The organism is Pseudomonas sp. TH21, from assembly GCF_016651025.1.
Classification (GTDB): Bacteria; Pseudomonadota; Gammaproteobacteria; order Pseudomonadales; family Pseudomonadaceae; genus Aquipseudomonas; species Aquipseudomonas aylmerensis.
The window spans coordinates 1,545,927-1,601,097 of the sequence record NZ_JAEKEQ010000001.1; the positions used below are offsets into that span (position 1 = coordinate 1,545,927).

Consider the following 55,171-nt stretch of genomic DNA (forward strand, 5'->3'; position numbering starts at 1 on the left):
CAGCCCCAATCGGCTACCACCGAAGGCTCCATCCACACGTTCAGGCCATACCCGAGCGCGGCGGCGACCACGATGGAGATCTGTTGGCTGCCCGACTGCCAGCTGGTGTAGAAGCCTTTGCGGCCTGGGGTGGCCATTTCGGACAGGTAGACGGACACGCCGCCCAGTTCCGCGCCTGCCGAGAAGCCTTGCAGCAGACGGCCGAGCAGCACCAGCAACGGCGCCCACAGGCCAATCGTGTGGTAACCCGGTACTAGCACAATCAGCAACGTGCCGCTGGCCATGATCGACAGGGTCACGATCAGCCCTTTGCGGCGACCGACGTCATCGATGTAGGCACCCAGGATGATCGCGCCCAACGGACGCATCAGGAAGCCTGCGCCGAATACGGCGAAGGTCATCATTAATGACGCAAACTCATTAGCGGCGGGGAAGAACGCGGCAGCGATATAGGTGGCGTAGAAACCGAACAGAAAGAAGTCGAACTGTTCGAGGAAGTTGCCCGAAGTAACGCGGAATACCGCACCAACTTTCGAACGGGCAGAGTCGGGCCGGGTAGGGCTAGTCATGGTTTTGTGTCTCCAGCGTTCTTTTTAAAGTGCTTGTTTCGCTTAAGACCTAGAATAGTGGCTGACACATTTAGAAATGATAAGTGACAAATTTGGATAGATTGATGTGCATTGGCTATCAATCCGGGTGTCCGTCGAAATTCCAGCCCTGCTCTATGCTTGAAGGTGTGACCAATTCTTATCGATGGAGGTGGCAATGGCTGACGAACATAAGCGCCGCGATGAGCCGGAGCGTGAGCAACCCCGGCGGCGGGAAGAAGAAAAACCGCAGACCTGGAAGCATCCCGATGATGGGACAGAACTGTCCGAGCGCGACCAGGAGCGTCCGCTGAAGCCTTGATATCAGGTTAAACGCGGTGCAAATGTACGGGTGGTCGCCGCGCTGGCAGCGCGGCGCTCGCGTCAGGGGCAGAGGTCATGAAACCAGCAACGAAATAGGAAACCCCGACGCCAGCACCAGGAACGCCACCACTGCCGCCAGGCACAGGCCAACAAACACCCGCAACAAAGTGCGGGCGGTGGGGTGGGCAATCAACCGGATAGCCCAGAGACAGAACCCGGCCACGACAATGGCCAGGGCGAGAATGACCAGCACGGAAGATGCTCCAGCGACCCTGAAGAGCTGATTTATAGTCGCAAAGGCTTACGATGAACAGTGCGCACATAGACGCAGCCCCCCGGGCTTTCTAAACTGCGGCTTGTCTTGGGGAAGGGGCAGGCGCCGATGAATCGCAATGAATTACGCAAGGCCGACATCAACCTGATGGTGGTGTTCGAAGCTTTGATGCTCGAGCGCAACGTGACCCGGGTCGCCGAGAAGCTGTTTCTCGGCCAGCCGACCATCAGTTCGGCACTCAACCGCTTGCGCACCTTGTTCAACGACCCGCTGTTCATTCGCGTCGGCCACCGCATGGAGCCCACCGCGCGGGCCGAGGAAATCATCCAGCACCTGTCGCCGGCCCTGGATTCCCTGTCGTCGGCACTGAGCCTGACCCACGATTTCGACCCGTCCATCAGCACCATGACCTTTCGCATCGGCCTGTCCGACGATGTCGAGTTCGGCCTGTTGCCGCCGCTGTTGCGGGCCCTGCGCCAGGAAGCGCCGCAGGTGGTGTTCGTGGTACAGCACGTGGACTATTGGCGGATTCCCGACCTGCTGGCCTCGGGTGATATCACCGTCGGCATCACCCAGACCCGTGGCCTGCCGGCGAATGCCAAGCGCAAGCTGCTGCGCCACATTCATCCGCGCATCCTCAGGGCGGACGCCAGCGATACGCCGCTGACCCTCGATGAATATTGCTCACGCCCCCACGTGCTGGTGTCGCACACCGCCAACGTGTCCGGGTTTGCCGATGAGTGGCTGGCCGAAATCGGCCGCAAGCGCCATGTGGTGCTGTCGGTGCCGCAATACAGTGCGCTGCCGGCGTTGCTTGCCGGCACCGACTTGATCGCCAGCCTGCCGGACTACACCGCCGAAGCCATGGCGGTATCGGGCAAGCTGTTCTGCGAGCCGTTTCCGTTCCAGACGCCGACCCTGGATTTGTCCATGGTCTGGCTCAGCCACGTCGACACCGACCCGGCCGAGCGCTGGGTGCGTTCGCGGCTGGAGGCCTTCATGAGTGATCGAGGGTTGGCGGGTAAAACCTGACTGACACAGCTTTCATGCCTGGGGCGTTGCGCCCCGTGCTATATCTACGAATCTTCCTACAACAAACTTGGAGAAACCCATGCCGCACCTGCACCTGGAATACACCGCGAACCTCACAGGCCTGGCCGTCGAGAAAACCTTGCTGCGGCTGAACAATGTGCTGATGGTGTCCGGGCAGTTCGCTTCCGAGTTCGATATCAAGAGCCGCGCGGTGAAGGTCGAGAGTTTCCAGGTCGGCACCTCCCTCGGCCCGCGCGGTTTCATCGCGGTGAAGCTGTCGTTGCTCAGTGGGCGCTCACCGCAGGTCAAGCAGCAGTTGTCGCAGAGCCTGTTGGCGGCGTTGCAGGATCTGGGCGACTGGCCAGAAGGGCTGCAGGTGCAACTGAGTGTGCAGTTGGTCGACATGGATCGCGATTCCTACAGCAAGGCCGCGATCGGCTGACCTTCCCAGCAGCCGCTATAACAAGCCCTGATCGGCGCAGACCTTAACCACCTGTTCCCGAAACCAGGTATTGGCGCTGTCCTGTTGACTGCTTTCATTCCACTGCATGTCCAGGGTGAAGCCCGGCAAGCCGTTGGGCGCTTCGCAATGCCCATACAGCGTGGCCGGTGCCAGCAGCTTCTGCACGCGACGCGGCAGGGTGACGACGAAGTCGGTGCCGGCAATCATCTTCAGGGCGGCGCTGTAGCTGTTGGCCCGCGCGACCACTTGGCGCTTGTGGGCCTGGCGCGAAAGCCAGCCATCGATCATGTTGGTGTCGGAGGTCCACGGCGTCGGGAACACGTGGCGCCGTGCCGTGAAGGATTGCAGGCTGAGGGCCGGCTCGCGGGGCGTCGCGCGTTTGTCGAAGACGCACACCAGGTCGTCCTCCAGCAGCATCTGGGTCTTGAAATCCTTGTGGGCGCGGTGAAAGTGCGGGCCGAAGCAGACCACCAGGTCGAGGCGGCCTTCGCGCAGGTCGTCGGCGGGAATATCGGTTTCCAGCTTCTGCACATTGACGATCACCGGCAGGTCGGCGCGGTCGAAGTTCTTCAGCAGGCGCGGCAGGATCAGCTGTTCGAAGTATTCCGGCGCGCAGACGTTGAAAGTCACGGCCTTCTGGGTGGGGTCGAACGCCTGGCCACCGGCGTGGCACAGGTTGATGCTTTCGAGGATTTTCTGCACATGGCCGTACATGGTGCTGGCCTTGTACGTAGGACGCATACCCGCCCGCGTGTTGATAAAAAGCTCATCTTCGAAGCTGGTGCGCAATTTCTTCAGGCTGTAGCTGACAGTGGACTGGCTGACGAACAGCGTTTCTGACACCTCGGTAACGCTGCTCTGGTCGTAGACGGCGATGAACACCATCAAGTCCTGCATATCGAGCTTTCTGAGCAAGTTACTGTTTAGCATCCATTCCGTCCGTAAGCCCGGTGCACCGAAGTCAGTACAAAACCGTGCAAAAGCTTAACGGAACGGACGTGCCAATAGAAAGTGCTGTAGGGCGTTTCTATGTTTGGAGTGGGACAAATACTTTTGGCAATACGACCTCAGCGGATATGCCGCGCGTAATGCCGTGGGTTGAAGCGCGTGACGATCACCAGCATCACCACGATCACGGCGGTGAGCGACCACCAGGCCCATTCAAAGCTGCCGAGTTGGTCGCGGATCATCCCGGCAATCAGTGGCGACAGGCCAGCGATCAGGTAGCCGATGCCTTGCACAAAGGCGGTGAGGCCACCGGCGCGGCGCGGGTTGTCCAGGTGGTCGAGCGAGAGGATCAGGCTCATCGGAAACAGGCCGCCGATGCCCAGGCCCAGCAGGCATGGCCACAGCAGGCTCAAATGATGAGGGCTGAGGATCAGGCCGCAGAATCCCAGGATGATCAGCACCAGCAGCACCGCGACCACGCCGCGTTTATCCTGGCGACGGTTGGCGATGGCCGGGGTGACCAGCCCGGATACCACTTCCATGGCGGTCAGGAACCCCAGCAGCAACCCGGCGTTCTGTTCGCTCCAGCCCAGCTCCACGTAGTACGGCGCCAGCCACGCCAGCACGCAGGTGTAGGACGCGGTGCCGAGGCCGAAAAAGATCGCCAGCAGCCAGGCGCGTCGATTGCCGAAAAACGATTCCTGCGCGCCCGTGCCGGCCTGGGGCATCGGCGGCACTGCCGCGCGCTGGGCATACCAGAACACCAGGGCGAGCAGGGCCAGCGCGGCCCAGATCGCCAGGCCGATGCGCCAGCTGCCGGTCTGCACCTGCACGAACGGCGCGAACGCAGCCGCCAGCGCCGCGCCGCCCATGATGGCGGTCACATACAGTCCCATGAACAGCGACACGTTATCGCTGAAGCGCGACTTGATCAGCGCCGGCATCACTGCCTGGATCAGCGCAATGCCGACACCGGCGGCAACCGCGCTGACGATCAACTCCAAGGCCGAATCCAGCCACAATCGCGACAGCGTCGCCAGGCCAATCACCAGCAGCGACAGCACAATGCTGCGGTGCTCGCCCACCCGCTTGGCCAGGCCCATGCCAAAGAACATCGCCAGGCCCATGGCCATGACCGGCAACATGGTCAGCAAAGCCGCACTGCTGAAACTCAACGGCACGTCACCGCGAATCGATGACAGCAACGGGCCAACGGCGGCCATCGACGGGCGCAGGTTCAAAGCGACCAGTACCACGCTGATCATCAGCAAGACGGCGGTGGTGGGTTTTGCGTGTACGTTTTCCATGGGCAGGCCTTGAATGAACAAGGGCGAATCAGGCCATGTACGGGAGAGGGGGGCAAATGAGAAAGTCGCTAGGCTTATCTAAAAAATCCAGATGACTGCAGCACCACGGGCAAAGTGCGGAGCTGGCTGGCCGGCGATGGCGGTCTATCAGTCAAGCCTGCTGCAACTGAAAGAGTGCTATCGCCGGCAAGCCAGCGCCTGCAGGGGGCGCGGTATCAGACCGATCTAATCACGTGCTTGATCTCCTGAAACGCCGCCAGCCCCCACGGCCCCAGCTCGCGGCCGATGCTGCTCTGCTTGTAACCGCCCCACGCCGTCTGCGGGAAGATCACTTGCGGGGCGTTGATCCACACCATGCCTGCCTGCAAACCATTGGCCACGCGCTCAGCCGTTTCTGCATCGCGGCTGACCACGCTCGCGACCAGGCCGAAGTCACTCGCGTTGGCCAGCGCGATGGCTTCGTCCTCGCTGGCAAAGCGGCGTACGCACAGCACCGGGCCGAAGATTTCTTCGTTCCACAAGGCGCTGTCCAGCGGCACGTCGGTGAACACCGTGGGGCGGATGAAAAAGCCGTTGGGCAGGTCTGCCGGACGCGCGCCACCACACAACAAACGCGCGCCCTGCTCAATGCCTCGCTGGATATGCCCGAGCACCCGCTGGTACTGCGTGCGGTTGATCAGCGCGCCCATTTCCACATCTTCGGCAAACGGGTCCGCCACGCGGATCGCCTCCGCCCGTGCCTGCAAGCGCTGCAGGAATTCATCCGCCAGGCTGTCCGCCACCAGCACCCGGCTGGTGGCCGAGCACATTTGCCCAGCGTTGAAAAAACCACCGCCACACGCCAGTTCCACCGCCAGGTCGAGGTCGGCATCGGCGAGCACCAGCAGCGATGATTTACCGCCCAATTCCAGGCTCACGCCCTTGATGGTTTCGGCGGCGCGTTGCATCACCTGCACCCCGACGGCGTTGCTGCCGGTGAAGGAGATCTTCGCCACGCGACGGTCCGCCGCCAGCGGTGCGCCCACCGCCAGCCCGGTGCCGCAGACCAGGTTGAAGACGCCCGCCGGAAAACCGGCCTCGGCAATGATGCGCGCCAATTGCAGCTCCGCCAGCGGCGTGACCTCCGAGGGCTTGAGCACCACGCAGCAACCGGCGGCGAGGGCCGGGGCGAGTTTCCAGGCGGTGGTCACCATGGGGAAATTCCACGGCACGATCAGCCCCACCACGCCGCACGGTTCGCGGCGCAGGCGGGCGCTGAAATCTTCGCAGGGCAGCGCCACCGAGGCGTCCTGGCTGGCGTCCATGGCGTCGCAGACACCCGCGTAATACTCGAAGGTGGCGATCACGTCATCCACATCGATGCCCGCTTCAAACAGCGGCTTGCCGTTGTTGCTCGACTGCACGTGCATCAGCTGTTCGCGCTGCTCGCTCACCCCTTGGGCAACCTTGCGCAGCAGCGCGCCGCGATCACGGCCGGTGCTTTTCGACCACTCGACAAAGGCCGCGCTGGCAGCATCGACCGCCTCGGTCACGGCATTCGCATCGCCAACGCTGACCTGCGCGAGGGTGGCTTCGGTGGCCGGGTTGATCACCTCCAGCGCCGTCTCGCCAGCTCGCCACGCACCGTTGATATACACACCGTTCACGACTGCGCTCATAGCGCTACCTCCTTCATCCAAAGACCCTGGTCGATTTCAATCAGCGTCGGCCCCTGGCGGTCAGCGGCGACGCGCAAGGCGCGGCGTAAAAGGTCGGGGCTGTGCACGCTTTCGGCCGCGCTGCCGAGCGCCTTGGCCACGCCGATGAAGTCCGGGGTATAGATGTCCACACCGACGGGCTCGATGGCGCGGTTGAGCATGTATTTCTTGATCTCTTCGTAGCCCTGGTTATTCCACAGCAGGACGATGATGGGCGTACGCGCCTCGACTGCACTGGCCAGTTCCGGCAGGGTGAATTGCAACCCGCCGTCGCCGATCAGGCACACCACCGGCTGCCCGTCGCCACGCCCGAGCCAGGCGCCGATCGCAGCGGGGAGGGCGTAGCCGAGGGTGCCGTAGCCGGTGGAGGAATTGAACCAGCGGCGTGGGTGGTCGAGGTTCAGGGTCAGGTTGCCGCTGTACACCGGCTGGGTGGAGTCGCCCACCAGCACGGCGCCGGGCAGGGCCTCCAGCACCGTGTTGAGGAACAGGGTCTGCGCGCGGGTGGCGGCGTCCCAGGTGGGCGCAAGGTCTGCCCACAGGCGGGCGACGCGTTCAGTCCCCCACTGTGGATCGCGGTGGGGTAACGGCTGGTGGCTCAGTTCGGCCAGCAAGGCTTCGGAGGCGATCTGCGCGTCGGCCACCAGCGCCACCTGTGGCGGGTAGTTGCGCACGGTCTGGTCCGGATCGATATCGACGCGCAGCAGCGCACCGGGAATTTCAAAGCCGCCGGCGAAGGTCACGTCGTAGTCGGTTTCAGCCAGCTCGGTGCCAATCGCCAGCACCACGTCGGCCTCGGCGACCAGCGCGCGGGTGGCGACCAGGGTCTGGGTCGAGCCGATCAGCAGCGGGTGCGCGGCGGGAAGCATGCCTTTGGCGTTGATGGTCAGGGCCACTGGTGCGCCGAGCCATTCGGCCAGACGCGTCAACTCGGGAGCCGCATCAATCGCGCCCCCGCCGGCGAGGATCAACGGCCGCTTGGCCGCTGCGAGCAACTGGCTCATCTGCTTGACGGCCGCTGGCGCTGCACCGGCACGCGCCACGCTGACCGGCTCGCAGCCCAGCAACGCGTCGGCGTTTTCCACCAGCACATCCAGCGGGATCTCGATATGCACCGGACGTGGCCGACCGGCCTGGAACACCGCAAACGCGCGCGCCAGGACGCCGGGCAACTCCGCCGCCGACATCAGCGTGTGCGAGAAGGCGGCCACGCCGGCGATCATCGCGCCCTGGTTCGGCAACTCGTGCAACTTGCCGCGCCCGCCCCCCAACTGGCTGCGCGATTGCACGCTGGAAATCACCAGCATCGGGATCGAGTCGGCGTAGGCCTGGCCCATGGCCGTGGTGATATTGGTCATGCCCGGGCCGGTGATGATGAAACACACGCCCGGCTTGCCGCTGGTGCGCGCGTAACCGTCGGCCATGAAGCCGGCGCCCTGTTCGTGGCGCGGGGTGACGTGGCGGATGCTGGACCGTGCCAGGCCGCGATACAGCTCCACGGTATGCACGCCGGGGATGCCGAACACCTGGTCCACACCGTAGCTTTCCAGGAGGTTGACCAATACTTCGCCGCAGGTCGCCATAGATGTCGCTCTTGTTATTGATTCGAGGCGGTATTGGACCGGCTGGCCCGTAGCGGCAACAATCGATAAAAAGTCATACTAGCCATGTCCTCACGTCATGGCTGCGCCCCGATGAAACGCCTTCCGCCCCTGCCTGCGCTGCACACCTTCTGGGTCACGGCCCAGTGCTGCAACTTCACCCGCGCCGCCGAGCAGCTGCACATCACCCAGGGCGCGGTGAGCCGGCAGATTGCCGGGCTTGAAAGTCACCTGGGCTATGCCTTGTTCCAGCGCCAGGCCCGCGGCTTGAGCCTGACCGAGGAAGGGCGTGAATGGTCGCTGCGCGCGCAACAGGTGTTCGGCCTGATCGCAGAGGCGGTGGAGCAGATCGGCAGCCGGCGCGAGACCCTGCAACTCAAGGCCTCTACCTGCGTGATGCGCTGGCTGTTGCCGCGCCTGATGCAGTGGCAACGGGAGCGCCCGGATGTGCCGGTGGAACTCACCACCACCGTGGCCTACACCGTCGACTTTCGTCGCGAGGCCTTCGACGCGGCGGTGATCTACGCGCCCATTGCCGAACAGTCGGCCGAGGCCCGGCATTTGTTCGATGAACAACTCACCCCCGTGTGTGCGCCGGGGTTGCTCGGCACATTGCTCACGCCTTCGGACCTGCAGCAGCAGGTCTTGCTGCACCCCACGCGCGATGAGCGCGATTGGGCGTTGTGGCTGCAGGCTGCGAATACGCGCCTGAGCAATCTGGCCCAGGGGCATCATTTTGAAACCCTGGACCTGGCGATGACCGTGGCGTCACAAGGCTCCGGCGTGGCGATTGGCGACAGCGCGTTGATTGGCGAGGATTTGAAGGCCGGTCGCTTGGCGACACCGTTTGAGCTGAGGGTGCCGACGGGGATGGGCTATTACCTCGTGTACCCGCCGGGGACAGCCCCGTCTGCCGGGCTTGAAGCGCTGATGGAGTGGCTGGTGGGCCAGGCACAACAGGCGGAGTGCTGAGGAGCGAATGGGGTGGTGGGTTTGTGCGTAAGGGCGGTGGTTCAGGGGATGTTTTCGGTGACTGGCAGGCAGCCTTCGCGGGCTTGCTCGCGAAAGCGGTGTGTCAGTCGACGATGATTCAACTGAACCACCGCTTTCGCGAGCAAGCCCGCTCCCACATTTTTGTTCGGTGTGAGGCTTGGGATCTGGCGGCGTGGCCGGAATAGTCAGGCCGTGCACCGCAGGCATGGACGACGCATCCCCCACTGTGGGAGCGGGCTTGCCCGCGAAAGCGGTGTGTCAGTCGACTATGTTCCAACTGAACCACCGCTTTCGCGAGCAAGCCCGCTCCCACATTTTTGTTCGGTGTGAGGCTTGGGATCTGGCGGCGTGGCCGGAATAGTCCGGCCGAGCACAGCAGGCATGGACGACGCATCCCCCTGTGGGAGCGGGCTTGCTCGCGAAAGCGGTGTGTCAGTCGACGATGATTCAACTGAACCACCGCTTTCGCGAGCAAGCCCGCTCCCACATTTTTAGTCGGTGTGAGGCTTGGGGTGTGGCGGTGTGGCTGGAATAGTCCGGCCGTGCACCGCAGGCATGGACAACGCCTCCCCCACTGTGGGAGCGGGCTTGCTCGCGAAAGCGGTGTGTCAGTCGATGATGTTTCAACTGAACCACCGCTTTCGCGAGCAAGCCCGCTCCCACATTTTTAGTCGGTGTGAGGCTTGGGGTGTCGCGGCGTGGCCGGAATAGTCAGGCCGTGCACCGCAGCCATGGACGACGCATTCCCCCCTGTGGGAGCGGGCTTGCCCGCGAAGGCGGTGTGTCAGTCGACGCTGTTCCAACTGACCCACCGCCTTCACGAGCAAGCCCGCTCTCGGTGAGTCAGTAGCCGACAGTGAAGCGCTGGCGCGAATGCTTGGGGGTTTCTACTTCGTCGATCAAGGCGATGGCGTAGTCGGCAAAGCTGATCCAGCTGCGGCCGGCGCTGCTTACCAGCAGGTTGTCCTGGCCCAGGCGGAATTTGCCGGTGCGTTCGGTTTCCACGAATTCCGCCGAGGGCGACAGGAAGGTCCAGTCCAGGTCCTTTTCCTGACGCAGCACGTCGAGAAACTCAGCGCCGGCGCTGGCTTCGGCTTTGTATTCAGCCGGGAAACCTTCGCTGTCGATCACCCTGCCGCCGTCCGGCAGCAACAGCGAACCGGCGCCGCCGACCACCAGCAGGCGCTTGACCCCGGCTTTTTTCACCGGGCCGATCACGGCAGCAGCGGGGAGGGTGGCGAAGTGCGCCGCACTGATCACCACATCACTGCCACTGACGGCCTGCTCCAGGGCGGGCGCGTCGAGTGCATCGACCTGCTTGACGGTGACGCCGTCGCGCTTGGGCAGCGTGTCGGTGTTACGCGCAATGGCGACCACGCTATGCCCGCGACGCAGGGCTTCTTCCAGCAATTGGCTGCCAGCACGGCCGGTAGCCCCAATGATTGCGATCTTGCTCATGACGTTCTCCAGTACGGTTAGGGTTTAAAACACTTCACCACTTCATTTCGCCCTTGGCGACTTTGGCGCTCAGTTCCAGCGAGCTTTCGTCAGCGAGGGCGGGGTAACGTTTTTTCATCGCTGCAATCAGGGTGGCAGAGTCCTTGGCCTTGGCGGTTTCCACGTCGAAGGCCTTGATGTAGTCAGCGGTAAATTTGACCGAAGCCGGCGATGGCGTGCCCAGGTAGTGACCGGGAATGACGGTGCGCGGTTTCAACTGCTCGATGCGTTGCAGGGTCGCCAGCCAGTCCTGGTGCGACTGCGCCCCCTGGGTGTCGGCCATCCACAGGTGAATGTTCTCGGCAACGACCACGCCACCGATCACGGCCTTGATCGACGGGATCCACACGAAGCTGCGATCCGGCTGTGCGCTGTCCAGGCCGATTACCTCCAGGGTCTGCCCCTCCAGCGTCAGGCTGTGGCCTTCGAGGACCTGCGGCACGATGGTTTTCGCCGGCTGGTCGGCGCCCATTTTCGGTCCCCAGAACGCTAGCTTGGCGGCCACGGTGGCGTTGATATGGTCGACCACCGGCTGCGGCGCCAGCACCTTGGCGTCGGGGAACGCGGCGGTCAGGGTGTCGAGGCCGAAGTAGTAGTCCGGGTCGCCGTGGCTGATGTAGAGGGTGGTCAGGTGTTTGCCGCTGGCGCGAATTTTTTGCACCAACTGCTCGGCCTGGCCCTTGCCGAATTGCGCGTCCACCAGGATGGCGTCACGGGTGCCGCTGACCAGCACCGAGCTGACCGGGAAGATCGCGGCCTCACCGGGATTGTAGACGTCGAGTGTCAGGTCGGCTGCCGCAGCGTTGGCGGCGAAGGCCAGGGCGGCGGCGGTCAGGGTCAAGCGCTTGAGGGTCGAGAGCATCGGGCAATCCGGCAGTGAGTAAAGGATGCACAGAGCTTAGTTGCACCAAACGCAACTAAAAATGCGATGCTGGGACATAGTTTGTTTCTGAAATCGGGCAAATCATGGATCGTCTTCAAGCAATGCGCGTGTTTGTCACGGTGGTGGATTTGGGCAGCCAGTCCGCCGCCGCCGACCATCTGGACCTGTCGCGCCCGGTGGTGTCGCGCTACCTGGCGGAGCTGGAGGACTGGGTGGGCGCGCGCCTGTTGCACCGCACCACGCGGAAACTGAGCCTCACGGCGGCCGGCGGTGAAACCCTGCCGCGCTGTCGGCAATTGCTGGAGCTGTGCGGCGACATGCAGGCCGCCGTCAGCGAGCCCGATGACGCCCCACGCGGCCTGCTGCGACTGAGTGTCAGCACCTCGTTCGGCCAGGCGCAATTGGCCGATGCCATTGCCGAATACGTCAGGCGCTATCCCCTGGTCACCGTCGACCTGCAGATGCTCGACCGCACGGTGAACCTGGTGGACGAGCGTATCGACCTGGCCATCCGCACCAGCAACGACCTGGATCCCAATCTGATTGCGCGGCGCCTCACCGTCTGTCGCTCGGTGGTGTGCGCCACGCCGGCTTATCTGCGGGAGCATCCGGCACCGCAGAAAGTCGAAGACCTGGCCCGGCACAATTGCCTGACCCACTCGTATTTCGGCAAAAGCCTGTGGCACTTTGAAGAACGCGGCGAGCACGTGTCGGTGCCGGTGCACGGCAACATCACCGCCAACGAGGCCAGTACGCTGTTGCGCGTGACGCTGGCCAGCGCCGGGGTGGCGATGCTCCCCAGTTATCAGGCCGGCGAGCATATCCGTCGTGGCGAACTGGTGCGGTTGCTGCCAGAGGCCGAGCCCCGGCAGATGAATATCTATGCGGTGTACGCCTCGCGCAAACACATGCCGTCGGCGCTGCGCAGCCTGCTGGATTTCCTGGTGTTGAGGTTTCCGGAAGAGCCGGAGTGGGACATCGGCCTGCAGTCGACATAAATGTGTTGAATGGCGCCCGATAATGGCAACTCACCGCAGCTGACCTATGCTTTAAACAGCACCCTGTAGATCCGTTCAGAGGTCTGTGCCATGAGCATCAAAACCCGAAAATACCTGATGATTTTCTTCCTCTGCGCCCTGGCGACCGGGCTGTATGGCACTGCCGCCTACCGTGTGGAGCAAACCCGAATGCAGCCGACCTTTGCGATCAGTTGCCATCAGGATCAATGCGTGCCCCACACCGGCAGTTTCAGCGCGTTGCGCTGAAGCTTGCACCTACAGTGATGTCGGCGGTGTTTCGGTCTTGAGCTGTTCGCGAAACGCCTTGGGTGAAAACCCGACACGGCGGCGGAACAGCCGCGAGAAGTTGGTCGGGTCGGAAAATCCCAGGACTTCTGACATTTCATTGATGGTCATGCTGGTGTAGGTCAGCAGGCGCTTGGCCTCCAGCAATTGGCGGTCGTGCATGATCTGCAGCGCAGGTTGCCCACCCAATTCCCGACAAGTGCCGTTCAGGTGTGAGACCGAGATCCCCAGCTTGTGGGCCAGGTCTTCGATCTTCGGGTGTTCGCGATAATGCTGTTCAACCAACTGTGTAAAGCGCCGGAAATATTCACGTCCGCGTGGGGCCCGTGGGTGGCGGCGCTGGATGGCCTGGCGGCTGATCCACACCAGCAGCACGCTGACCAGCGCGTGCATGAGCATGTCGCGAGCCGGCTGCGCATCGGCGTATTCCTCCTGCAGGCGGGTGAACAGGCTGTTGAGGTAATCGCTGTCGTTGCCCGCCCGGTAGCTGCCAAGCGCGTGCAGACCGTCGACCGTCGTGCCCAGTTGCGCCTGCAAATGGCTGACCAGCGGCGCCGCCAGGGTCACGATATAGCCTTCGACATCCTCGGCAAATCGAAACCCGTGCACGCACAGCGGTGGCAGCACCTGCAGCGTCGCTTCGTTGAGGGTGGTGCGCTGCCCTTCGATTTCCAACTGTGCCTGGCCTTTGTGCACGTAGAGCAACTGGCACAGATCCGCGTGCCGGTGGGGTTGGATTTCCCACTGGTATTCCCGACTGCGCCGGGAAATGGTTTCACAGTGCAACAAATCGGGAGTCGGCCATTGCTGGCTTTCCCCGTAAAGCTTGAAGACCGGAATCGCGGTTTTGGTCATGGTTTCAATCCGATACTCAGAAGAGTGGTGCGGTAATCGCCCCGATTGGCGGAAAGCACAGGCTTTGTCTCAGTTTTCACCTTCTTATGCTGCGCACTCAAGTGAAAAATGTCAGCAACAAAACCAATGACAACTCTTTCACTTGATCCGTTCGGGTGGAACCTGTGGGCCATAACAATAATGAAAACGCTGAAAACCCAAGTCGCCATTATCGGCGCCGGTCCTTCCGGACTGCTGCTCGGCCAGCTGCTGCACAATGCGGGCATCCAGACCCTGATCATAGAACGCCAGAGCGCCGATTACGTGCAAGGGCGCATCCGCGCCGGGGTGCTGGAGCAGGGCATGGTCGACCTGCTGCGCGAGGCCGGCGTCAGCCAGCGCATGGACAGCGAGGGCCTGGTGCATGATGGCTTCGAACTGGCGCTGAATGGCCAACTCACCCACATCGACCTCAAGGTCCTGACCGGCGGCCAGTCGGTGATGATCTACGGCCAGACCGAAGTCACCCGCGACCTCATGGCCGCGCGCGCCGCAGCCGGTGCCACGACGTTTTACGAGGCGCGCGCCGTACAGCCCCACGCCATGAAAAGTGATCGACCGTGGCTGACCTTCGAGCACCAGGGCGAGGCGTTTCGCCTGGAGTGCGACTACATCGCCGGCTGCGACGGTTTCCACGGTATCGCCCGCCAGTCGATCCCGGCCGAGGCGTTGCAGGTCTTCGAGCGGGTCTATCCCTTCGGCTGGCTGGGCATCCTCGCCGACACCCCGCCGGTGCACGACGAACTGGTCTACGCCAAGCATGCGCGGGGCTTTGCCCTGTGCAGCATGCGGTCGCCGACGCGCAGTCGTTACTACCTGCAGGTGCCGGTCGAAACACCGCTGGAAGAGTGGTCGGACGCGCGTTTCTGGGACGAACTGAAAACCCGTCTGCCCAGCCAGCTGGCCGATCAGCTGGTGACCGGCCCATCCATCGAAAAAAGCATCGCGCCGCTGCGCAGCTTCGTGGTGGAGCCAATGCAGTACGGGCGCCTGTTCCTGCTTGGCGATGCGGCGCATATCGTGCCGCCTACCGGGGCCAAGGGCTTGAACCTGGCGGCCAGCGACGTGAGCACGTTGTTTCGGATCTTGCTCAAGGTGTATCGCGAGGGGCGGGTGGACTTGCTGGAGCGCTACTCGGCGATTTGCCTGCGGCGCGTGTGGAAGGCCGAGCGGTTCTCGTGGTGGATGACCTCGATGCTGCATCAGTTTCCCGAGGCGGACGGCTTCAGCCAGCGCATTGCCGAGAGTGAGCTGGCGTACTTCATCAGCTCCGAGGCGGGGCGTAAAACCATTGCAGAAAATTACGTCGGGCTTCCTTACGAAGCTATCGAGTAGCCTGCTATCGTATCGAGCATTCCCGCGGGCCCTCCCTTTCCCGCGGGCCCTGCTCGAAGGTTCTGCCGTGACCAACCTGAATCAGCCCGCCCAACCTGTCCCTGCCGTGCGCAGTGTGCTTGCCGCCTTGATGATGGCGATCTTCCTCGGTGCCCTGGACCAGACCATTGTCGCGGTGTCCATGCCGGCCATTTCCGCGCAGTTCCACGACGTCAACCTGCTGGCCTGGGTGATCTCCGGCTACATGGTGGCGATGACGGTGGCGGTGCCGATCTACGGCAAGCTTGGCGACCTGTACGGGCGGCGGCCGATGATGTTGATCGGCATGGGCCTGTTCACCCTGGCCTCGCTGTTCTGTGGCATGGCGCAAAGCATGGAGCAACTGGTGCTGGCGCGGATTCTCCAGGGCATCGGCGCCGGCGGCATGATCTCGGTGAGCCAGGCGATCATCGGCGACATCATCCCGCCCCGTGAGCGCGGGCGTTATCAGGGCTACTTCAGCAGCATGTATGCGGTGGCCAGCGTGGCCGGGCCGGTACTGGGCGGCTACATGACCGAGTACCTGTCGTGGCGCTGGGTGTTCCTGATCAACCTGCCATTGGGCGCCGGTGCCTGGTACGTGGCCCATCGCACCCTGGTGGGGTTGCCGGTGCCGCAGCGCAAGCCGGTCATCGACTACCTCGGCACCGTGCTGATGATCATCGGCTTGACCGCCTTGCTGCTGGGCATCACCGAAATCGGCCAGGGCCATCATTGGCGTGACGATGCAGTGCTGGGCCTGCTCGCGTGTGCGCTGGTGGCGCTGACCGCGTTTGTCTGGCATGAACGCCGTGCCCGCGAGCCGCTGCTGCCGATGCACCTGTTTGCCAACCGCAGCGCGGTGCTGTGTTGGTGCACGGTGTTTTTCACCAGCTTCCAGGCGATTTCCCTGACCGTGCTGATGCCTTTGCGCTTTCAGACGGTAACCGGCGCTGGCGCCGACAGCGCGGCCTTGCACCTGTTGCCTCTCGCCATTGGACTGCCCATCGGCGCGTATTCCGCCGGGCGCATGACCTCGGTGACCGGGCGCTACAAGCCGATGATCCTCAGCGGCGCGCTGTTGAGCCCGCTGGCGATCCTCGGCATGGCCTACAGCGCGCCCCAGGCGGTGCTGCTGACCGGCGTGTTCATGCTGCTGTGCGGGATTGCCGCCGGCATGCAGTTCCCTACGTCGCTGGTGGGGTCGCAGAATTCGGTGGAGCAGCGTGATATCGGCGTGGCCACCAGCACCACCAACCTGTTCCGTTCATTGGGCGGGGCGGTGGGCGTGGCGTGCATGTCGGCGCTGTTGCTGGCGCTGTTGCAGGATTCCAGCTTCGCCCACCTGGCCAGCGGTGCGCTGGTGGCCGAAGGCAGTTCCGGCAACGTGCTGCTCGATGGCCTCAACGCCGCCCCGGGCCCGGCGCAGGATGCCCTGCGCGGGGAGTTGGCGGTGACCTTCCGGCATTTGCTGATGGTCAGTGCGGCGGTGTCGCTGTTGGGGCTGGCGGCGGCGATCGCGATGCCGAACCGGGTACTGCGCGGCCGTGAAGACAAGGCGCGCTGACCCACTAGGCGCCTGGCTTGCCGACCCCCATCGCCGGCAAGCCGGGCTGCTACAAGGTCAACCTCAAGGGCTGTAGTACCCGACCGCCACCATGAAATGCCCGGCCTTGCGCACATACGCATGTTTATTCTCGACCTTGTCGGTCACCGGGTTCTTCCAGCGATATTTGTATTCACCCTGGTCCTGCTCGGCCATCAGCTTGAGGATCGGCTCGCCTACCGGCTTGCCGTCGGGGTCCTTGATCTTGCTGAAGTCGGTGTTGAGCAGGCGCAGGTTGGTGCCATGGGCCACGTAGCGCCGGGTATTGAGGTCGACTACGAACACATAGAGGTCATCCTGCAGGAAACCGCCCTGCAAGGCGTTGATCGCCTTGAGCGTGCCGGCCTCATCCTTGAGCAGTGCATTCACCGCCTTGTTGCGCAGCGCCCGTGCCTGTTCCGGGGTGGCGCGCGGCAGGTAGTAGCCGACCGCCAGGATGCGTTCGCCGACGCGCTGATAAAACACGTGCTTGTGCTCGACCTTGCCATCGTTCCAGTTCTGCCAGCGGTAGTCGGCCTGCTGGATACCTTGGTCCTGCGAGACCTTGAGCGCGTCCTTGAACGACTGGCGCAGATCCGGGCCGAGCACTTCAGAGACATTGCGTCCGATCAAGGCCGAGGAGGGGCCGCCGCTGGCCAGCAGTACGCCCTGGGTGTCGACCACGAACACATAGCGATCATGGTCGACAAACTCGCCCTGGCGGCTGAACGCGGCAAACGCCTTGTCGCCGTTGCTCTGGTAGTAGGCCAGGGCTTTTTGCAGCAGTGCCTTGGCGGCCTGGGCGTCCTCGTCCTGAGTCGTCGCGGCGTGCACCTGGCTGAAACACAACAGCAGCAGCGCGGTGATGCGGAGCAGTCCCTTCATGTTCCGTCCCTCATTATTGTTGGTGTGACAAGAGCGTAGACGCCTGTGGCTCAAGGCGCCGCCAGCCATTGATCGACAATACCGGCATACACCCCGGTGGCCACGCTCAGGTGCAACCATTGGTCGACATAGCTTTTCCAGGCCACATCGTCGCGGGGCAGCAGGAAGGCTTTTTCGCTGTACTGCATCTGCCGTTCCGGGTTGACCGCGCACAGCCCAGGCTTGAGCTTCTGCTGGTAACGCGCTTCGCTGGCGTCGGTGATCATCACGTCGGCCTTGCCTGCCAGCAGCTCGTCGAAAATGGTCACGTTGTCATGCAGGCGGATGTTGGCCTGGCCGAGGTGCGCGCGGGCAAACACTTCGTTGGTGCCGCCCGCCGGTTCGATCACCCGTACCTGTGGCTGGTTGATCTGCTCGACGGTCTGATAGCGCTGCACATCCGCGCAGCGCACCAGCGGGATCTTGCCATCGACGCCGAGAGCCTGGCTGAAGAAGGCCTTTTTCTGACGCTCAAGAGACACCGAAATACCGCCCACGGCGATGTCGCAGCGCTGGGCGAGGAAATCCGGCATCAGGCTTTTCCAGGTGGTCGGCACCCACTGGATCCTGGCGTTGAGGCTCTTGGCCAGGGATTCGGCCATGGCAATGTCGATGCCTTCGTAGCCGCCATCGGCGCGCAGCGAGGTATAGGGTTTGTAGTCGCCCGTGGTGCACACGGTGAGCGTGCCGCGCTGCAGCACCTCATCAAGGCGCGACGGCGCGGTGTCGGCCAGGGCCGAGGTGGCGAGGCTCGCCAGTACGCATAAGGTTATTGTTGTTTTCATGCGATCGAGTCCTTGGGGCATGATCGGGGGCGGTCATTATTTCCAGGCGAATGGCCAGGTAGCAAGGGCCGTCGAATGTTTAGCCAAGTTGCAACCAAACTCCGCCAACCCTGAATTTAATCGCCTATGCGGGCATGTGACGCTGTCCGGCATCTTCCTCAGTGTGATTCCCGCATGGACGGCTGCCCCGACGCTCACCCCGCGACACTGCCGTCCGCACTGGCCTTCTGGGCGCTGTTTCACTGCCGACATGCGCGCCCACCAGATAGCTTTCTCCTACGTTGATCCACCTCACGGATGACGCGCACCTGTGCGCATCTGCCCGGCGGCGCCTGCGCGCCTGCCTGACGCAAACGTATGAGATTTCCCATGAGTGTTTTTGCCAGCCTGCACGAAGCCCAAGCTTTCCTTGAGCAGCACCCGGACATCGAGATGTTCGAGCTGTTTATCCTCGACAACAACGGCGTGCCACGCGGCAAGTTGCTGCACCGCGACGAACTGCTGGCGGTGTATGCCAGCGGCCGGCCGTTGCCCAGCACGATCCTCGGCCTGACCATCAATGGCGATGACGTGGAAAATTCCGGGCTGGTGTGGGAGGTCGGCGACATCGACTGCCGCGCCTACCCGATCAGCGGCAGTTTGCAGCGCATGCCGTGGCGCCTGATCCCGACCGCCGCCGTGCAGGTCAGCATGCACCCCACCGAGGGCTTGCCCGCCACCGTGGCCGACCCGCGGCATCTGCTCGCCAAGGTGATTGCGGGGCTGAATGCCGACGGGTATTACCCGGTGATGGCAGCGGAGCTGGAGTTTTATCTGCTCGACCAGAAGCCCGACAGCCACGGCCGCCCTCAACCGGCACGGGACAGCGACGGGGGCCGCCCGCGTTCGACCCAGGTGTACGGCTTGCGTGAGCTTGAGCAGATCGAGCCGTTCCTGGCGGACCTGTACAGCGCTTGCAAACTGCAAGGCATCCCGGCGCGCACGGCGATTTCCGAATACGCCCCGGGCCAGGTGGAGATCACCCTCGAGCATCGCGCCGATGCCCTGCAGGCGATGGACGAGGCGGTGCGCTACAAGCGCCTGGTCAAGGGCGTGGCGCATAAACACGGGATGAGCGCCTGCTTCATGGCCAAGCCGTTCGACGACCTGGCGGGCACCGGCATGCATATGCACGTCAGCCTGGCGGACGCCGAGGGCAACAACCTGTTTGCCAGCGAGGCCGCCGACGGCACGCCGCTGCTGCGCCAGGCGGTGGGCGGCATGCTCAGCACCTTGCTCGACTCGTTGCTGATGTTCTGCCCCAATGCCAACTCCTATCGCCGCTTCCAGACCAACAGCTACGCGCCGCTCGCCGCCACCTGGGGCGTCGACAACCGCACCGTGAGCCTGCGCGTGCCCGGTGGCCCGGCCTATTCGCGGCACATCGAACACCGCATCTGCGGCGCCGACGCCAACCCCTACCTGGCGGCGGCCGCGATCCTCGCCGGCATCCACCGTGGCATTCGCGAACAACGCGACCCCGGCGCACCCGTGGAAGGCAATGGTTATGCCCAGGCCAAGGAGCTGCTGCCGACCGACTGGCTCACCACCCTGCGTGCACTGGAAGGTTCGAGCTGGGCGCGCGAGGCGTTTGGCAGTGAATTCCTCGGCGTGTACCTGGCGGTGAAACGTGCCGAATATCGCCAGTTCATGGGGGAGGTGGGCGAGCAGGACTGGCGGTGGTACCTGCATCAGGCCTGATGCTTGGCTGGTTGGGATGAGCGCAGCGTTGCTTTTGTGGTGAGCGGGCTTGTTGTGGCGAGCGGGCTTGCCCCGCGTTGGGCGGCGAAGCCGCCCCTTCCTAAGGCCCCCGCAGTGTGTCAGGCATAACCAGTTGACTGGTTTTGGGGCGGCTTCGCCGCCCAACGCGGGGCAAGCCCGCTCGCCACAATAAGCCTGCTCAACTTAGCCTGCTCTCCACAACAAACCTGCTCAACCAAGCCTGCTGCCCACAACAAGCCTGCTCAACCAAGCCTGCTGTCCACAACAAGTCTGCTCAACCAAGCCTGCTGCCCACAATAAGTCTGCTCAACCAAACCTGCTGTTCACAACAAGCCTGCTCACCACAACAAGCTCACTTGCCACAGAGATCACTACATCCTTCCCCAGCAACACCCCCGTCACGCGTTTCAACTTTTTTTTCACGTTCCGGTGGTTAAGCTGCGAATCAAGGTCGTTCACTACCGTTTAACTCACATGAGCCTGTGATGTCGCCACAACCGCCTTCTTCCATCGAGATTGAATACGCCGAGCGCTGTGACCGTGAGCACGCCAGGGTCTGCGGCGATACACGTCCGCCAGGGCTGCGGCGGCGCCTGGCGTCGTGGCGCGATGAGTGGCTGGTGCGCCAGGCGCTGAAAGTCGCCGGCGAACCGGGGCTGGTGCTGGACCTGGCCTGCGGCTCGGGGCGGTTCTGGCCGGTGTTGGCGGAACACGTCAACCGGGTGATCCTGGCGTCGGACAACTCCCAGGCCATGCTCGACCACGCCCGCACCCACCACCCGGCGTCGTTGCTCAAGCGGGTCAAGACGTTTCAGGGCTCGGCGTTTTCCGTCGGCTTGTCGGCCAACGCGGTGGATTGCATTTTTTGCCTGGAATTATTTCGTCATGTGCCCAGCAGTGAAGGGCGCCTGGCGTTGTTGCGCGAGTTTCACCGGGTCAGCCGTGACACGGTGATTGTGTCGGTGCCGTCGCGCACCCCGGTGGAAGAGGAGTTTCGCCAAGCCGGCTTCAAAATCCTGCATCACCAGGAATTCATGCCTGGCTCCCACCTGTGGCGGGTCTACGTTCTGCGTAAGAGAGGATAAGTCCCGCCTGTCGGACTATTCTTCATCTCTTGTCTGAGTTTTCATGGACGCCTGTGCACTGCGAATGCTCGCAAGTCCCTTTCGCGATATATACTGCGCGCCATTCTTCAAGGGAGAGCCGTGTGGCCATCGATATTCACTGGATCTGCGACAACGATAGCCTCGGCCAGCATTGCGCCGAATGGCAGCAGTTGCCATTCGTCGCCCTCGACACCGAATTCATGCGGGTCGACACCTTTTATCCCATTGCCGGGCTGATCCAGATCGGTGATGGCGTTCGCGCTTACCTGATCGACCCCCTGACCATCGACAACTGGCAACCTTTGGCCGCCTTGCTGGAAAACCCAGCGGTGATCAAGGTGGTGCACGCCTGCAGCGAAGACCTCGAAGTGCTGCTGCGCCTGACTGGCAGCCTGCCGGTGCCGTTGTTCGACACCCAATTGGCGGCGGCCTACCTGAACCTTGGTTTCTCCATGGGCTATTCGCGCCTGGTGCAGGCCGTGCTCGATATCGAGCTGCCCAAGGGCGAGACCCGCTCCGACTGGCTGCAGCGGCCATTGTCGGAGACGCAAATCAGCTACGCCGCCGAAGACGCGGTGCACCTGGCCGAAGTCTATACACGCCTGCGTCCGCAGCTTTCCGACGACAAGTACGCCTGGGTCCTGGAGGACGGCGCCGAGCTGGTCGCCAACCTGCGCCGCGAAGTCGACCCGTACGAGGTGTACCGCGACGCCAAGCTGGCGTGGAAACTCTCGCGTGCCCAGCTCGCCGTCTTGCGTGAGCTGTGCGCCTGGCGCGAACAGCAGGCGCGTGCGCGTGACTTGCCGCGCAACCGCATCATTCGCGAACACTCGCTGTGGCCCCTGGCCAAATCCCAGCCGGATAACCTCGCCGCGCTGGGCAAGATCGAAGACATGCACCCGCGTACCGTGCGACAGGACGGCCAGTTCCTGCTGGACCTGATCAAGCGTGCCGGCAGCGTGCCCATGGACCAATGGCCACCGGCCGTTGCTGAACCGCTGCCGGTGGACGCCGCCGCGCTGATCAAGCAACTGCGTGCCCTTGGCCAGACCTTCGCCGAGCGCCTCGACATGGCGCCCGAGCTGATGCTGCGCAAGAAAACCCTCGAAGCCCTGGTCAAAAGTGGCTATCCCGATGGGCCTTACCAATTGCCAGACTCGCTGCGTGGCTGGCGCCGCGAGTTGATGGGCCAGGCGCTGCTCGACAGCCTGGCCACTGCCGGAGAACAGCCTTGAAACGTATCTGCTCCATCTATCGCAGCTTGAAACGCAACGAAATGTATCTCTATGTACTGAAAAGCGATGCCCTGGAGCGCGTGCCGGAACCGTTGATGGAAGCCTTCGGCAAGGCCCATCACGCGTTTGACATGGTACTGACGCCGGAGCGCAAGCTGTCGCGCGAAGACATCACCGTGGTGCTGGAAAACCTCGAAAAGCAGGGCTACCACCTGCAAATGCCGCCGGCCGAGGACGAGTACATCGAGCACTTGCCCGAAGAGCTGCTGCGACGCAACGACCCGGTGTGATCGGTGGGTGCCCTGTTCAGGGCACATTCATCCATGGAATCGTATTATCGGGCGCTGGCCGCAAGGGATGCGGGCGGCCGTCTGCACTGTTTTTGAAAGGTTTGAAGCATGCGTGTTCTGATTGCTGAACAGGATCACCCTCTGTACGCCCGGTTGCTGGGCGAAGCGGCACCGGACCTTGAGGTGCTGACCAGCGGCGACTCGGCCGAACTGTCGCGCCTGGCCGCCGATTGCCCGGTATGGCTCGGCCAACCTGACCTGCTGGCGACGTTGTTGCGCCAGGGCCATCAACCGCAATGGCTGCAATCGACCTGGGCGGGCATCACGCCGCTGCTGGCCGACGGCTTGCCACGCGATTATCGCCTGACCCGTGCGGTCGGCATCTTTGGCCAGGTCATGGCTGAGTTTGTCCTCACCTACATGCTCGGCCACGAGCGCGAAGTGCTCGCGCGGCTGGTCAGCCAGGTCGAGCGCAAATGGGACAACCGCATGGGCCAGAGCCTGGCGGGGCGTACGGCGCTGATCGTCGGTACCGGCGATATCGGCCAGAGCGTGGCGGAGTTTCTCGTGCCGTTTGGCGTCAAGGTGTACGGCATCGCCAGCACCGCGCGGGAACAGGCGCCGTTTATCGAAGTGGCCGGGCTCGATCAGCTCGGTCGGCTGGTGGGCGAGGCGGATTATGTGATCAACCTGCTGCCCAACACGCCGAACACCCACGACCTGTATGACGCGGCGCTGTTCAAGCAATTCAAGCCGACCGGGCTGTTTATCAACGTCGGGCGCGGCGTGGCCGTGGTCGATGCCGACCTGGTCGAGGCCTTGAAGGAAGGCCACCTGGCCGGCGCGGTGATCGATGTGTGCCGCCAGGAACCGCTGCCGCAGCGCCATCCGTTCTGGACGGCGTGGGGCCTGTTGCTGACCGGGCACAGTTCCGCACCGACCTCGCCGTCGATGATGGTCGAGTTGTTTGTGCAGAACGTGCGCGCGTTTCAGGCCAAGCAAGCCCTGCGCGGAGAAGTGGATTTCGAGCGCGGTTACTGACGGCGACACACAACCTGACAGTCAAGATGGAACCTTCTTCGCGGGCACTCCCACCCAGTGACCGCAAAGGGCGCAAGGTCGCGCCCTTTAAGGATATTCATATGACTAAGGACAGGTTCGCCCATGACCACGCTCACCCCTTCCTCTTTCAATACGCCAGCCTTGGCGTTTTCCAGCCGGGGAGTACCGGCTCCGACCGACGCCGCCTTGGCGGCCAAACAAGCTGTATCCGGTGGACTTGAATGGCATGCCTGGGGAGTTCATGGTGCCGGTGGTCAAGCGCGTGTATGACCGGCAAGTCGCCGAACTGCGGGCGGCGTTCAATGAGCTGATCGCCCCCGCGTCTTGACCGGCTCACCCTGGCGTTCGGCAACGCCAGGGTGTCACGGCTCAAAGGCTGAAATCACCCTCTGACACCAGCTCGCTCAGCGGCTTGCGCGGGCTCGGTGCTTCGCGGCCTTGCAGGTACTCGGGCAAGGTCGACTTGTCACCCAGCTTGCCGACGGCCACGGCCGCGTGCAGCGCATACCCTTCAGGAATCTTCAGCTCCTTGCGGGTCAGCTCCTGGTCGAAGCCGGCCATGCCGTGGGTGTGCCAGCCGCTGAGGCTGGCTTGCAGCGCCAGGTGGCCCCAGGCCGAGCCGGTGTCGAAGGTGTGCCACAGCGCCGGGGTTTCTTCCGTGGCGCCGGGGGCGGTGAAGTCGGTTTTCGAGGCGATGATCACCAGGGCCGAGGCATGCTGCGCCCACCCACGGTTGAATTCATTCAGCAAGCCCAGGAAACGTTCCCAGTCCGGCGTGTCGCGGCGCGCGTAGAGAAAGCGCCATGGCTGCGAGTTGTAGGCCGACGGCGCCCAGCGTGCGGCTTCAAAGAAGCTCAGCAGGGTTTCCTGGGGAATGCTTTCACCGGTAAAGGCGCGTGGCGACCAGCGCTCGGTGAACTGGGTGTGGATCGGGTAATCGGCAACGCGTGGATTTGTGCTCATGAACAGTTCCTGATGACGACGATGGGCTACGGTGAGATAGGCAAGCGCAGTTCAAAAAAACGGGGCACCGATGAGCTCGGCGAGGGTTTTTTCAAGGCTCCATGGGGCGTCGTGGGCAATGCGGCGAAGCATTTATGGCGGCCGACGCAGGGCCTTCGCGGCTCACAAAGCTACTGCGACGAAGGTTCGCTGACAAGTCTTGTCGTACCGACAGTCGCCAGCGCTTGGCCCCAAGGGCCTTGGGCACTAGACTGGCGGCCTTTTCACCTACCGATACTGATGCAGAGCCATGGCCGCCAAAGTCGAACCTTTCTGGATACGCAAAACCCTTGAACACCTCGACCAGGAGGAGTGGGAGTCGTTGTGCGACGGCTGTGGCCTGTGCTGCCTGCAAAAGCTTGAGGATGAGGACGACAACAGCGTCTATTACACGCGTATCGCCTGCAAACTGCTCGACCTGAAGACCTGTCAGTGCACCGACTACCCCAACCGCCGCGCCTCGGTGCCCGACTGCATCCAGCTCACCCCGGGCCAGGCCGACCAGTTCAAATGGCTGCCGCCCACCTGCGGCTATCGCCTGGTCAGCGAGCGCAAGGACCTGCCGCTGTGGCACCACCTGGTCTGCGGCGACCGGGACGCCGTGCACCATGAACGCATTTCCCAGTCCGGGCGCATGCTCAGCGAAGGCAGCGTGCCCGAGGATGACTGGGAGGATTACCTGATTTTCCGCGCGGGCTGAACGAGGAGTGTGTATGAGGGCGGGGACCCAGCTGGCGGCAAGCCTGGTGTTACTGGCGTTGAGCATGCCTGCGTGGTGCGCGAAGAAGGTTGACCTGGATTATCACGTCAAGTTGTTGCCCCAGAGCGATCAGGCCGAGGTGCGCGTGAGCCTGTCCCAGGGCTCGGCGGTGCGCAGCCTGGATTTCGACCTTGGCCATGACGGTGACTACAGCGACTTCAAGGCTGATGGCCAATGGAGCGTCACCGAGCACCGCGGCCGGTGGCAACCCGGCGCCAACAAGGCCAGCCTGACCTACCGGGTTCGCCTCACCCACGCGCGCAAGCCGGGCATTTATGAGGCGCGGATGACGCCGAGTTGGGCGCTGTTTCGCGGCGAAGACCTGGTGCCGCCCGCGCGCCTCGACCAGCAGGACGGGGTGGAGTTGGTCTCGCGCCTGGTGTTCGAACTGCCGGCGGGCTGGAAAAGCGTCGAAACCGCCTGGCCGCGCATCGGCAAGAACAAATTTCGTATCGACAATGTTTCGCGCCTGTTCGACCGGCCGACCGGCTGGATGCTCGCCGGCACCCTCGGCAGCCGCCGTGTGCGCCTGGGCGAGAGTGAAGTCACCGTCGCGTCGCCCAAGGGCCAGGCCATGCGCCGCATGGATGTGCTGACGTTGCTGACGTTCGTCTGGCCCCAGGTGGAAGCGGCGTTCCCGCGCCATCCGGCCAAGCTGCTGGTGGTAGGCGCCAGCGACCCGATGCGCCGTGGCGCGTTCGCCGCGCGCGACTCGATCTACCTCAACAGCCGTACGCCGCTGGTCAGCGAAAACGGCAGCAGCCCGCTACTCCGTGAAGTAGTGCAGGCGATTGGCCGTTTCAACGATCACGACACCAGTGACTGGATCAGCGAGGGCCTGGGCGAGTACTACGCCATCGAGCTGCTGCGCCGTGCCGGCGGCATTACCGATGAGCGGTATCAGGCAATCCAGGCAAGGTTGGTCAAGGAGGGCAAGGACGTGACCAGCCTGCGCGGCGAGCACGTCAGCGGGGCGACGGTGTCACGGGCGGTGGTGGTGTTGCAGGAGCTGGATCGCGAGATCCGCGTGAAAACCCACAACAAGCGCTCCCTGGATGATCTCGCCCAGGCGGTGATGCGGGCCAACAGCATTACCACCGCGGAGTTTGTGCAACTGGCCGAGAGCATCATCGGCGAGACGTCGGTGGTGCTGGACAGCAAGTTGCTGCGCTGAATCCGCCGAACAGACTGCAACTTCGTGTAGGGGCCCGGCAAGCCGGGCTCCAACACCGAAGGCTAGCCGGTGGTTTTTACCGCTTTTTCAGCCGCCACTTCGGCCTTGGTCTTCAGGTTTTTCAGCTCTTCACCGGCGCGCTCGATCTTTGTGCGCACGCTGTTCATTTCCTGACGGCCCTGTTCCAGCTTGTCCTTGAGCGAGCTGTGCCCAGTGACGCCGCGCACCAGCGCGACGCCGCCAATCGCCACCTGGATCAAGCCGAAAATCCCGCCGCGGCGCAGGCCTTTGCCGACCATCATCACGCCACCGGCCACCGAGCCGATGCGCTCCCAGCCGTGCACGTTCTGGTTGGGCTGGGTCTGGAACGGGGTGTGTTCGATGATAGGGCGCAAGGTTTTGCTGTCGCTCATGATCTGTCTCCAACGAGGGCTAGTGATATGCAGCTGACTGCGGGCAGGCGCCGGATGTTCCCGATAAATCAGTACCTGGGGCCCGAACGGGTGTTGTTGCCCTTGGCCAGGCGGTCGTAGAGCACCACGTTGACGGTCGCGGCGAGGTTCATGCAGCCGGTGGTCGGGATGTACACGACGTCTTCGCACCAGTCGCGGATCTCTTTATCCAGCGAGCCATCTTCGGGGCCGAAGATATACAGCGCGCGGTCAGGGTGCGTGTATTCGGGCAGCGGGCGGGCGCCTTCCACCAACTCCACCGCGACCGGGATGCAGCCCAGGGGGAGGATCTTCTTCAGGTCGTCGATGCCGATCAGCGGAATGTCGTGGTGGACTTTCTTGGTGTCGGTGATGAAGTCCCGGGCGCGCTCGTAGCGCACGCCGGTGTAGAACACCGAGGCCACGCCGTAGCAGCCGGCGGCACGCATCACCGAACCAACGTTTTCGGGGGATTTGGGGTTATACAGACCGATGCAGCTGTAGCGTTTATTGCCCACGGGAGTGCCTTAAAAAGGCAGCAGTATAGCGGCAAGCTACAAGCTGCAAGTAAAAGCGGCATGGCTTTTTCTTGTAGCTTGCTGCTTGAAACTTGCAGCTGCGTCATTCAGTCGTCTTTCTTCATCAGCCCCGCCAACGCCGCAAACGGGTTGTGCGTGGCCTTGGCAATCGTCGGGCTGCTGGTGGAGCCTTCGCCGAAGTACTGCTGGTCGGTGTAGCGCGAGTGTTCGTTGTCGTGGCAGTACAGGCACAGCAACTCCCAGTTGGAACCGTCCTGGGGGTTGTCATCATGATTGTGATTTCGGTGGTGTACGGTGAGCTCGCTCAAGCGTTTGCCGGAGAACTCACGGGCGCAGCGGCCGCACACGTGGGGGTACATCTTCAAGGCTTTGTCGCGGTAGCCCATTTCCCGGTCACGCTGGGCATCGGCCAGGATGCGGTCCAGCTTGGCGGTGTGGGAGGGCGGGTTGGTCGAGCTCATCATGGCTCCTGGCTATTTGGTGGGTCACGGATAGGGTTGATTCTAGCCGCTCGCGCTGTAAAAGACCGCTGGCTTTTTCAGCAACCGTACAGCCTGGCCGCGACGAACGTTTGTAGTATCGGTTCACTCACTTTCATAAGGATCTGAAGCCTATGCGTTTATCTACATGGACAGTTGCACTGCTGCTTTGCGTGCTGGCGGCTCAAGCCCAGGCGTTTTCCACCCCCAAGCCCGGCCAGGTGATCGAGGTCAGCCTCCAACAGCTGCACCCGACCCAGGCGGTGGTGGGGTTCGACCAGATTTACTACAGCCTGGGGCTGTTTGCCGACAAGCCGAAGAAGGTCTTCGATGAGTACTGCGAAACCAACGGCCAGGGCGAAGCCGACAACGTGCCGAAAAAGGCCGACCTGCAGCGGCCCGACAGCTTCACCTGCAAGGACCCGGTGGGCACCCATCCTGAAGACATGAAAACCGTGGTGGTCGGCCCCGCGGGCCAGCTGTACCTGACCGACGGCCACCACAGTTTCACCACCTTGTGGGAAGTCCCCGGCGGCGGTCCCCGGTTGAACATGTGGGTCAAGGTCACCGACGACTTCAGCGACAGCCCCGACCTCGCCACGTTCTGGCAGCGCATGCAGGCGGCGCGCAAGGTCTGGCTCAAGGACAGCCAGGGCCAGACCCTGCCGCCGACTCAATTGCCGGCCCACCTGGGCTTCAAGAACCTGCAGGACGACATGTTCCGCAGCCTCGTGTACTTCACGCGCAAGGCCGCCTATGGCAAGCCGGAGGAGGGTGCGGTAGCGCCGGAATTTCTGGAGTTCTACTGGGGCAACTGGCTGCGCACGCAGGTCGACCTGAGCCAGTACAACCTGGACAAGAAAAGCGGCTACAAGGACGCCATTGAAGCCGTCGCCCAGCGCATGGTCAGCCTCGCGCCGGGCTCACAGGTTGGCGACAGCGGTTTTACCGCCCATCAACTGGGCGGCATGACCACGCTGGACCGCGCTGAGCTGGAGAAGACCTTAGAGAAAAAAGTGCCGTATGTGATTGATTACCGCAAATCCCGCAACTGACGCGGGACTGGAGGTGCGGACGCTGGCTGGCCTGCGATGCGGGCACCTGGGGGGCAGGCGCACCGGGTTGATGCCATTGCAGGCCGGCCAGCGCCTACAGGGGCTCAGCCCTTGAGCTTCTCGGCGATCCAGATGGTGTGTCGGGTGCCCTTGTTACCGTGGGCGAACACCTGCACTTCTTCGGCCTTGAAACCCGCCTTGCGCAGTTTGTCGCTGAACAGTTTGTCGGCGCTGGCGGACCAGACCGCCAGCACGCCCTTGGGGCGCAGGGCCTTGGCACAGGCTGCCAGGCCACCGGCGGAATAGAGCCAACTGTTGGCTTTTTGCGTCAGGCCTTCGGGGCCGTTGTCGACGTCGAGCATGATCGCGTCAAAACCCTGGGGCTCGGCCTGCAGTACGTTGGCCACGTCTTCCAGGCGGATCACGGTGCGCGGGTCGAGCAATGGCCGACCGGATTTCTCCCCCAGCGGGCCACGGTTCCATTCCACAACGCCGGGTACCAATTCCGCTACCACCACCTCGGCAGTCTTGCCCAAATGCTTGAGTGCCGAAGCCAGGGTAAAGCCCATGCCCAGCCCACCGATCAACACCCGCGAACCCGGACGGCCAGCGACTTTGCGGCAGGGAATTTCCGCCAGCGCGTCTTCCGAACCGTGCATGCGCGTGTTCATCAACTGGCCGCCGTCCCCGCCCTGAATCTTGATAACAAAATCCTCACCGTATTCGAACAGGCACAAGGCTCCGCCATTGTCGGGGATCGGGGTGGTGTCCAGCAGAACGAAACGTTTCATGGAAATCTCATTGGGAAGGGCATTCTTACGCGGTTGGGAGTAGCCTTGTGACATTCCGGTCAGGCCATGGAGCCATCGATGAAGTGCAGCATTCTAACGGTCATTGTGTTGAGCGCGCTCGCATTGGGTGCGGCGCAGGCTCAGGAGTTGCAGACCGTACCGGTCGCCCCGACGCCAACCCCAGGCGCGCCGGGCACGCCAACGCCGACGCTCTACCCGCAAGTCACCCCGCCCGCCGTGCCCAAGACCAACGGCTCGCCGCCCCTTGTGCCCATCGTGCTGCCGACGCCGCCGAAGGACCAGACGGTGCCCGGCCTGCTGCAAAACGACAGCAAACCGAAGACGCCCGGCGGCTAGAACTGTTGCGAGAGTAATTGCCCGTCGGCCATGCGCAGGCGCTTGGACAGGGCAATGGCAATGGCACGGATGATCTTGGCGGCCACCCGAGGCGCTTCGTTGAGCATCTTCTCCAGGGAATCCTTGCCCAGGTTCAACAGCACGCAGTCACTGGCGGCCACGCAGCTGGCCGAACGCCGCTCGCCGTCCAGCACCGCCATTTCACCGAAAGCGCGCCCACTGCGCAGGGTGGCGATCGTCAGGCGCTGGCCGGTGTGGCTGGATTTCTGCACGGCCACCTGGCCGCTGTGGATGATGCACATGAACGTGCCGGCATCGCCCTCGAGGAAAATCACCTCATCGCGGGCAATGCTGCTGATATTGAAGTAGCCGGCGGCCACGTGGAAATCTTCCGGCAACAGCGGGTCGAACAGGCCGCAGTCCATGAGCATGTCGCGGATTTCGTTATTCAGGAGCGTCGGTTGAGGCATGGCTGCAGTATTGATCCATCAATCAGGTAGGCGGTCCTGTGTTCAGACAGGACCGCCGCGCTAAGTTCCTTAAACCAGCCCCAGCGCCTTGAACACAAATGCATATTCGAGCGCTACGTCACGTAATCCCTGGTAACGACCGCTCATCCCACCATGGCCGGCGCCCAACTCGGTCTTGAGCAGCAGGAGGTTGTCGGAGGTGGCGGTGTCGCGCAACTTGGCCACCCACTTGGCCGCTTCCCAGTACTGCACGCGGCTGTCGTTGTAGCCGGCAATCACCAGCAGGGCCGGGTAGGCCTGGGCGCTGACGTTTTCGTACGGCGCGTAGGCCTTGATGCGCGCATACACCTCGGGCTCTTCGGGATTGCCCCATTCATCGTACTCGGTGATGGTCAGCGGCAGTTCCGGGTCGAGCATGGTGTTGAGCACATCGACGAACGGCACCTCGGCAATCGCCGCCTGGAACAGCTCCGGACGCTGGTTGAGCACCGCGCCGATCAACAGGCCGCCGGCACTGCCGCCACTGATCGCCAGTTGGCTGGACGTGGTCAGGCCCTGGGCGATGAGGTGCTCGGCACACGCGATAAAGTCGCTGAAGGTGTTCTGCTTGTGAGCCTGCTTGCCGTTGCGGTACCAGGCTTCTCCCAGTTCGCCGCCGCCGCGCACATGCGCAATGGCGAAAGCGACGCCACGGTCGAGCAGGCTCAGGCGCGCATGCGAGAACCACGGGTCGAGGCTGTGGCCATAGGCGCCGTAGCCATACAGGTACAGCGGCGTCGGCTTGCCGAGCTGGTCGCGCTTGACCACCAGGCTGATCGGCACCTGGGTGCCATCGGCGGAGGTGGCCCACAGGCGCTGGCTGACGTAGTCATCGGCATTGAACACGCCAAGTACCGGGGTTTCCTTGAGCACCTGTTGTGCGCCGCTGGCCAGTTCCAGCTGACGGACCTGGGCCGGGCGGTTCAGGGCTTCGTAGCGCAGGCGAATCCTGTCGCTGGGGAATTCCAGGCTGTTCTGTACGTAGAGGCTGTAGGCGGCGTCAGGCAATTCCACGCGATAGGCCGGCACGCCTTGCGGGTGCACTTCGATCACGGGCAGGCCGCCAATGCGCAGGCTCAGGGTCATGGCGCTGGCGTTCAGGCTGACGCCGTCGAGCATCACGTCGTCGCTGTGGGGGATCAGGTTCTGCCACTGGTCCTCGGTTGGCACATCGCCGGTATCGGCAGCGACGAACAGCGCGTAGTTGATGCCATCGCGGTTGCTGCGGATAAACCAGGTCCACTCGCCGTCGAGCTTACCGTGGTCGACGTCATATTCATGGTCCTCGACCCGTGGCGCCAGGCAAGTGAAGTCCAGGTGCGGCTGGTTGGCGTCCAGCGCCCAGATTTCGCTGGTGGTCTTGCTGCCCAGGGCCAGCAACAGTTGGCGCTCGGAGCTGGAGCGGTAGCAATGCAGGAAGAAACGTCCGTCGGGCTCGTGGAACACTTCCTGCGCTGCGGTGCCGTCCAGGCGATAGCGATACAACTTGTGCGGGCGGTGAGTGTCGTCGAGTTCGCCGAAAAACAGGGTCAGGCTGTCGTTGGCCCAGGTCATGCTGCCGTCGCAGTTCTCGAACGCCAGTTCGCTGACCTTGTCGGTGGCCAATTCCTTCACGAACAGGGTGTAGATCTCCTCGCCACTGGTATCCAGGCTGTAGGCCAGGCGTTGGTGGTCGGGGCTGATGCTGAATGCACCGAGTGAGAAGAATCCGCCATTGGCCAGCACGTTCGGGTCCAGCAGCAGTTCTTCGCTGCTGTCGTCGACCTGGTTGCTGTCGTCGGCCGGACGGCGGCAGCGGTAGTGGCGGGCGTATTCGTCACCGGCGGTGGTGCGCGTGTAGTACAGGTACGGGCCCCACGGCGAGGGCAGCGACAGGTCGGTTTCGAGGATGCGGCCCTTGATCTCTTCGAACAGCGTTTCGCGCAAGGCCTGCTGGTCGGCGAGCTGGGCTTCCTGCCAGGCGTTTTCGGCCTTGAGGTAATCGAGGACTTCGGCGCTGTCACGCTCCTGCAGCCAGGCGTACGGGTCCTGGCCTGGGGCCTTGCGGGCAATCGGGGCGGCAGTGATGTGGGTCGATGACGGCATGGATCACTCTCTGTCTGGCGGAAGGTGGCAGGCATTGCAGCCGCGACACGCAAAAGCCGTTATCATAGCCGCCTGTTTGCCTACCTTGCCATGGACACCATGACCGAGAACGACTATCTGACCGCTTGGGGCCTCTACGCCTTTGCCGCTTTGGGCTGCCTGTTGGTGTGGTGGCGCATGACCCGCTGGATCTGGCGCTGGCTGCGCGAGCCGCTGCAATTGCTGATGGCGGTGCTGCTGTTCAGCCCGACCATCGTCGACCCGGTCAAGACCCAGTTCGCGCCGGCCGTGGCCATTACCGCGCTGGACCTGGTGCTCAAGGTCGGCAACAACGCCTGGCGGGCGATTTCCGATCTGTTCATGTACACGATGATCGCGTTTGCCGTGTACCTCGTGTTCGTGTTGATCCGTTGGCCCATCGAGCGCGCCGCCAATGCCCGCCGGGAGCGCAAGGCCGCCGTCGATGCCGCCCTGGCCGCCGAGCCGGACGATGACGACGAGCCTTTGCGCCGTCCTGCCCCCGTGAGCGGTATGCGCGTCGAGCCGCGCCTTTAACGTTGTCCGCCCTGCAGCGAGAGCCCTGGCATGTGTGAATTATTGGGCATGAGTGCCAACGTCCCCACCGATATCGTGTTCAGCTTTACCGGGCTGATGCAGCGCGGTGGGCGCACCGGCCCGCACCGCGACGGTTGGGGCATCGCCTTCTACGAAGGCCGTGGCCTGCGCCTGTTCCAGGACCCGGCCGCCAGCAGCGAGTCGGAAGTCGCCCTGCTGGTGCAGCGTTATCCCATCAAGAGCGAAGTGGTGATCGGGCATATCCGCCAGGCCAATGTCGGCAAGGTGAGCCTGGCCAACACTCATCCGTTCGTGCGTGAGCTGTGGGGGCGCAACTGGTGTTTCGCCCACAACGGCCAACTGGCGGACTTCACCCCGCGCGCCACCTTCTACCGCCCGGTCGGCGATACCGACAGCGAAGCGGCGTTCTGCGACCTGCTCAACCGCGTGCGCGAGGCGTTCCCCGAGCCGGTGGACATCGAGCGAATGCTGCCGGACCTGATCGCCGCCTGCGCTGAATACCGCAGCAAAGGCGTGTTCAACTGCCTGCTCAGCGATGGCGACTGGCTGTTTTGCTTTTGCTCGACGAAATTGGCGCAGATTACCCGGCGTGCGCCGTTTGGCCCCGCGCGCCTGAAAGATGTCGACGTGATCGTCGATTTTCAGGCCGAAACCACGCCCAACGATGTGGTGACGGTGATCGCCACCGAGCCGTTGACCGACAACGAAAACTGGACCCGCTACGAACCGGGCCAATGGAGCCTGTGGCGACGCGGTGAATGCGTCAGCCAGGGCATCACCGAGTAAGGATATCGACCATGTTGCTCAGTTACCTGCGGTTGGTGCTGTTTGCCATTGGCCTGTTGGTCGGCGTGCAAGTGCCGGGGTTCATCAACGATTACGCCAAGCGCGTCGAAGCCCACTTGATCGAGGCCCAGACCGGCCTGCGCGGGTTCGAGTCCACCGCGCAGCAGTTCTTCAATGGCGACCTGCAGGCGCTGGTCGCCCACTACCGCGCCAGCGATGACCCGGTGTTCCAGAGCGATGCCAACAGCCTGGGGGCCATGCTCGATCGGCAGGTGGCGCTGGACAAGCAATTCCAGGCGATGCAAGGCCCCTGGTACATCCGCGCGCTGCAAGTGGCCGTGGCTGCCGACCCGGATATCCGCCTGGAAACCTGGAATGGCTACAGCTACCAGATCCTGTTGACCCCCGAAGCCATGGGCTGGGGCCTGAGCGGGGCGATGCTGCTGTCGTTCGGCCTGGAATGCCTGTTCCGCCTGATCGACTGGGTAGTGCTGGGCGGCAAGCGCCTGCGCCAGAGCCGGCCGATCGAAGAGCGAGATCTGAAAGGCCTCTAACGGCCACCTTGATGCACTGTAGGCGCCCGGCTTGCGGCGATGCGGCTCACGCGACGCTGAGGCGCTATCGCCGGCAAGCCGGCTCCTGCAGGTTTGGGCGGGTCAGGCCAGCACCATGCGCTCCGCGCCCACTTCCTCGGCATACTGCGCCACCACCTTCTGGCACAGCCCGACAATCTCCTCGACCAACTCCACCCCCACACGCCACGACACCACCACCTGCAAATTTGGCAGTTGCTGCGCCATCGGCAGCATCACCAGCTCGCCGCGCGCGAGTTCCTCAGTGACCAGCACCGGCGGCAGTGCGCCAATGCCGAAGCCATCACGCAGCAACCGCGTGATCGCCGACACGGAGTTCACACAGTTCATCCTCGGCGCGGCCACGCCATTGGCTTGCATCAGGCTGAGCACATCCTGGTGCGGGTGGGAGTTTTTCGAATAGGTGATGATGCGCTCCTGGGCCAGTTCGGCCAGGGACGCGTAGTCGCGGTTGTAGATCGATTGGCTGGCGACGATCCACGCCATAGGGTGGCTGGCCAGTTCCAGGCTGCGCACGGTTTCCAGGCGCAGCAGGTCGGTTTGCAGGATCAAATCCAGAAAGCCTTTTTGCAGCTGATCGCTGAGGTTCAGCGCCGTATCGGCGACCAACTCGATTTCTACCAGCGGAAAATGATCCATCAACTCAGCGACCAGCGGGCTCAGCCACGTGTGGATCACCGTGTCCATCGCGCCGATGCGGATGCGCCCGACCTTGCTGCTGGTGGTCTCCAGGGACTGCTTCAGGCCTTGCATGGTCACCATCATCTGCTCGGCATAATCGAGCACCTTCAGGCCTTCCGGGGTCAGGCTCACGCCCCGTGAGTCACGCAGAAACAACTTCACACCCAGCTCGCTTTCCAGCACGGCAATGCGGCTGGAAATCGAGGCCTGGGTGGTGAACAACTTCTCGGCGGTCAGCCGAAAGCTCTTGAGCTTGGCCACCCAGACGAAGGTTTCGAGGAACTTCAAATTCATGGGATCAACTTTTCTTATGCTTGGATCGGTTTTTATTAGTTGGACGCCGCACCGGGCCAGCGCCAAAAATCGAGTTATTCCACGATAAGCGTCGTTGGGGTGCCAGGACAAGTTGCGAGTTCTGTGTAAAAAATCCCACACTACAAAAAAATAAAGCCTACAGGAGCGACCACCGTGAGCCGCCTGCTACTGAATTGCGACATCGGCGAAAGCTTTGGCAACTGGACGATGGGTCTGGACGCCGAGGTCATGCCGTTCATCGATTGCGCCAATGTGGCCTGTGGCTTCCATGCCGGCGACCCGAGCATCATGCGCAAGACCGTCGGCCTGGCGCTCAAGCACGGTGTGCAAGTCGGCGCGCACCCGGCGTATCAGGACCTGCAAGGTTTTGGCCGTCGCTCCATGGCCTACACGCCCGAAGAAATCCAGGACCTGCTGCATTACCAGATCGGCGCCCTCGACGGCATCTGCCGTGCCCAGGGTGGGCGGGTCAGCTACGTCAAGCCACACGGCGCGATGTACAACGACATGATGGCCAACCCGGTGCAGCTGCGCGCGGTAATCCAGGCCGTGGCCGCCTATGGCGATCTGCCGCTGATGCTGCTGGCTACCCGCGACAACAGCGCGGCCCAGGCGCTGGGCGATGAATACGGGGTCATCCTGTGGTTCGAGGCCTTCGCCGACCGTGCCTACGACCCCAAGGGGCATCTGGTTTCGCGCCAATTGCCGGGTGCCGTGCACCATGATTCCGACACCATCGTCCAGCAGGCCCTGACCCTTTCCCGTGGCGAGGTCCTGACGGCCAGCGATGGCAGCCCACTGGTATTGCGGGCCAACACCCTGTGCGTACATGGCGACAACGCCAGCTCGGTCGCCGCCGTGCAGCGCATTCGCGAGGCATTGAAGCCAGCATGAAGCCACGCATTGAAGTGGTGGCCATCGACGCGCTGATGGTGCGTCTGTTTGACGTGATTGCCGAAGCCAACATGCCGTGGATGCTCGCCGCCACCCAGCGCTTGCGCAGCGGTTTCGGGGCCGCGCTGGTCGACCTGGTGCCGTCCTACACCACGTTGATGGTGCATTACGACCTCACCGCGTTGAGCCCGTCCCAGGCCCGCGCGTTGATCGACGAAGCCCTGACTGACCTGCAACCCCAGGCCCAGGGCGGCGGCCAGTGCCATGTGCTGCCGGTGTGGTACGACCCGAGCGTCGGCCCTGAACTGACATTGCTCGCCCAGCGCAGTGGCCTGGCGGTCGATGAAGTGATCCGTCGTCACAGTGCCCACCAATATCAGGTATTCGCCCTTGGCTTCGCCCCCGGTTTTGCCTTTATGGGGCTGGTCGACGAAATCCTCGCCACACCACGCCTGAGTACCCCGCGCAAACGCGTGGCGGCCGGCAGCGTCGGCATCGCCGAGCGGCAAACGGCCGCCTACCCGTTGGTATCTCCCGGCGGCTGGAACCTGATCGGCCGCACCCCGGCCAAGCTGTTTGACCGCGAACGCGACGGCTACAGCCTGATGCAACCCGGTGATACGGTGCGTTTTGAAGCCGTCGATCACGCGGAATTTATCCACCTGGGTGGCGATGACACGCCGTTGGAGGCGCAGGCATGAGCCGCTTGTTGATCGAGGCCAGCACGCCACTGTGCCTGTTGCAGGACGCCGGCCGCTTTGGCGTGCGCCACCTGGGCGTGACCCAGGGCGGTGCGCTGGATTGGGTGTCGATGTCCTGGGCCAATTGGTTGCTGGGCAATGCGCTGGATGCGCCGGTGGTGGAAATCACCCTCGGCGGTTTTACCGTGCAGGCCGAGGAGTATTGCCTGCTGGCCTTGGCCGGTGCGGACCTGGGTGCGTACATCGACGAACGCACCATCAGCCCCGGCCGCAGTTTCATCCTGCAAAAGGGCCAGCGCCTGCGCTTTACCCAGCCGTTCAGCGGGGCCAGGGCCTACCTGGCGGCGCCGGGCGGCTTTGATGCGCCGCAGGTGCTGGGCAGTTGTGCCACGGTGGTGCGCGAGGAGTTGGGCGGGCTGGATGGCTTCGGCAGGGCGTTGGTCGAAGGCGCGTGGTTAGGCTATTCCGGGACCGGCGGTGCGATGAAAGTGCTGAGCGATTCAGTCCTCCCCGCCAAGGGGCCGCTGGATGTGATCGTCGGTGCACAGATCGGCCAGTTCAGCGGCCAGAGCCTGTTCGATGCCTTCAATACCGAATGGGCGCTGGACAGCCGCGCCGACCGCATGGGCATGCGCCTGTTGGGCACGCCGTTGCAGTACCAGGGGCCGTCATTGATTTCCGAAGGGATTCCGTTGGGGGCCATCCAGGTGCCACCGGATGGACAGCCGATTGTGTTGCTCAATGACCGGCAGACCATTGGCGGGTATCCACGCCTGGGCGCGTTGACGCCGTTGGCGCTGGCGCGACTGGCGCAGTGCCTGCCGGGGGAAAAACTCAGGTTGGCGCCGGTGGTGCAGGAGACGGCGCATCAGCAGCATGTGGCGTATCTGCGCAGGTTTACCGCGTAAAGAAAACTCCTACGGGAGTGCCAGCGTTTGTCGTCTTCGCTGCTTGAGTGCAGTCATGCAAATCTTGATAGGTCCATCCCCTAGTCAGGTTTTGCCATGCGCTATTTGAAGATATTTGCCCAAGATGTGTTCGATAACGATATTCCCGACGTGGTCTATCTGGAGTTCTATGACGACTCCCAAGCCCCCGCGCTTGTCCACCGGGCGACGGCGTTCGATATCACCGAAAACGGCAAGTTCGACTGGGTCATTGCGGACGATCTCAATCAGGACGGTATTGTCGACGCCGTGGACCGGGAGATGGCCCTTGAGTTTGCCCAGCTGTTCCTGGCGTTCGAATGGTTCAGCCTCGACGAACCCTTCGACAAGTACCTGAAGGTATTTGCCGGGGACTTTGATAACAACGGGATTCCCGACACGGTGCGCTTGCACTTTCATCAAGGGGAAGGGGCGCCCCGAGATGAAACCATTGTCTATTCGGCGGCGGTGTACAGCGACGGTAATGGTCGGGGGAGCACTGTCTCGATCAACCAGGACGTCAACAATGATGGGAAAGTCGACCGTCAGGATTCGGAACTGGTCAAACAGTTCGCTGCGCTGTTCCTCAAGTTTGCCTGGATCGACAGCGAGCACTGCTGAGTGAAGTTGCCTGTAGCCGATACCATCGTCTACAGGCCTGCCATCACTTGGACAGGAAGCGCATCCCTTCTTCCAGCCCGCGCAGCGTCAGCGGGTACATCTGGTCTTCGACCAACTCGCGCACAATCTCCGTCGATGCGGTATAGCCCCAGGTGTCTTTCGGGTACGGGTTTATCCAGATCAGCTTCTTGTACTTGGCCATGAAGCGCTGCATCCACACATACCCTGGCTCTTCATTCCAATGCTCGACGCTGCCGCCGGCCTGGGTGATCTCATACGGCGCCATCGACGCGTCGCCGATAAAGATCACTTTGTAGTCGGCGCCGTACTTGTGCAGCAGGTCCTGGGTGGAAGTGCGCTCCGAGGTGCGGCGCTGGTTGTTCTTCCAGACCGACTCGTACACGAAGTTGTGGAAGTAGAAGTACTCCAGGTGCTTGAACTCGGTCTTGCATGCCGAGAACAGTTCCTCGCAGATCTTCACATGGGCGTCCATCGAGCCGCCGATGTCGAACAGCAACAACAGCTTGATGGTGTTGCGCCGCTCCGGGCGCATCTGGATGTTCAGCAGCCCGGCGTCGCGGGCGGTGTGGTCGATGGTGCCGTCGATATCCAGCTCTTCGGCCGCACCCTGGCGCGCGAATTTGCGCAGGCGGCGCAGGGCGATCTTGATGTTGCGCGTGCCCAGTTCCACCTGGTCGTCGAGGTTCTTGTACTCGCGCTGGTCCCAGACCTTGACGGCCTTGCCCTGGCGTTTGCCGGCGTCGCCGACGCGAATGCCTTCCGGGTTGTAGCCGCCGGAGCCGAACGGGCTGGTACCGCCGGTGCCGATCCACTTATTGCCGCCGGCGTGGCGTTCCTTCTGTTCTTCCAGGCGTTGCTTGAACGCCTCGATCAGCTTGTCGAGGCCGCCGAGGGACTGGATCTGTGCGCGTTCCTCGTCGCTCAGCGAGCGTTCGAATTCCTTGCGCAGCCAGTCTTCGGGGATCAGCGCCTGCAGGTGGTCGTCGAGCTTTTCGAGGCCGTTGAAGTAGGCGCCGAAGGCTCGGTCGAACTTGTCGAAATGCCGTTCGTCCTTGACCAGGATCGTCCGGGCCAAGTAGTAGAACTCGTCCATGTCGGCGAAGGTCACGCGCTGTTTCAGCGCGTTGATCAGGTCGAGCAGCTCGCGCACCGAGACCGGCACCTTGGCTGCGCGCATTTCATTGAACAGGTTGAGCAACATTATCGATTACCGCGACGGCTCATGAATGCCAGACGTTCAAGCAGTTGCACGTCTTGCTCGTTCTTCACCAAGGCACCGGCCAGCGGCGGGATCGCCTTGGTGGGGTCGCGCTCGCGCAGCACCGCTTCGCCGATATTGTCGGCCATCAGCAGCTTGAGCCAGTCCACCAGTTCGGAGGTGGAAGGTTTCTTCTTCAGCCCCGGCACCTTGCGCACATCGAAGAACACGTCCAGCGCTTCGCTGACGAGGTCCTTCTTGATGTCGGGGTAGTGCACATCGACGATCTTTTGCAGGGTGGTGCGGTCGGGGAAGGCGATGTAGTGGAAGAAGCAGCGGCGCAGGAAGGCGTCCGGCAGCTCTTTTTCATTGTTGGAGGTAATGATGATGATCGGGCGTTTCTTCGCCTTGATGGTCTCGTCGATTTCGTAGACGTAGAACTCCATCTTGTCGAGTTCCTGCAACAGGTCGTTGGGGAACTCGATGTCGGCCTTGTCGATTTCATCGATCAGCAGGATCACGCGCTCTTCGGACTCGAAGGCCTCCCACAGCTTGCCCTTCTTCAGGTAGTTGCGCACGTCGTGCACCTTGTCCACGCCCAGTTGCGAGTCGCGCAGGCGGCTGACCGCGTCGTACTCATACAGGCCCTGGTGGGCCTTGGTGGTGGACTTGATGTGCCAGGTGATCAGCTTGGCACCGAAGGATTCGGCCAGTTGCTCGGCGAGCATGGTCTTGCCGGTGCCGGGCTCACCCTTGACCAGCAGCGGACGCTCCAGGGTAATGGCAGCGTTGACGGCCAGTTTCAGGTCATCGGTGGCAACGTAGGCCTGGGTGCCTTCGAACTTCATCGGTCATTCCTCGAATTCATCAATGCCCGGACTATACCGCGCGGCCCCGGCGACTGTGAACGCAGACGGGTTATTCAGTCTCTGAATGGCCGGTCAGGCTCAATCCGCCGATGGCTTGGGTTGTTCATAGCGCGCGTTGAATGCCTGGATGAAGCCATTGCGCAAAATCGCCAAAAACGCGGAGAACGCGCTGACATTCTGCTGATGCACGCTGCCACTCAGCTCCACGCGGGTGGCGAACTGGTTCTTGGCCTGGTTCTTAAGCACCGTCTCGCTGGCGCCGACCACGGCCTCCCAGATCGAGCGGAAGATGTTCTTGTCCTTGTTTTCGACGTCCTGTTGCCAGTCGAAGACTTCCACATTGCGCAGCAGCGGCTTGATGTAGCCGGTCAACTGGCCTTTTTCCGCCTGGGCCTCGATCACCACATCACCGGTACCGGCCTTGAAGTCGAATTTGCCGTACGCTGACGCGAAATCATTCATGCGGCGCAGCTGCAGGTCCCTGGCGCGAAAGCGGAATTCGAAGTCTTCGAAGTTGCTCAGCGGGTCAAACGTGGCGGTCGCTTCCAGGGGCGCCTGGCCCTGCAGCAGGGCCTTGCCGTCGAAGCGGGCGTCGCGCTTGCCTTTGACGTCGACCACGTTGGTGAGGTTATAGAAGCTGGCGTTGACCGACGTGGCGTTGATGTTCACCGGCGGTTTGGAGCTGAAGTTGTGGAAGGCGATCTTGCCGTCCTGGATGCGCACTTCGTTGAGGGTGATCGGCAGCAGTTTGCTCAACTGCGCGCGCCAGTCGGTGCCTTTACCGGTCTGGGACGCCTGCTTGTTGGCCCCGCCATCGACGAAATTGACCTCGGGGTTGACGAACTGCACCTCAGCCACCACCGCATGGTCGTACCACAGCGAATGCCAGCTCACTGCCAGGTCGATCAACGGCGCCTTGACGAACGGTACCGGCACCTTGCCGTCGACCTTGACGATCTGCAGGCCGTTGATCCTGTACGCGCCGCGCCACAGGGCCACGTCCACGTCGGTGACCTGGCCACGGTAGTCGCCCATGTCGGCGAGTTTGTCATTCAAGTAGTTGCGCACCAGGTAGGGCAGGGCCAGGTCGATGGCAACCAGCACCACCACCAGGGCGGCGAAGGTCCAGAGTGGCCAACTGTAGCGACGTCTCATGGTCAGGTTCTCCAACGGTATAGGCGATGGACCGTCCGGGTGGGCGCAACGTTCCTCTGACTGGACGCCTTGGTGGACGAGGCATACCCTTGTGACCTTCTTGAAATTGCCTTAAGGACCCGTCATGAGCCGCATCTTTGCAGACAACGCGCACTCCATCGGTAACACGCCCCTGGTCCAGATCAACCGCATCGCCCCGCGTGGCGTGACCATCCTGGCCAAGATCGAAGGGCGTAACCCGGGTTACTCGGTGAAGTGCCGCATTGGCGCAAACATGATCTGGGACGCCGAAAGCACCGGCAAACTCAAGCCGGGCATGACCATCGTCGAACCTACCTCCGGCAACACCGGTATCGGCCTGGCGTTCGTTGCCGCTGCCCGCGGCTATAAGCTGCTGCTGACCATGCCGGCGTCGATGAGTATCGAGCGCCGCAAGGTGCTCAAGGCCCTCGGCGCCGAGCTGGTGCTGACCGAGCCGGCCAAGGGCATGCCAGGGGCCATCGCCAAAGCCGCTGAGATCGTCGCCAGCGACCCGGCCCAGTACTTCATGCCAGGCCAGTTCGAAAACCCGGCCAACCCGGCGATCCACGAGAAAACCACCGGCCCGGAAATCTGGAATGACACCGATGGCGCCGTCGACGTGCTGGTCGCAGGCGTGGGCACCGGCGGCACGATCACCGGGGTGTCGCGCTATATCAAGAACACCGCGGGCAAGCCGATTCTGTCGGTGGCCGTGGAGCCGCTTGTGTCGCCGGTGATCACCCAGGCCCTGGCCGGTGAAGAAATAAAGCCGAGTTCGCACAAGATCCAGGGCATTGGCGCCGGTTTTGTGCCGAAGAACCTGGATTTGTCGATGGTCGACCGCGTGGAGCTGGTGACCGACGAAGAATCCAAGGCCATGGCCCTGCGCCTGATGCAGGAAGAAGGCATCCTCTGCGGAATCTCCTGCGGGGCGGCGATGGCCGTGGCCGTGCGTCTGGCGGAGAAGCCGGAAATGCAGGGCAAGACTATCGTTGTCATTTTGCCGGACTCCGGTGAGCGCTACCTGTCGAGCATGCTGTTCAGCGATTTGTTTACCGACCAGGAAAATCAGGCTTGATGGTTGTTTTGTGGTGAGCGGGCTTGATGTTTTGTAGTGGGCAGGTTTGATGGGGTGGGTAGGTTTATTGTTGATTTGTCGTGAGCGCGCTTTTCGTTTCCTGTGGTGAGCGGGCTTGCCCCGCGTTGGGCTGCGAAGCGGCCCCAGTCAATCCAGCGGGTTTTTCCAGGGGGAAACGCGGTGAATGGTTAAGGGCCGCTTCGCGCCCCAACGCGGGGCAAGCCCGCTCGCCACAATAAGCCCGCTAGCCATATAAGTCCTAGCCACAACAGGTTCGGCCACCACGGGAAGCCCAGTCACCATATGAGATCCGCTGCCCCACCCGCGTTGCTTGCAATGTTTGATTTGTGTCAGCCGGTCAGCTCGGGCCTTCTGCATAATGGCCCAACTGTTTATCATGGCCGGCTGCTACGTCTGCTGTTGGCCAGGCGCTTATTTTCAGGAGTTGCTGCATGACCTTTTCTTTGGCCGCCAAACTGTCGGTGCTGGCGTTGTTTATCGGCAGCACGCTGTATGTGCACCTGCGCGGCAAGGCCCGTTTGCCGATGTTGCGCCAGTTCGTCAATCATTCGGCGCTGTTCGCCCCGTATAACGCCTTGATGTACCTGTTCTCCGCCGTGCCGTCCAAGCCTTACCTGGACCGCAGCAAATTCCCGGAACTGGATGTGCTCAAGGACAACTGGGAAGTGATCCGCGAAGAGGCCATGCACCTGTTCGACGAGGGGTACATCCGCGCCGCCGAAAAGAACAACGACGCCGGGTTCGGTTCGTTCTTCAAGAAGGGCTGGAAGCGTTTCTACCTCAAGTGGTACGACAAACCCCTGCCATCGGCCGAGGCGCTGTGCCCGAAAACCGTGGCGCTGGTGAGCAGCATCCCCAACGTCAAGGGCGCGATGTTCGCGCTGTTGCCAGGCGGCAGCCACCTCAACCCGCACCGCGACCCGTTTGCCGGTTCGCTGCGCTATCACCTGGGCCTGTCCACGCCGAACTCCGACGACTGCCGCATCTTCGTCGATGGCCAGGTGTACGCCTGGCGCGACGGTGAAGACGTGATGTTCGACGAAACGTATGTGCACTGGGTGAAGAACGAGACCGAAAAGACCCGCGTCATCCTGTTCTGCGACATCGAGCGCCCCTTGAGCAACCGCCTGATGACCCGCGTCAACCGCTGGGTCAGCAAGCAGCTGGGCCGCGCCACCGCGCCGCAGAACCTCGATGACGAGCGCGTCGGCGGCATCAACCAGGCGTACGCCTGGAGCAAGACCTTCAGCGACAAGTTCAGCGGTGTGGTCAAGCAGTGGAAACGCAAGCATCCCAAGGCCTACCGCATTGCACGGCCGGTGCTGGCGTTAGTGGTGCTGGTGCTGTTGTGGAAGTGGTTGTTCGGCTGATCTCAAATGCGCTCGAAACTGTGGGAGCGGGCTTGCCCGCGAATGCGGAGTGTCAGTCGATACATTCTTGACTGATCCACCGCATTCGCGAGCAAGCCCGCTCCCACAGTTGGTTTTGCAGGGTTGTTTAAGAGGCGATCAATTGGCGCAGCACGTAGTGCAGGATGCCCCCCGCCTTGAAGTACTCCACCTCATTCAGCGTATCGATCCGGCACAGCACCTCGATCTTCTCGCTGCTGCCATCTTCCCGGGTAATCACCAGCGTCAGGTTCATGCGCGGCTCAATCTCGGCATCCGTCAGGCCGAGGATGTCGATCTTCTCCTTGCCGGTCAGCTTGAGTGACTTACGGTTCTGATCCAGCTTGAACTGCAGCGGCAGCACGCCCATACCCACCAGGTTGGAGCGGTGGATGCGTTCGAAGCTCTCGGCGATCACCGCCTTGACGCCCAACAGGTTGGTGCCCTTGGCCGCCCAGTCGCGGCTGGAGCCGGTGCCGTATTCCTGGCCGGCGATCACCACCAGCGGGGTACCCGCTGCCTGGTATTTCATCGAGGCATCGTAGATCGGCATTTTCTCGCCGGTAGGGATGTACAGCGTATTGCCGCCTTCCTCGCCGCCGAGCATTTCATTGCGGATCCGGATGTTGGCGAACGTGCCGCGCATCATCACTTCATGGTTGCCCCGGCGTGAGCCGTAGGAGTTGAAGTCACGCGGTTCCACGCCCTGCTCGCGCAGGTAGCGGCCGGCAGGGCTGTCGGTCTTTATGTTGCCGGCGGGGGAGATGTGGTCGGTGGTCACCGAATCACCGAGCAGGGCCAGCACGTTGGCGCCCTTGACGTCCTTGATCACCGGCAGCGGGCCGGCAATGTCGTCGAAGAACGGTGGGTGCTGGATGTAGGTGGAATCCTTCTGCCACACATACGTTGCCGCCTGCGGCACCTCGATCGCTTGCCACTGCTCGTCGCCGGCGAACACTTCGGCGTATTCCTTGTGGAACATACTCGTGCTGACCTGCGCTACCGCGTCGGCGATTTCCTGGCTGCTGGGCCAGATGTCCTTGAGGTACACCGGCTTGCCGTCCTGATCGTTACCCAGTGGTTCGCTGCTGATATCGATGCGCACGGTGCCGGCCAGTGCATACGCGACCACCAGCGGTGGCGAGGCCAACCAGTTGGTTTTCACCAGCGGATGCACGCGGCCCTCGAAGTTGCGGTTGCCCGACAGCACCGAGGCGACGGCCAGGTCGGCTTTCTGGATGGCTTTTTCGATCGGCTCGGGCAAGGGGCCGGAGTTGCCGATACAGGTGGTGCAGCCGTAGCCGACCAGGTCGAAGCCCAGCTTGTCGAGGTAGTGGGTCAGGCCGGCTGCCTTGTAGTAGTCGGTGACCACTTTGGAGCCGGGCGCCAGCGAGGTTTTCACCCAGGGTTTGCGCGTCAGGCCCTTTTCCACGGCCTTTTTCGCCACCAGGCCGGCGGCCATCATCACGCTGGGGTTGGAGGTGTTGGTGCAGGAGGTAATCGCAGCGATCACCACCGCGCCGTTTTTCAGACGGTAGGTCTGGCCGTCGTATTCGTAGTCGGTTTCGCCGACGAGGTCGGCATTGCCCACGGCGACACCGCCGCCGCCTTCACTTTCCAGGCGGCCTTCTTCCTTGTTGGTCGGTTTGAATTGCAGGTCGAGGAAGTCGCTGAAGGCCTGGCCGACATTCGGCAGGGACACACGGTCCTGCGGGCGTTTCGGCCCGGCCAGGCTGGCTTCGACGCTGCCCATGTCCAGCGCCAGGCTGTCGGTGAACACCGGTTCCTGGCCAGCGTTGCGCCACAGGCCCTGGGCCTTGGTGTAGGCCTCGACCAGCTTGACGGTTTCTGCCGGACGACCGGACAGGCGCAGGTAGTCCAGCGTCACCTCGTCCACCGGGAAAAAGCCGCAGGTGGCGCCGTATTCCGGGGCCATGTTGGCGATGGTCGCGCGGTCAGCCAGCGGCAGGTCGGCCAGGCCGTCGCCGTAGAACTCGACGAACTTACCCACCACGCCTTTCTTGCGCAGCATCTGGGTGACGGTCAGCACCAGGTCGGTGGCAGTAATACCTTCTTTCAATTTACCGGTGAGCTTGAAGCCAATCACTTCCGGGATCAGCATCGACACGGGCTGGCCGAGCATCGCCGCTTCCGCCTCGATACCGCCCACGCCCCAGCCGAGCACGCCCAGGCCGTTGATCATGGTGGTGTGCGAGTCGGTGCCCACCAGGGTGTCGGGGAACGCATAGGTGCGGCCGTCCTCATCTTTGGTCCACACGGTGCGGCCGAGGTATTCGAGGTTGACCTGGTGACAGATACCGGTGCCAGGCGGCACCACGCTGAAGTTGTCGAAGGCGCTCTGGCCCCAGCGCAGGAAGGCGTAGCGTTCGCCGTTGCGCTGCATCTCGATGTCGACGTTCTGCTCGAACGCGCTGGTGGTGCCGAACTTGTCGACCATCACCGAGTGGTCGATGACCAGGTCCACGGGCGACAGCGGGTTGATGCGCTGCGGGTCGCCACCGGCCTTGGCCACGGCGGCGCGCATGGCGGCCAGGTCGACTACGGCGGGGACCCCGGTAAAGTCTTGCATCAATACTCGGGCGGGGCGGTACTGGATCTCGCGGTCGGACTTGCGCTCTTTGAGCCAGGCGGCGATGGCCTTCAGGTCGGCGCCGGTGACGGTCTTGTCGTCTTCCCAGCGCAGCAGGTTCTCCAGCAGCACTTTGAGGGACATCGGCAGCTTATCCAGGTCACCCAGGCTCTTGGCGGCTTCGGGCAGACTGAAATAGTGGTAGGTTTTTGCGTCGATCTGCAGGGTCTTAAGGGTTCTCAGGCTATCAAGGGATGACATTACATGACTCCTTATGGTCCGCACGGCTACGGACCTGACGGGACGAACAGAGCTTTCAAACTAGCCCTGTTTTCAGTAGCTGGCTAATTACTGGACTCTATGGACAGAACCAAGGTTCCGAACTCGGCTATCATGCGCGCGTTTTCATGACAGGCCTTGCGCTACAGCAAGCGTGTTACCAGGAGAGTTGATGAACACCCTTTTTATGCACTGCCGCCCGGGTTTTGAAGGCGAAGTCTGTTCCGAGATCGCGGAACACGCCGCGCGCCTGAACGTTTCCGGCTACGCCAAGGCCAAGACCGGCAGCGCCTGCGCCGAATTTGTCTGCACCGAAGAAGACGGCGCCCAGCGCCTGATGCACGGCCAGCGCTTTGCCGAGCTGATCTTCCCGCGGCAGTGGGCGCGCGGGGTGTTCATCGACCTGCCGGAAACCGACCGCATCAGCGTGATCCTCACCCACCTGCGCGAGTTTCCGGTGTGCGGCAGCCTGTGGCTGGAGATGGTCGACACCAATGACGGCAAGGAACTCTCCAACTTCTGTAAGAAATTCGAAGTGCACCTGCGCAAAGCCCTGCTCAACGCCGGCAAGCTGGTGGACGACCCGAGCAAGCCGCGCCTGCTGCTGACCTTCAAGAGTGGCCGCGAAGTGTTCATGGGCCTGGCCGAGTCGAACAACTCGGCAATGTGGCCGATGGGCATCCCGCGCCTCAAGTTTCCGCGTGAGGCGCCCAGCCGCTCGACCCTGAAGCTGGAAGAGGCTTGGCACCACTTCATCCCTCGCGACCAGTGGGATGAACGCCTGCACGGCGACATGACCGGCGTCGACCTCGGCGCAGCGCCCGGCGGCTGGACCTGGCAACTGGTCAATCGTGGCATGCTGGTGACCGCCATCGACAACGGCCCGATGGCCGAAAGCCTGATGGACACCGGCCTGGTGCAGCACTTGATGGCTGACGGCTTCACCTTCGTGCCCAAGCAGCCGGTGGACTGGATGGTCTGCGACATCGTCGAAAAGCCGGCGCGTAACGCAGCCCTGCTGGAAACCTGGATCGGTGAAGGGCATTGTCGCGAGGCGGTGGTCAACCTGAAGTTGCCGATGAAGCAGCGCTACGCCGAAGTGAAGCGTTTGCTGGAACGCATCGAAGACGGCTTCAAGGCGCGTGGCATCCGCGTGGAGATTGGCTGCAAGCAGCTGTACCACGACCGCGAGGAAGTGACGTGCCACCTGCGTCGGTTGGTCGATGTAAAGAAATCTAAAGGCCGCTGAGATCAAAGGCAGGCGCTGGCTTGCCGGCGAAAGCGGTATAACGGTCGAAATTTATGTTGAATGTGCCCCGTCATCGCGGGCAAGCCCGCTCCCAGAGTGGAGCAGGCTGGATTTAGGAGTAAATGATGAATCAGTCTGTTGATTTGCCTGTCGACGCGACCTTGGACGCCACCGGCCTCAACTGTCCGGAGCCGGTGATGATGCTGCACCAGCACATCCGCGACCTGCCGGCCGGCGGCTTGCTCAAGGTCATCGCGACCGACCCGTCGACGCGTCGCGATATCCCCAAGTTCTGCGTGTTCCTCGATCACGAACTGGTGGATCAGCAGGAGCAGGCCGGCACGTACCTCTACTGGATCCGCAAGAAGGCCGATTAACCCCGCGCCTTGTCCAGGCGAATGCGCCGGCGTGCACTGCGCGCCAGGCGCACCAGCAACATCCCCGCCGCACAGCTCAGGCCGACGATCAGCCCCTGCCACAAGCCGCTCGGGCCGCTGGGCTCGCCGAGCCAGTTGGTCAGGCCCAGCGCATACCCCACCGGCAGCCCCACGCCCCAATAGGCAAACAGCGTCAGCACCATGGTCACGCGGGTGTCCTGGTAACCCCGCAGGGCACCAGCGGCGGTGACCTGGATCGAATCCGAGAACTGGAACAGCGCCGAGAACACGATCAGCGTCGAAGCCAGGTGGATCACGATCGGGTCCGGGGTGTAGATCGTTGCGATCTGCTCGCGGAACACCAGCATCAGGCTGCAGGACAGGCAGGCATACGCCAGCGCCGTGCCCATCCCGACCCCGGCGGCGAAGCGCGCTTCACGCGGCTCGCCCCGCCCCAGGGCCTGGCCGACGCGCACGGTGACGGCCATGCTCAGGGAGTAGGGGATCATGAACACCAGGGAGCTGACGTTCAGGGCGATCTGGTGCCCGGACACCACCGTGGCACCGAGGCTGCCGATCAGCAGCGCGATCACCGCAAAGATGCTCGATTCGGCGAAGATCGCGATACCGATCGGCAGGCCGATCCCCAGTACGCGCTTGATCACCGCCCACTGCGGCCAGTCAAAGCGCGTGAACAGCTCACTGCTCTGGTAGGCCGGGCCCCAGCGGGTCCAAACCGCCAGGCCGAGCATCATCACCCACATCGCAATCGCCGTGGCCCAGCCGCAGCCCACGCCGCCCATGGCGGGCACGCCGAGGTGGCCGTAGATGAAGATGTAGTTCAGTGGAATGTTCAGCGCCAGCCCGCACAGGCCCATGACCATGCTCGGTCGCGTGCGCCCCAGGCCATCGCTGAAACAGCGCAGCACGTAATACAGCGCAATGGCCGGCATGCCGGCGGCGATGCCGTGCAGGTAGCCCATGGAGGGCTTGATCAGGTCGGGCTCGACCTTCATCGCGTGCAGGATCGGTTCGGCGCAGAGCAGCAACAGGGCCGCGCTGATGCCGACCACCACCGCCAGCCACAGCGATTGGCGCACCAGCGGGCCGATCTCGCTGAACTGCCCGGCACCGTAGCGCTGGGCAACTTTCGGCGTGGTCGCCAGGAGCGTACCGGTCATCAGCAGGTACACCGGGATCCAGATCGAGTTGCCCAGGCCCACTGCCGCCAGGTCCTGGGGGCTGACGCGCCCGGCCATTACCGCATCGACAAAACTCATCGCGGTGGTGGCCAGTTGGCCGATCATGATCGGCAGGGCCAGCGTCAGCAGGCCGCGCACTTCCCGGCTGATGCGGGCGGGGCGGGTAAGGGGAGCGGTGGCAGTGTTCACGTACAAATGTCCAGTCGAGCAGCGCAAGGACGGCGGATTCTACGCCTTGACGCAACGGTCAGGAAAAAACCTGTGTTAGCGATTTGTAAGCGACGGCTGTGATGCCTGTACACTGCTGATCCGCCAAAGGAGCCTGCCATGTTGATTGTTGCCGACGAAAATATCCCGCTGCTCGATGCATTCTTCGAAGGGTTTGGCGAGATTCGCCGCGTGCCCGGCCGTTCCATCGACCGCGCCACGGTCGAGCAGGCCGACGTGCTGCTGGTGCGCTCGGTGACCAACGTCAACCGTGCGCTGCTCGAAGGCAGCAACGTGCGCTTTGTCGGCACCTGCACCATCGGCACCGACCACCTGGACCTGGAGTATTTCCGGCAGGCGGGCATCCAGTGGTCCAGCGCGCCGGGCTGCAACGCGCGCGGCGTGGTCGATTACGTGCTGGGCAGCCTGCAGACGCTGGCCGAGATCGAAGGCGTCGACCTTAACCAGCGAACCTACGGTGTGGTCGGCGCCGGTGAAGTGGGCGGGCGGTTGGTCAAGGTACTCAAGGGCCTGGGCTGGAACGTGCAGGTGTGCGACCCGCCACGCCAGATTGCAGAAGACGGCGATTACGTCAGCCTGGAGCAGATTATCGAGCAGTGCGACGTGATCAGCCTGCACACGCCGCTGACCAAGTCCGGCAATGGCTCCACCTGGCACCTGTTCGACCGCCAGCGCCTCGAGCAGCTTAAACCGGGTACCTGGCTGATCAACGCGAGCCGCGGCCCGGTGGTCGACAATGCCGCCCTGCGCGAAGTCCTGCTGGCGCGCGAAGACCTGCAAGCGGTGCTGGATGTGTGGGAAGGCGAGCCGGAAGTGGACGTCGACCTGGCCGACCTGTGCGTGCTGGCCACCCCGCACATTGCCGGCTACAGCCTGGATGGCCGGCAGCGCGGCACGGCGCAGATCTACCAGGCGTTCTGTGCCTACCTGGGCCAGGAACCGGTGATTCAGTTGAACGACCTGCTGCCAGCGCCCTGGTTGGCCGAGGTGCATTTGAACGCGGCCACCGATCCGGCCTGGGCCCTGGCCACCTTGTGCCGCAGCGTGTACGACCCGCGCCGTGATGATGCGGATTTTCGCCGTAGCCTGGTGGGCACCGTGGAAGAACAGCGCAAGGCGTTCGACCTGTTGCGCAAGGGCTACCCGGCGCGCCGCGAGATTGACGCGCTGAAGGTGCGTATCAATGGGGAGTCTGCCGCGCTCTCGGCTATGGTCTCGGCCCTCGGCGCAGAATTGCTCTGACCTCGACTCGCGGGTCGCTCCTACAGGGTGGCGGGTATAAAAAAACCGGCCACCCGGGCCGGTTCTAAAAGAGCGTGGGCGCTTCAGCCTTGCTGGGCAGGCTTGACCAGTCGTTGTTCCAGCTCGCTGCAGGCTTGCTGGATCATCTCTTCGGTAATCTGCACTTCGCGGCCCGTGGCGTCGATGTACGAGCAAGGCAACTGTTGCGGTTGGCGGATCACTTCAATTTTGGCGTCGCTGCTGTTTTGCAAGGTCATGGCCTGTCTCCTCATCAGGTTGTGTACCTACTCTGAACCCCCCGCGTGACCAAGCTGTTACAACTCCTTGCACAGTCAGCGGTTCGAACACCCAGTCCACCAGAAACCACTGTGGATTTCCAGCCGGGCGTTAGACCGATAGCCTCTAGGGGCCAGCATCGGCGGGCATAATTAACCTGACTCATTGTTATTCGCGCAAGTTCCCCCCATGTAAGGACGCAGGTACCAACCCTTTCCGATCAGGTGATGCCCTCCATGTTCTCAGTCCGTCAACGCCGTGCAATTCGCCTGGCCAGCCGCTTCATCGCGCCGTACCGCTGGCAGGCCCTCGGTGCCCTGTTGGCGCTGATCGTTACCGCCGGCATCACCTTGTCGATGGGGCAGGGCATTCGCCTGCTGGTGGACCAGGGCTTCATGACCCAGTCGCCGCACCTGCTCAACCAATCCATCGGCCTGTTCATGGTGCTGGTAGTGGGCCTGGCGGTGGGCACCTTTGCGCGGTTTTACCTGGTGTCGTGGATCGGCGAGCGGGTAGTGGCTGACATTCGTCGCCAGGTGTTCAACCATTTGATCTACCTGCATCCCGGGTTCTACGAGAACAACCGCAGTTCGGAGATCCAGTCGCGTCTGACCACCGACACCACCTTGCTGCAATCGGTGATCGGCTCGTCGCTGTCGCTGTTCCTACGCAATGCCTTGATGGTCATCGGCGGCATCGTGCTGCTGTTTGTCACCAACCCCAAGCTCACCAGCATCGTGGTGATCGCGCTGCCGCTGGTGCTGGCGCCGATCCTGATCTTTGGCCGCCGTGTGCGCAGCTTGTCGCGCCTGAGCCAGGACCGTATCGCCGATGTGGGCAGCTACGTGTCCGAGACCCTCGGCCAGATCAAGACGGTGCAAGCCTATAACCACCAGGTCCAGGATGAGCAGCGCTTTGCCGTCACGGTGGAGGAGGCGTTTACCACCGCGCGCAAACGCATCACCCAGCGCGCCTGGTTGATCACGTTGGTGATCATGCTGGTGCTCGGGGCCGTGGGCGTGATGCTCTGGGTCGGCGGCATGGACGTGATCAGCGGACGCATTTCCGGCGGCGAACTGGCGGCGTTTGTGTTCTACAGCCTGATCGTCGGCAGCGCCGTTGGCACCCTCAGCGAAGTACTCGGTGAACTGCAACGTGCGGCGGGTGCCGCCGAGCGGATTGGCGAGTTGTTGCAGTCAAGCAACGAAATCCAGGCGCCGGCCAGCGGCAGCGTGCAGTTGCCCGAACGCGTCAGTGGCCGGATGGAGCTGCAGGACCTGCGTTTTTCCTACCCGTCACGGCCGGACAGTTACGCGATCGATGGGCTGAGTCTGACTATCAATCCCGGTGAAACCCTGGCGTTGGTGGGGCCTTCCGGCGCGGGCAAGTCGACGATTTTCGACCTGTTGCTGCGTTTCTACGATCCCCAGCATGGCCGCATCCTGCTCGACGGCCATCCACTGACCGAACTCGACCCCCTGGAACTGCGCCGGCATTTCGCGCTGGTCTCGCAGAGCCCGGCGCTGTTTTTCGGCAGCGTCGAAGAAAACATCCGCTACGGCAACCCGACCGCCACGCGCGAGCAGGTCGAAGCTGCCGCGCGCATCGCCCACGCCCACGACTTCATCCTGCAAATGCCCGATGGCTACCAGACTCACCTGGGCGACGGCGGCATGGGGCTCTCCGGCGGCCAGCGCCAACGCCTGGCCATCGCCCGGGCGTTGCTGGTGGACGCCCCGATCCTGCTGCTCGACGAGGCCACCAGCGCCCTCGATGCGCAAAGTGAACACCTGATCCAGCAGGCCTTGCCGCAACTGATGCAGGGGCGCACCACGCTGGTGATCGCCCATCGCCTGGCAACGGTGAAACATGCGGACCGCATTGCCGTGATGGACCAGGGCAAGCTGGTGGCGGTGGGCACGCATCAGCAGTTGATTGCGAACAATCCGCTGTATGCGCGGTTGGCGGCGTTGCAGTTCAATGATGGGATTGAGGTTGCGAAAAACGAAGGCTAGCTGGGGGCAAGCGAGCAGGCTTGTATGTGGTGAGCAGGCTTGTTTGTGGTGAGCGGGCTTGCCCCGCGTTGGGCTGCGTAGCAGCCCCAAAACCTGCTGGCTCGGTCTTCCAGTGGGAGTGAGGGCAGCAGCAGGCTTGTCTGTGGTGAGAAGGCTTGTTTGTGGTGAGCGGGCTTGCCCCGCGTTGGGCTGCGTAGCAGCCCTAAAACCTGCTGCCTTGGCCTTCCAGTGGGAGTGAGGGCAGCAGCAGGCTTGTATGTGGTGAGAAGGCTTGTTTGTGGTGAGCGGGCTTGCCCCGCGTTGGGCTGCGTAGCAGCCCTAAAAACTGCTGCCTTGGTCTTCCAGTGGGAGTGAGGGTGGCTTGGATGGGAGCGCTTCGCGCTCCAACGCGGGGCAAGCCCGCTCGCCACAAAAAGCCCACTGAGTCCACAACAAGTACGCTGAATCCACAACAAGCCCACTCAATCCACAACAAGCCAGCTCACCACAAACAAGCCTGCTCGCCACAGTAATCCGGCTGATCGCGGGGCTTTCTTCAGTGTGAATCACTGATCATCGAAATACCGCTCATGCCAATCCACCAGCGGCTGTGGCGAGTTGAGCTTTTGCCCGTAGATCACCGAATAAGACAGCACGTTCTGCACGTACTGGCGGGTTTCGTCGAATGGAATGCTCTCCACCCACACGTCGAAACTCAGGTGGTCGGCACCCCGCAGCCATTGGCGCACGCGGCCGGGGCCGGCGTTGTAGGCGGCGGAGGCGAGCACGCGATTGCCGTTGAA

General features: G+C 62.8%; 56 protein-coding genes (2 of these 56 only partly in view). 30 read left to right on the forward strand and 26 right to left on the reverse strand.

Annotation, left to right across the window (positions count from 1 at the left end; genetic code table 11):
* On the reverse strand, positions 1–569 hold the 5' portion of the coding sequence (tcuC, locus tag JFU04_RS06885) for an MFS transporter (protein ID WP_065899377.1). It extends 736 nt beyond the left edge of the window; 569 of the gene's 1,305 nt are visible here — the first part of the coding sequence; it begins with the start codon at positions 567–569; its stop codon lies off the left edge, out of view.
* Between the two features lie 196 nt (positions 570–765).
* Here tcuC and JFU04_RS06890 point away from each other — a divergent pair, with 196 nt between their 5' ends.
* The gene (locus JFU04_RS06890; RefSeq protein ID WP_016971360.1) at positions 766–909 is read left to right on the forward strand and encodes a hypothetical protein; all 144 of its coding nucleotides are present in this window, start codon (positions 766–768) and stop codon (positions 907–909) included.
* A gap of 75 nt (positions 910–984) precedes the next feature.
* On the opposite strand, the gene JFU04_RS06895 is transcribed toward JFU04_RS06890, so the two are convergent.
* Positions 985–1,164 carry a hypothetical protein gene (locus tag JFU04_RS06895; RefSeq protein ID WP_065899376.1) on the reverse strand — a complete coding sequence of 60 codons (180 nt, stop codon included), beginning with the start codon at positions 1,162–1,164 and terminating at the stop codon, positions 985–987.
* Between the two features lie 129 nt (positions 1,165–1,293).
* Between JFU04_RS06895 and JFU04_RS06900 the strand changes: the two genes are divergently transcribed.
* The gene (locus JFU04_RS06900) at positions 1,294–2,217 is read left to right on the forward strand and encodes a LysR substrate-binding domain-containing protein (protein WP_106804849.1); all 924 of its coding nucleotides are present in this window, start codon (positions 1,294–1,296) and stop codon (positions 2,215–2,217) included.
* A 79-nt stretch (positions 2,218–2,296) separates the two neighbouring features.
* Positions 2,297–2,659: a 5-carboxymethyl-2-hydroxymuconate Delta-isomerase gene (locus JFU04_RS06905; RefSeq protein ID WP_065899374.1), complete on the forward strand. Its 363-nt coding sequence runs from the start codon at positions 2,297–2,299 to the stop codon at positions 2,657–2,659.
* Between the two features lie 15 nt (positions 2,660–2,674).
* On the opposite strand, the gene JFU04_RS06910 is transcribed toward JFU04_RS06905, so the two are convergent.
* From JFU04_RS06910 to JFU04_RS06925, 4 genes are all read right to left on the reverse strand, one after another.
* Positions 2,675–3,610, reverse strand: coding sequence for a LysR family transcriptional regulator (locus JFU04_RS06910; protein ID WP_120447874.1), 936 nt, complete (start codon positions 3,608–3,610; stop codon positions 2,675–2,677).
* Between the two features lie 137 nt (positions 3,611–3,747).
* Positions 3,748–4,935, reverse strand: a complete 1,188-nt coding sequence (locus JFU04_RS06915; protein ID WP_201143721.1) for a cyanate transporter — start codon at positions 4,933–4,935, stop codon at positions 3,748–3,750.
* Positions 4,936–5,150: 215 nt separating this feature from the next.
* Positions 5,151–6,593, reverse strand: a complete 1,443-nt coding sequence (locus JFU04_RS06920; RefSeq protein ID WP_201143722.1) for an aldehyde dehydrogenase family protein — start codon at positions 6,591–6,593, stop codon at positions 5,151–5,153.
* Positions 6,590–8,215: a 5-guanidino-2-oxopentanoate decarboxylase gene (locus JFU04_RS06925; RefSeq protein ID WP_201143723.1), complete on the reverse strand. Its 1,626-nt coding sequence runs from the start codon at positions 8,213–8,215 to the stop codon at positions 6,590–6,592. Before JFU04_RS06925 ends, JFU04_RS06920 begins: the two co-directional genes overlap by 4 nt.
* Positions 8,216–8,326: 111 nt before the next feature.
* On the opposite strand from JFU04_RS06925, the gene JFU04_RS06930 reads away from it, so the two are divergent.
* Positions 8,327–9,205, forward strand: coding sequence for a LysR substrate-binding domain-containing protein (locus tag JFU04_RS06930; protein ID WP_201143724.1), 879 nt, complete (start codon positions 8,327–8,329; stop codon positions 9,203–9,205).
* An 864-nt stretch (positions 9,206–10,069) separates the two neighbouring features.
* Here the strand turns inward: JFU04_RS06930 and JFU04_RS06935 are convergent.
* Together JFU04_RS06935 and JFU04_RS06940 are read right to left on the reverse strand one after the other, a co-directional pair.
* Positions 10,070–10,684, reverse strand: a complete 615-nt coding sequence (locus JFU04_RS06935) for an NAD(P)-dependent oxidoreductase (protein WP_201143725.1) — start codon at positions 10,682–10,684, stop codon at positions 10,070–10,072.
* A 34-nt stretch (positions 10,685–10,718) separates the two neighbouring features.
* Positions 10,719–11,585: an MBL fold metallo-hydrolase gene (locus JFU04_RS06940; protein ID WP_201143726.1), complete on the reverse strand. Its 867-nt coding sequence runs from the start codon at positions 11,583–11,585 to the stop codon at positions 10,719–10,721.
* A gap of 104 nt (positions 11,586–11,689) precedes the next feature.
* Between JFU04_RS06940 and JFU04_RS06945 the strand changes: the two genes are divergently transcribed.
* Both JFU04_RS06945 and JFU04_RS06950 read left to right on the forward strand, forming a co-directional pair.
* On the forward strand, positions 11,690–12,604 hold the full coding sequence (locus tag JFU04_RS06945) for a LysR family transcriptional regulator (protein WP_065902103.1): 915 nt from the start codon (positions 11,690–11,692) through the stop codon (positions 12,602–12,604).
* A gap of 90 nt (positions 12,605–12,694) precedes the next feature.
* Positions 12,695–12,871: a hypothetical protein gene (locus JFU04_RS06950; RefSeq protein WP_162844255.1), complete on the forward strand. Its 177-nt coding sequence runs from the start codon at positions 12,695–12,697 to the stop codon at positions 12,869–12,871.
* Between the two features lie 9 nt (positions 12,872–12,880).
* Here JFU04_RS06950 and JFU04_RS06955 read toward each other — a convergent pair whose 3' ends face one another.
* On the reverse strand, positions 12,881–13,765 hold the full coding sequence (locus tag JFU04_RS06955) for a helix-turn-helix domain-containing protein (RefSeq protein ID WP_120447879.1): 885 nt from the start codon (positions 13,763–13,765) through the stop codon (positions 12,881–12,883).
* 189 nt (positions 13,766–13,954) lie between these two features.
* On the opposite strand from JFU04_RS06955, the gene pobA reads away from it, so the two are divergent.
* Both pobA and JFU04_RS06965 read left to right on the forward strand, forming a co-directional pair.
* The gene (gene pobA, locus JFU04_RS06960) at positions 13,955–15,139 is read left to right on the forward strand and encodes a 4-hydroxybenzoate 3-monooxygenase (protein ID WP_201146323.1); all 1,185 of its coding nucleotides are present in this window, start codon (positions 13,955–13,957) and stop codon (positions 15,137–15,139) included.
* A gap of 67 nt (positions 15,140–15,206) precedes the next feature.
* Entirely contained in the window at positions 15,207–16,724 is a 1,518-nt protein-coding gene (locus JFU04_RS06965) for an MDR family MFS transporter (RefSeq protein ID WP_065902098.1), read from the forward strand.
* A gap of 63 nt (positions 16,725–16,787) precedes the next feature.
* On the opposite strand, the gene JFU04_RS06970 is transcribed toward JFU04_RS06965, so the two are convergent.
* Together JFU04_RS06970 and JFU04_RS06975 are read right to left on the reverse strand one after the other, a co-directional pair.
* The gene (locus JFU04_RS06970; RefSeq protein WP_201143727.1) at positions 16,788–17,627 is read right to left on the reverse strand and encodes a cache domain-containing protein; all 840 of its coding nucleotides are present in this window, start codon (positions 17,625–17,627) and stop codon (positions 16,788–16,790) included.
* 50 nt (positions 17,628–17,677) lie between these two features.
* Complete coding sequence (locus JFU04_RS06975; RefSeq protein WP_201143728.1) at positions 17,678–18,451, reverse strand: transporter substrate-binding domain-containing protein; 774 nt, start codon at positions 18,449–18,451, stop codon at positions 17,678–17,680.
* Positions 18,452–18,820: 369 nt separating this feature from the next.
* On the opposite strand from JFU04_RS06975, the gene JFU04_RS06980 reads away from it, so the two are divergent.
* The 5 genes from JFU04_RS06980 to JFU04_RS07000 all read left to right on the forward strand — a co-directional run bounded on the left by JFU04_RS06980 (position 18,821) and on the right by JFU04_RS07000 (position 23,884).
* Positions 18,821–20,191 (forward strand): glutamine synthetase family protein, encoded by a 1,371-nt coding sequence (locus JFU04_RS06980; RefSeq protein ID WP_065902092.1) that lies wholly within the window; start codon positions 18,821–18,823, stop codon positions 20,189–20,191.
* Positions 20,192–20,697: 506 nt separating this feature from the next.
* The gene (locus JFU04_RS06985; RefSeq protein ID WP_065902090.1) at positions 20,698–21,297 is read left to right on the forward strand and encodes a class I SAM-dependent methyltransferase; all 600 of its coding nucleotides are present in this window, start codon (positions 20,698–20,700) and stop codon (positions 21,295–21,297) included.
* A gap of 122 nt (positions 21,298–21,419) precedes the next feature.
* Positions 21,420–22,553 carry a ribonuclease D gene (rnd, locus tag JFU04_RS06990; protein ID WP_065902088.1) on the forward strand — a complete coding sequence of 378 codons (1,134 nt, stop codon included), beginning with the start codon at positions 21,420–21,422 and terminating at the stop codon, positions 22,551–22,553.
* Entirely contained in the window at positions 22,550–22,843 is a 294-nt protein-coding gene (locus JFU04_RS06995; RefSeq protein WP_065902086.1) for a YcgL domain-containing protein, read from the forward strand. The genes rnd and JFU04_RS06995 overlap by 4 nt, the downstream gene beginning before the upstream one ends.
* Positions 22,844–22,951: 108 nt before the next feature.
* The gene (locus tag JFU04_RS07000) at positions 22,952–23,884 is read left to right on the forward strand and encodes a D-2-hydroxyacid dehydrogenase (protein WP_106804837.1); all 933 of its coding nucleotides are present in this window, start codon (positions 22,952–22,954) and stop codon (positions 23,882–23,884) included.
* A 390-nt stretch (positions 23,885–24,274) separates the two neighbouring features.
* On the opposite strand, the gene JFU04_RS07005 is transcribed toward JFU04_RS07000, so the two are convergent.
* Positions 24,275–24,868 (reverse strand): nitroreductase family protein, encoded by a 594-nt coding sequence (locus JFU04_RS07005; protein ID WP_065902081.1) that lies wholly within the window; start codon positions 24,866–24,868, stop codon positions 24,275–24,277.
* A gap of 289 nt (positions 24,869–25,157) precedes the next feature.
* Here JFU04_RS07005 and JFU04_RS07010 point away from each other — a divergent pair, with 289 nt between their 5' ends.
* The gene (locus tag JFU04_RS07010; RefSeq protein ID WP_003172524.1) at positions 25,158–25,607 is read left to right on the forward strand and encodes a YcgN family cysteine cluster protein; all 450 of its coding nucleotides are present in this window, start codon (positions 25,158–25,160) and stop codon (positions 25,605–25,607) included.
* Positions 25,608–25,620: 13 nt separating this feature from the next.
* The gene (locus tag JFU04_RS07015; protein WP_065902078.1) at positions 25,621–26,841 is read left to right on the forward strand and encodes a hypothetical protein; all 1,221 of its coding nucleotides are present in this window, start codon (positions 25,621–25,623) and stop codon (positions 26,839–26,841) included.
* A 62-nt stretch (positions 26,842–26,903) separates the two neighbouring features.
* Here JFU04_RS07015 and JFU04_RS07020 read toward each other — a convergent pair whose 3' ends face one another.
* From JFU04_RS07020 to JFU04_RS07030, 3 genes are all read right to left on the reverse strand, one after another.
* A complete protein-coding gene (locus tag JFU04_RS07020) occupies positions 26,904–27,254 on the reverse strand; it encodes a YgaP family membrane protein (RefSeq protein ID WP_201143729.1) in 351 nt (116 codons plus the stop codon).
* Between the two features lie 68 nt (positions 27,255–27,322).
* The gene (locus tag JFU04_RS07025; RefSeq protein ID WP_201143730.1) at positions 27,323–27,790 is read right to left on the reverse strand and encodes a TrmH family RNA methyltransferase; all 468 of its coding nucleotides are present in this window, start codon (positions 27,788–27,790) and stop codon (positions 27,323–27,325) included.
* 107 nt (positions 27,791–27,897) lie between these two features.
* A complete protein-coding gene (locus JFU04_RS07030; protein WP_025858458.1) occupies positions 27,898–28,272 on the reverse strand; it encodes a YajD family HNH nuclease in 375 nt (124 codons plus the stop codon).
* A gap of 152 nt (positions 28,273–28,424) precedes the next feature.
* Between JFU04_RS07030 and JFU04_RS07035 the strand changes: the two genes are divergently transcribed.
* Positions 28,425–29,345, forward strand: coding sequence for a ParB/Srx family N-terminal domain-containing protein (locus JFU04_RS07035; protein WP_201143731.1), 921 nt, complete (start codon positions 28,425–28,427; stop codon positions 29,343–29,345).
* 104 nt (positions 29,346–29,449) lie between these two features.
* Here the strand turns inward: JFU04_RS07035 and JFU04_RS07040 are convergent, their stop codons facing one another.
* On the reverse strand, positions 29,450–30,136 hold the full coding sequence (locus tag JFU04_RS07040; RefSeq protein ID WP_065902069.1) for a spermidine synthase: 687 nt from the start codon (positions 30,134–30,136) through the stop codon (positions 29,450–29,452).
* Between the two features lie 78 nt (positions 30,137–30,214).
* Here JFU04_RS07040 and JFU04_RS07045 point away from each other — a divergent pair, with 78 nt between their 5' ends.
* Positions 30,215–30,493: a hypothetical protein gene (locus JFU04_RS07045; RefSeq protein WP_065902067.1), complete on the forward strand. Its 279-nt coding sequence runs from the start codon at positions 30,215–30,217 to the stop codon at positions 30,491–30,493.
* Here JFU04_RS07045 and JFU04_RS07050 read toward each other — a convergent pair.
* The gene (locus JFU04_RS07050) at positions 30,490–30,963 is read right to left on the reverse strand and encodes a cyclic nucleotide-binding domain-containing protein (protein WP_201143732.1); all 474 of its coding nucleotides are present in this window, start codon (positions 30,961–30,963) and stop codon (positions 30,490–30,492) included. The genes JFU04_RS07045 and JFU04_RS07050 overlap by 4 nt on opposite strands.
* Positions 30,964–31,032: 69 nt before the next feature.
* Positions 31,033–33,087, reverse strand: a complete 2,055-nt coding sequence (locus JFU04_RS07055; protein ID WP_201143733.1) for a S9 family peptidase — start codon at positions 33,085–33,087, stop codon at positions 31,033–31,035.
* 24 nt (positions 33,088–33,111) lie between these two features.
* Between JFU04_RS07055 and JFU04_RS07060 the strand changes: the two genes are divergently transcribed.
* From JFU04_RS07060 to JFU04_RS07070, 3 genes are read left to right on the forward strand one after another with little or no spacing between them, the layout of a single operon-like run.
* On the forward strand, positions 33,112–33,642 hold the full coding sequence (locus JFU04_RS07060; RefSeq protein ID WP_065902064.1) for an MFS transporter: 531 nt from the start codon (positions 33,112–33,114) through the stop codon (positions 33,640–33,642).
* Between the two features lie 30 nt (positions 33,643–33,672).
* Positions 33,673–34,449: a class II glutamine amidotransferase gene (locus JFU04_RS07065; RefSeq protein WP_106804832.1), complete on the forward strand. Its 777-nt coding sequence runs from the start codon at positions 33,673–33,675 to the stop codon at positions 34,447–34,449.
* 11 nt (positions 34,450–34,460) lie between these two features.
* On the forward strand, positions 34,461–35,003 hold the full coding sequence (locus JFU04_RS07070; protein ID WP_201143734.1) for a DUF2937 family protein: 543 nt from the start codon (positions 34,461–34,463) through the stop codon (positions 35,001–35,003).
* Positions 35,004–35,105: 102 nt separating this feature from the next.
* On the opposite strand, the gene JFU04_RS07075 is transcribed toward JFU04_RS07070, so the two are convergent.
* Positions 35,106–36,017, reverse strand: coding sequence for a LysR family transcriptional regulator (locus JFU04_RS07075; RefSeq protein WP_120447887.1), 912 nt, complete (start codon positions 36,015–36,017; stop codon positions 35,106–35,108).
* Positions 36,018–36,191: 174 nt separating this feature from the next.
* Between JFU04_RS07075 and JFU04_RS07080 the strand changes: the two genes are divergently transcribed.
* The 4 genes from JFU04_RS07080 to JFU04_RS07095 all read left to right on the forward strand — a co-directional run bounded on the left by JFU04_RS07080 (position 36,192) and on the right by JFU04_RS07095 (position 39,180).
* Positions 36,192–36,932 carry a 5-oxoprolinase subunit PxpA gene (locus JFU04_RS07080; protein ID WP_201143735.1) on the forward strand — a complete coding sequence of 247 codons (741 nt, stop codon included), beginning with the start codon at positions 36,192–36,194 and terminating at the stop codon, positions 36,930–36,932.
* Positions 36,929–37,633: a 5-oxoprolinase subunit PxpB gene (gene pxpB / locus JFU04_RS07085; protein WP_201143736.1), complete on the forward strand. Its 705-nt coding sequence runs from the start codon at positions 36,929–36,931 to the stop codon at positions 37,631–37,633. The genes JFU04_RS07080 and pxpB overlap by 4 nt, the downstream gene beginning before the upstream one ends.
* Positions 37,630–38,541, forward strand: a complete 912-nt coding sequence (locus tag JFU04_RS07090) for a 5-oxoprolinase subunit C family protein (protein ID WP_201143737.1) — start codon at positions 37,630–37,632, stop codon at positions 38,539–38,541. The genes pxpB and JFU04_RS07090 overlap by 4 nt, the downstream gene beginning before the upstream one ends.
* 96 nt (positions 38,542–38,637) lie before the next feature.
* Positions 38,638–39,180: a hypothetical protein gene (locus JFU04_RS07095; RefSeq protein ID WP_106804826.1), complete on the forward strand. Its 543-nt coding sequence runs from the start codon at positions 38,638–38,640 to the stop codon at positions 39,178–39,180.
* Between the two features lie 43 nt (positions 39,181–39,223).
* Here JFU04_RS07095 and JFU04_RS07100 read toward each other — a convergent pair whose 3' ends face one another.
* From JFU04_RS07100 to JFU04_RS07110, 3 genes are all read right to left on the reverse strand, one after another.
* On the reverse strand, positions 39,224–40,402 hold the full coding sequence (locus JFU04_RS07100; protein ID WP_201143738.1) for a vWA domain-containing protein: 1,179 nt from the start codon (positions 40,400–40,402) through the stop codon (positions 39,224–39,226).
* Entirely contained in the window at positions 40,402–41,247 is an 846-nt protein-coding gene (locus JFU04_RS07105; protein WP_003210690.1) for an AAA family ATPase, read from the reverse strand. The genes JFU04_RS07100 and JFU04_RS07105 overlap by 1 nt, the downstream gene beginning before the upstream one ends.
* 99 nt (positions 41,248–41,346) lie before the next feature.
* Positions 41,347–42,423: a DUF748 domain-containing protein gene (locus JFU04_RS07110; RefSeq protein WP_201143739.1), complete on the reverse strand. Its 1,077-nt coding sequence runs from the start codon at positions 42,421–42,423 to the stop codon at positions 41,347–41,349.
* A gap of 124 nt (positions 42,424–42,547) precedes the next feature.
* Between JFU04_RS07110 and cysK the strand changes: the two genes are divergently transcribed.
* The gene (gene cysK / locus JFU04_RS07115; protein WP_201143740.1) at positions 42,548–43,522 is read left to right on the forward strand and encodes a cysteine synthase A; all 975 of its coding nucleotides are present in this window, start codon (positions 42,548–42,550) and stop codon (positions 43,520–43,522) included.
* A 452-nt stretch (positions 43,523–43,974) separates the two neighbouring features.
* The gene (locus JFU04_RS07120) at positions 43,975–44,913 is read left to right on the forward strand and encodes an aspartyl/asparaginyl beta-hydroxylase domain-containing protein (protein WP_201143741.1); all 939 of its coding nucleotides are present in this window, start codon (positions 43,975–43,977) and stop codon (positions 44,911–44,913) included.
* A 127-nt stretch (positions 44,914–45,040) separates the two neighbouring features.
* Here JFU04_RS07120 and acnA read toward each other — a convergent pair whose 3' ends face one another.
* On the reverse strand, positions 45,041–47,782 hold the full coding sequence (gene acnA / locus JFU04_RS07125; RefSeq protein ID WP_106804822.1) for an aconitate hydratase AcnA: 2,742 nt from the start codon (positions 47,780–47,782) through the stop codon (positions 45,041–45,043).
* Between the two features lie 190 nt (positions 47,783–47,972).
* On the opposite strand from acnA, the gene rlmM reads away from it, so the two are divergent.
* On the forward strand, positions 47,973–49,049 hold the full coding sequence (gene rlmM / locus JFU04_RS07130) for a 23S rRNA (cytidine(2498)-2'-O)-methyltransferase RlmM (RefSeq protein WP_065902033.1): 1,077 nt from the start codon (positions 47,973–47,975) through the stop codon (positions 49,047–49,049).
* A gap of 125 nt (positions 49,050–49,174) precedes the next feature.
* Positions 49,175–49,426, forward strand: a complete 252-nt coding sequence (gene tusA, locus JFU04_RS07135; RefSeq protein WP_065902032.1) for a sulfurtransferase TusA — start codon at positions 49,175–49,177, stop codon at positions 49,424–49,426.
* Here the strand turns inward: tusA and JFU04_RS07140 are convergent.
* The gene (locus tag JFU04_RS07140) at positions 49,423–50,817 is read right to left on the reverse strand and encodes an MATE family efflux transporter (protein WP_106804821.1); all 1,395 of its coding nucleotides are present in this window, start codon (positions 50,815–50,817) and stop codon (positions 49,423–49,425) included. The genes tusA and JFU04_RS07140 overlap by 4 nt on opposite strands.
* Before the next feature lie 138 nt (positions 50,818–50,955).
* Here JFU04_RS07140 and pdxB point away from each other — a divergent pair, with 138 nt between their 5' ends.
* The gene (gene pdxB, locus JFU04_RS07145; RefSeq protein ID WP_201143742.1) at positions 50,956–52,098 is read left to right on the forward strand and encodes a 4-phosphoerythronate dehydrogenase PdxB; all 1,143 of its coding nucleotides are present in this window, start codon (positions 50,956–50,958) and stop codon (positions 52,096–52,098) included.
* A gap of 83 nt (positions 52,099–52,181) precedes the next feature.
* On the opposite strand, the gene JFU04_RS07150 is transcribed toward pdxB, so the two are convergent.
* Positions 52,182–52,355, reverse strand: a complete 174-nt coding sequence (locus tag JFU04_RS07150; RefSeq protein ID WP_162946068.1) for a PA1571 family protein — start codon at positions 52,353–52,355, stop codon at positions 52,182–52,184.
* A gap of 246 nt (positions 52,356–52,601) precedes the next feature.
* On the opposite strand from JFU04_RS07150, the gene JFU04_RS07155 reads away from it, so the two are divergent.
* Positions 52,602–54,389 carry an ABC transporter transmembrane domain-containing protein gene (locus JFU04_RS07155; protein WP_201143743.1) on the forward strand — a complete coding sequence of 596 codons (1,788 nt, stop codon included), beginning with the start codon at positions 52,602–52,604 and terminating at the stop codon, positions 54,387–54,389.
* 545 nt (positions 54,390–54,934) lie between these two features.
* Here JFU04_RS07155 and JFU04_RS07160 read toward each other — a convergent pair.
* A protein-coding gene (locus JFU04_RS07160) for a transglycosylase SLT domain-containing protein (RefSeq protein WP_106804818.1) crosses the window boundary here: on the reverse strand, positions 54,935–55,171 show its 3' portion. Its footprint extends 1,692 nt past the window's final position; only the last 237 of its 1,929 coding nucleotides appear in the window; its start codon lies beyond the right edge, outside the window — the gene reads right to left on this strand; the stop codon is at positions 54,935–54,937.

Excerpts from the sequence above, each read along its gene's own strand:
- JFU04_RS07095 (WP_106804826.1), top strand. The coding sequence starts at position 38,638 with ATGCGCTATTTGAAGATATTTGCCCAAGATGTGTTCGATAACGATATT.
- JFU04_RS06915 (WP_201143721.1), bottom strand. The coding sequence starts at position 4,935 with ATGGAAAACGTACACGCAAAACCCACCACCGCCGTCTTGCTGATGATC.
- JFU04_RS06910 (WP_120447874.1), bottom strand. The coding sequence starts at position 3,610 with ATGCTAAACAGTAACTTGCTCAGAAAGCTCGATATGCAGGACTTGATG.
- JFU04_RS07045 (WP_065902067.1), top strand. The coding sequence starts at position 30,215 with ATGAAGTGCAGCATTCTAACGGTCATTGTGTTGAGCGCGCTCGCATTG.
- JFU04_RS07155 (WP_201143743.1), top strand. The coding sequence starts at position 52,602 with ATGCCCTCCATGTTCTCAGTCCGTCAACGCCGTGCAATTCGCCTGGCC.
- JFU04_RS07150 (WP_162946068.1), bottom strand. The coding sequence starts at position 52,355 with ATGACCTTGCAAAACAGCAGCGACGCCAAAATTGAAGTGATCCGCCAA.
- JFU04_RS07120 (WP_201143741.1), top strand. The coding sequence starts at position 43,975 with ATGACCTTTTCTTTGGCCGCCAAACTGTCGGTGCTGGCGTTGTTTATC.
- JFU04_RS07015 (WP_065902078.1), top strand. The coding sequence starts at position 25,621 with ATGAGGGCGGGGACCCAGCTGGCGGCAAGCCTGGTGTTACTGGCGTTG.
- JFU04_RS07010 (WP_003172524.1), top strand. The coding sequence starts at position 25,158 with ATGGCCGCCAAAGTCGAACCTTTCTGGATACGCAAAACCCTTGAACAC.
- JFU04_RS06930 (WP_201143724.1), top strand. The coding sequence starts at position 8,327 with ATGAAACGCCTTCCGCCCCTGCCTGCGCTGCACACCTTCTGGGTCACG.
- JFU04_RS06950 (WP_162844255.1), top strand. The coding sequence starts at position 12,695 with ATGAGCATCAAAACCCGAAAATACCTGATGATTTTCTTCCTCTGCGCC.
- JFU04_RS07040 (WP_065902069.1), bottom strand. The coding sequence starts at position 30,136 with ATGAAACGTTTCGTTCTGCTGGACACCACCCCGATCCCCGACAATGGC.
- JFU04_RS07035 (WP_201143731.1), top strand. The coding sequence starts at position 28,425 with ATGCGTTTATCTACATGGACAGTTGCACTGCTGCTTTGCGTGCTGGCG.
- JFU04_RS06975 (WP_201143728.1), bottom strand. The coding sequence starts at position 18,451 with ATGAAAACAACAATAACCTTATGCGTACTGGCGAGCCTCGCCACCTCG.
- tusA (WP_065902032.1), top strand. The coding sequence starts at position 49,175 with ATGAATCAGTCTGTTGATTTGCCTGTCGACGCGACCTTGGACGCCACC.
- JFU04_RS06900 (WP_106804849.1), top strand. The coding sequence starts at position 1,294 with ATGAATCGCAATGAATTACGCAAGGCCGACATCAACCTGATGGTGGTG.
- JFU04_RS07100 (WP_201143738.1), bottom strand. The coding sequence starts at position 40,402 with ATGTTGCTCAACCTGTTCAATGAAATGCGCGCAGCCAAGGTGCCGGTC.
- cysK (WP_201143740.1), top strand. The coding sequence starts at position 42,548 with ATGAGCCGCATCTTTGCAGACAACGCGCACTCCATCGGTAACACGCCC.
- JFU04_RS07005 (WP_065902081.1), bottom strand. The coding sequence starts at position 24,868 with ATGAGCACAAATCCACGCGTTGCCGATTACCCGATCCACACCCAGTTC.
- JFU04_RS07075 (WP_120447887.1), bottom strand. The coding sequence starts at position 36,017 with ATGAATTTGAAGTTCCTCGAAACCTTCGTCTGGGTGGCCAAGCTCAAG.
- JFU04_RS06970 (WP_201143727.1), bottom strand. The coding sequence starts at position 17,627 with ATGAAGGGACTGCTCCGCATCACCGCGCTGCTGCTGTTGTGTTTCAGC.
- JFU04_RS07070 (WP_201143734.1), top strand. The coding sequence starts at position 34,461 with ATGTTGCTCAGTTACCTGCGGTTGGTGCTGTTTGCCATTGGCCTGTTG.
- pxpB (WP_201143736.1), top strand. The coding sequence starts at position 36,929 with ATGAAGCCACGCATTGAAGTGGTGGCCATCGACGCGCTGATGGTGCGT.
- JFU04_RS06935 (WP_201143725.1), bottom strand. The coding sequence starts at position 10,684 with ATGAGCAAGATCGCAATCATTGGGGCTACCGGCCGTGCTGGCAGCCAA.
- JFU04_RS07090 (WP_201143737.1), top strand. The coding sequence starts at position 37,630 with ATGAGCCGCTTGTTGATCGAGGCCAGCACGCCACTGTGCCTGTTGCAG.
- JFU04_RS06890 (WP_016971360.1), top strand. The coding sequence starts at position 766 with ATGGCTGACGAACATAAGCGCCGCGATGAGCCGGAGCGTGAGCAACCC.
- JFU04_RS07020 (WP_201143729.1), bottom strand. The coding sequence starts at position 27,254 with ATGAGCGACAGCAAAACCTTGCGCCCTATCATCGAACACACCCCGTTC.
- JFU04_RS06980 (WP_065902092.1), top strand. The coding sequence starts at position 18,821 with ATGAGTGTTTTTGCCAGCCTGCACGAAGCCCAAGCTTTCCTTGAGCAG.
- JFU04_RS06905 (WP_065899374.1), top strand. The coding sequence starts at position 2,297 with ATGCCGCACCTGCACCTGGAATACACCGCGAACCTCACAGGCCTGGCC.
- acnA (WP_106804822.1), bottom strand. The coding sequence starts at position 47,782 with ATGTCATCCCTTGATAGCCTGAGAACCCTTAAGACCCTGCAGATCGAC.
- JFU04_RS06940 (WP_201143726.1), bottom strand. The coding sequence starts at position 11,585 with ATGCTCTCGACCCTCAAGCGCTTGACCCTGACCGCCGCCGCCCTGGCC.
- JFU04_RS06955 (WP_120447879.1), bottom strand. The coding sequence starts at position 13,765 with ATGACCAAAACCGCGATTCCGGTCTTCAAGCTTTACGGGGAAAGCCAG.
- pdxB (WP_201143742.1), top strand. The coding sequence starts at position 50,956 with ATGTTGATTGTTGCCGACGAAAATATCCCGCTGCTCGATGCATTCTTC.
- JFU04_RS06985 (WP_065902090.1), top strand. The coding sequence starts at position 20,698 with ATGTCGCCACAACCGCCTTCTTCCATCGAGATTGAATACGCCGAGCGC.
- JFU04_RS07110 (WP_201143739.1), bottom strand. The coding sequence starts at position 42,423 with ATGAGACGTCGCTACAGTTGGCCACTCTGGACCTTCGCCGCCCTGGTG.
- JFU04_RS07000 (WP_106804837.1), top strand. The coding sequence starts at position 22,952 with ATGCGTGTTCTGATTGCTGAACAGGATCACCCTCTGTACGCCCGGTTG.
- JFU04_RS07050 (WP_201143732.1), bottom strand. The coding sequence starts at position 30,963 with ATGCCTCAACCGACGCTCCTGAATAACGAAATCCGCGACATGCTCATG.
- JFU04_RS07030 (WP_025858458.1), bottom strand. The coding sequence starts at position 28,272 with ATGAGCTCGACCAACCCGCCCTCCCACACCGCCAAGCTGGACCGCATC.
- JFU04_RS07065 (WP_106804832.1), top strand. The coding sequence starts at position 33,673 with ATGTGTGAATTATTGGGCATGAGTGCCAACGTCCCCACCGATATCGTG.
- JFU04_RS07055 (WP_201143733.1), bottom strand. The coding sequence starts at position 33,087 with ATGCCGTCATCGACCCACATCACTGCCGCCCCGATTGCCCGCAAGGCC.
- JFU04_RS06945 (WP_065902103.1), top strand. The coding sequence starts at position 11,690 with ATGGATCGTCTTCAAGCAATGCGCGTGTTTGTCACGGTGGTGGATTTG.
- JFU04_RS06920 (WP_201143722.1), bottom strand. The coding sequence starts at position 6,593 with ATGAGCGCAGTCGTGAACGGTGTGTATATCAACGGTGCGTGGCGAGCT.
- rlmM (WP_065902033.1), top strand. The coding sequence starts at position 47,973 with ATGAACACCCTTTTTATGCACTGCCGCCCGGGTTTTGAAGGCGAAGTC.
- JFU04_RS07105 (WP_003210690.1), bottom strand. The coding sequence starts at position 41,247 with ATGAAGTTCGAAGGCACCCAGGCCTACGTTGCCACCGATGACCTGAAA.
- JFU04_RS06925 (WP_201143723.1), bottom strand. The coding sequence starts at position 8,215 with ATGGCGACCTGCGGCGAAGTATTGGTCAACCTCCTGGAAAGCTACGGT.